We start from the raw sequence: 56,739 nt of genomic DNA, 5'->3' as shown, positions 1-56,739 counted from the left end.
CCTTCATCCGCCGTTCAAGCGGGGCGGGGCCACGCGCCTTGAGCGGATTGCCGGGGCTGACCAGCCACCAAAGCCGGTCAAGCCCGAACCGCTTGAGCGCCTCGCGGCTGATGTGCAGGTGGCCGACATGCGGCGGATCAAAGGATCCGCCCAAAAGGCCGATCACCTGACCGGGATGCGAAGGGGGCAGGGCGTATGTCATCGCCCTTTCATTGCGAGCCACGCGCGCAGTGTAAAGCGAAAACACAGGTCAAGGCGCGGGCGATCAGCGATCGACACGATCAATCGGCGCGCGCAGATCGCGCGGCAACAGCAGGCGCCAGAAATTGGCCTCGGTGTGGATCAGGTTGCGCCTAGGGCTGTCGGGGGGCGCCTCGGAACTTAGCAGCGCGGCCATATCCATCAGCACTTCGGGGTTGTTGCGAAAATAGGCATGGCTTGATTTACCGGCAACGGCACTGACATTGATGAAATCCACATTGCCGATCAGGGCGAAGATGTCGCGCTCTTTCGGATCAAGCTCATTATAGGAAATGCGGCCAAAGCGGGTGCCCGCCATCAGAGTCTGGGCCAGACCAAGGGCGCTGTCCTCGGGGTTGATGTAAACGGTGATCCGGCCAAAGGCGGGGCCGAATTTTTCGGCAACCAGACGTTGACGCACCACGCCGAAATCAAGATCGGGCGCGGCCAGGATAAGGTTCTCGATCCGCAGGCTCTGGCGCGGGTTGCGCCCGGCGGCGCGGGTCTCGATCACCAATTCCCGCAGCGCAGTGGTCACCACGTCGCTGCCGCGGCTATGGGCGATGATATGGATGCGCCCCACCCCCGGTGTGGCGGTGATCAGGCGCAGAGTTTCCTTGAGGTGAAAGATCGAAAACTCGCCGCTTTCGCGATCCTTGAAATAGCCGAAAAGCCCCGGATTGCCCGCAGGCCAGCTATAGGCAAGCGGCACCGGCCCTTCGCCGACGCTGCGCCAGACGCGGGCAAGGGTTTCGATTGACTCCTCAAAGTTGCTGTTAAAGCCATGCACATAAAGCAGAACCTCGTCTTGCCCGCTCTCGCGCAGCGCCTGTGAAAGCTCTGCCTTCAGGGTGGATGAGCTTTCGCCGTAGCGCGCAGTGGCGGCAAGGTCGGGCAGAATGGCACCCTTGTCCTGCGAAAAAGGCAGCGGTGTCGCTGGAAAGCGCAGCGCCTCGTGGAGGTACGTGAGCCGTGGGTGCTTGCCGGTGCCCACGCGGCTCAGATGGGCGGTGCCATGGGCCATCGAGGAACTGCGCGTGGCTGTATAGATCAGCGCGCCCTCGTCGGGGCGGCTTGGGTTTCGGTCGGTGATGTAATAAAGCCGCAGGTCATCGCCCGAAGTGGGTGGCATAACGTCGACTTCGCTCACCGCGCGCGCACCGCCACAGCCCGCAAGCGCCAGCGAAAGAGCGAGCAGTAACGCGCATGACAGATGGCTCAGGGCGCGGGGCATGGCCGGTGTTCCTCCGGGGTGATGGTCGCGACCACTATGGCGTGCCTTTTGCGCATCGGGCAACGGATAAGTTGTGGCGCGCGGTCTGTAAAACTTTATCGAGTTTATTTGCCGAAGGGGGGCTGGGCGCCATGCTCTGTTAACTTTGCCTTGCCTAGAATGGCACGAAGGACTGCAAAAATCGGGGATTTCGTGCAGGTGCTAAAAGGCGTGCAGAACAAGGCAAGGTCAGATCGCCCGGAGGGCCTTGAGGCGATGCAATCGGTCTATGGGCTGATCCTTGAACAGGCTCGCGATGGCATCGTGGTGCAGGATATCGAGGCGCGGATCGAATGGGCGAACCCGGCCTGCGAGGACATGTATGGCTGGAGCCTTGAGGAAATGCGCGGCCGCAAGCCGCAGGACTTTATCCTGCCGGACAATGAACGCCCCGACCGGGATGCGGTTGAGAGGTTTCGCTATGATCCCGAAAGCCCGCTGTTTCGCCGCTATCAGCTTAACCGGAACGTGCGGCGCAATGGTCAGGTGTTCTGGAACCAGCAGAGTTTTGCGATGCTGGATCTCGGCCCCGAACCGCATCAGAAAAAGGTCGTGGTGACCTGTCGCGATGTGACCGATCAGGTGAATACCGAACTGGCGTTGCGCCAGATTCAGGTCGATCTCAAGCGCAGCGCGCATCACGATGATCTTACCGGTCTGGCCAATCGCAAGAAGCTTGGGGATTACCTTCACTCCAAGCTGGTCACGGATCATGTTGCGCGCGGCGAGATCGGCGTTCTGGTGATTGATATCGACAAGTTCAAGGATATCAATGACACGCTTGGCCACGGCGCGGGGGATGCCACGCTGGTGCATGTGGCGCGCGCACTGAAGGAGAAATGCGCGCCTGGCGATCTGGCGTGCCGGACCGGCGGGGATGAGTTTCTGTTGATCTGCCTGCGGCCCGGCGACAAGGTGGCATTGATCGAGCGGGCCAATGGCGTTCTGGAAACACTGGCGCAGCCGTTGATCTGGCAGGACCAGACGATTCGCATCGGTGCCTCAATCGGGGCCTGCATGCCCGACCGCCTTGCCGAAACCGGCGAGGCGTTGATTCAGCGCGCCGATCAGGCGCTTTACAGTGCCAAGGCGCGTGGGCGCGGTCAGGTTGTTTGCTACACGCCGCATCTGGGGCAAGCCCAGAAAGCCCGGCAGGAGCTGGCGCGCGACCTGCGCGAGGCCCTGGCGAGCGAACAGTTTGAAATTTTTCTCCAGCCCCAGCTTCGCCTGTCGGATCACCGGATTTGCGGCTGCGAGGCGCTGGTGCGCTGGCGCCACCCGCGCCGTGGCCTGTTGCCGCCCTCGGCCTTTCTAGCGGCGGCCGATGGTCTGGGGATACTGGCAGATATCGACTATCTGTCGATGAACATGGCGCTTGATGCGCTGGCCGAACTGCATGCCGCCGGTTTTGACCAGATGACCATGTCGATCAATGTCTCGGCCTCGATTCTGGCGGATGTGAATTATCCTGGCCTGTTGGATTGGGGGCTTCAGTCACGCGGTTTGCGACCGGAACATATCTGTATCGAGGTGCTGGAAACCACCATCCTTGACGGCAGCGGCCATGATATCGTGACCGCCGTCGAGCGCCTCAAGCGGCTTGGCGTGCGTGTGGCGCTTGATGATTTCGGCACCGGCTATGCCGGCCTGTCGCATATGGCCACCTTCGAGATTGACGCGATCAAGCTTGATCGCTCGATGATCGCGCGGCTGGACAGTGATCCGCGCAACCGGGTGATCGTGCGCGCCATTATCCGCCTCTGTACCCTGCTGGACATGCAGGTGGTGGCGGAAGGTGTCGAAACCGAAGGTCAGCTGAGTATGCTGCGCCGTGCCAATTGTCCGGTCATTCAGGGCTTTGGCCTTGCCCGCCCGATGAGCCGCGAGGATTTGATCACCTGGATGTCTGGGCATGATCCGCTGCCAAAGTCCAGGCCCTTTGGCGTTGCACCTGTGCCCGCGCCCGCGTCGGTGCGCTCTCTGCGCTAGCCCATTGCCCCTGCGCGCCATGGGCGTTATCACCTGCGGTGGATTACAGATACCCAAGCGGAGCGGCATCACATGGCAGCCTATCAATACGTCTATCACATGCAGGGGGTCTCCAAGACCTATCCGGGCGGCAAGAAATGTTTCGAGGACATTCACCTTAGCTTTCTGCCCGGTGTCAAAATCGGCGTGGTGGGCGTGAACGGGTCGGGTAAATCGACCCTGATGAAGATCATGGCTGGGCTCGATACTGACTTCACCGGCGAGGCCTGGGCCGCCGAGGGCGCCAAGGTCGGCTATCTGCCGCAGGAACCGCATCTTGATCCGGCACTCAACGTGCGGGACAACGTCATGCTCGGCGTTGCGGCCAAGAAAGCCAAGCTTGATCGCTTCAACGAGCTGGCGATGAACTACAGCGACGAGACCGCCGACGAGATGGCGCAGTTGCAGGATGAAATCGACAGCCAGAACCTCTGGGATCTGGATTCGCAGGTCGATATCTCGATGGAAGCGCTGCGCTGTCCGCCCGATGACGCCGATGTCGAGAGCCTGTCTGGCGGTGAACGCCGTCGTGTCGCCCTGTGCAAGCTGTTGCTGGAAGCGCCTGAAATGCTGCTGTTGGACGAACCGACCAACCACCTTGACGCCGAGACCATCGCCTGGCTGCAACAGCATCTGATCGACTATAAGGGCACGATCCTGATCGTGACCCACGACCGGTATTTCCTTGACGACATCACCAGCTGGATTCTCGAACTGGATCGCGGTCGCGGCGTGCCCTATGAGGGCAATTATTCGTCCTGGCTTGAACAAAAGGCCAAGCGGCTGAGCCAGGAGGCGCGCGAGGATAAATCCAAGCAAAAGACGCTTGAGCGCGAACTTGACTGGATGCGGCAGGGCCAAAAGGCGCGCCAAGCCAAGCAAAAGGCCCGGATCAACGCCTATAACGAGCTGGCCGGGCAATCCGAGCGTGAAAAACTGGCCCGCGCGCAGATCGTGATCCCCAACGGCCCGCGCCTTGGCAACAAGGTAATCGAGGTGAACGGCCTGACCAAACACATGGGCGACAAGCTCTTGATCGAAGACCTTAGCTTTTCGCTGCCGCCGGGCGGCATTGTCGGGGTGATCGGCCCCAACGGCGCGGGGAAATCGACGCTGTTCAAGACCCTGACCGGACAGGAAGCCCCGGATTCCGGCACCATCGAGTTTGGCGATACGGTCAAGCTCTCTTATGTGGATCAGTCGCGCGACGATCTGGCCCCGAATGACAACGTCTGGGAGGCGATTGCCGACGGCAAGGACATCATCAAACTGGGCGATGCCGAGGTGAATGCACGCGCCTATTGTTCGTCGTTCAACTTCAAGGGCGGCGATCAGCAAAAGAAAGTTTCGCTTTTGTCCGGCGGTGAGCGCAACCGGGTGCACATGGCGCGGCTGCTCAAGGATGGCGGCAATGTCTTGCTGCTCGATGAGCCGACCAACGATCTTGACGTGGAAACCCTGCGCGCGCTTGAGGATGCGCTGGTTGATTTCGCAGGCTGCGCCGTGGTCATCAGCCACGACCGCTTTTTCCTCGATCGGATTTGCACCCATATTCTTGCCTTTGAGGGCGACGCGCATGTCGAATGGTTCGAAGGCGCCTTCAGCGATTATGAAGAGGACAAAAAGCGCCGCCTTGGCCCCGACGCCCTTGAACCCAAGCGCGTGAAGCACAAGAAATTCGTGCGATAGGCGGCATAATTCCGCTTTAATATCGGGGGCAAGCGTGGAAATACCTTGCAATTTTTGCGACTTGCCCTCATATGCACCTTGCGAACGTTATTCTATTTCGACCTGCTGTCTCCCTAAACCGGCGCTCAGTCTTCGATACAGACATACCTTGCCGGGCTGCCGCACCAACGCGGGCAGCATTTAGATTAGGAGAACACGGATATGGCTACTGGCACCGTGAAATGGTTCAACACAACTAAAGGCTTCGGCTTTATTGCCCCCGATGGCGGCAGCAAAGACGTTTTCGTACACATCTCGGCTGTAGAACGGTCGGGCTTGTCGGGTCTTGCAGATGATCAAAAAGTAACATTTGACATCGAAGCCGGCCGTGACGGCCGCGAAAGCGCGATCAACCTCGCTCTGGCATAAGCCTTAGCATCGGTTAAGATTACAGGCGCGGCCCCCGAAACGGGGCCGCGTTTTGCGTTTGCGCCTGCGGTATTTTGTGCACGGGCGAAAGTGCTAGCGCTAAACCGGTTCACCCCGACGCGCTAAGGGGATAGAAGGCGGGCAAGACCAAGCCAGGAGCCGTTATGCGTACCCCAAAACCCGTCGTTTTATGTATTCTGGATGGCTGGGGCCTGAGTGAGCATACCGAGGCGAACGCGCCGTATCTGGCCAAGACCCCGACCTTTGACCGGCTGATGGCGCGCTGTCCCAATGACACCCTGATCACCCATGGCCCCGACGTTGGCCTGCCGCGTGGGCAAATGGGCAATTCCGAGGTTGGGCACACCAATATCGGCGCCGGTCGGGTGGTGGCGATGGATCTGGGCCAGATTGATCTGGCGATTGAAGACGGCAGCTTTTTTGACAATGCCGCCCTGCAAGGCTTTATCGCCAAGTTGCAGAAAAGCGGTGGGCGCGCGCATCTGATTGGCCTGGTGTCGGATGGCGGGGTGCATGGCCACCTGACCCATATCGTTGCCGCCGCCAAGGCGATGACCGATGCCGGTGTGCCGGTGGTTTTGCATGCGCTGACCGACGGGCGCGATGTGGCGCCGAAATCGGCACGCGTCTACTTTGAACGCCTTGCCGAGATGCTTCCCGAAGGGGTCAGGATCGCCACCGTGATCGGGCGGTATTTTGCCATGGATCGCGACAATCGCTGGGCGCGCGTGCAAGAGGCCTATGACGCCATTGTTGGCGGCAAGGGCATCCGGTGTGCCAGCCCGCGCACTGCGGTGACCAATGCCTATGTGCGCTCTGAATCCGATGAATTTGTCGCCGCCAGTGCGATTGGGGACTACTCTGGCGCGCGCGACGGTGACGGGGTGTTTTGCCTCAATTTCCGGGCCGACCGGTCGCGCGAGATTCTTCAGGCGATTGCCGATCCGGCATTTATCAGCTTTGACCGGGAAAAACGGCCCGAATGGGCGGCGCTTTTGGGGATGGTGGAATATTCCCAGGCGCATAATGCCTGGTATGACACGGTATTTCCGTCGCGCGATATCAACAACACGCTTGGCGAATGGGTGGCCAAGCAGGGCCTGCGACAGTTCCATCTGGCAGAAACCGAGAAATACCCGCATGTCACCTTTTTCCTGAACGGGGGCAAGGAAGTGCCCGAACCCGGCGAAGATCGCTATATGGCCGCCTCGCCGCATGTGGCGACCTATGATTTGCAGCCCGAGATGTCGGCGGATGAGGTCACATCGCACTTTGTCAGCGCGATCCATGAAGACTATGATCTGATCGTGGTGAACTATGCCAATCCCGACATGGTGGGACATACCGGCAACCTAAAGGCCGCGATCAAGGCCTGCGAAGCGGTGGATCAGGGCCTTGGCCGGGTGGTCGAGGCGTTGGACGAGGTGGGGGGCGCGATGGTCGTGACGGCCGATCACGGCAATTGCGAAGTGATGGTTGATCCGGTCACGGGGGGGCCGCATACCGCGCATACGCTCAATCCGGTGCCGGTTATTCTGGTCGGGGGGCCTGCGGGCGCGCATCTGCGATCCGGCGGGCGGTTGGCCGATCTGGCGCCGACGCTGCTTGAATTGATGAACCTGCCAAAGCCCGAGGAAATGACCGGAAAAAGCCTGATAACATGATGATATTGCGCGCTCTTTTCTGTGTCGGATTGGGCTTGTCGCAGCCCGCGATGGCGCAGACCTCGCCCGATCCGGCCACGGCGGCGCTTGCGGCGTCAGAGCGGCTTGGCCGCGCGTCAGAGGCGCTTGGCAAGGCCGAGGGCGCGCAAAATCGCGTCAAGGCGCTGACCGAGACGATCACCGCCTTCGAGGACGGGCTTGAGGCGATGCGCGACGGGCTGCGCCGGGCGGCGGTGCGCGAACAGGCGCTTGCCGCCGAATTGCGCGCGCGCGACGAAGAAATCGCCCAGCTTCTGGGCGTGCTTCAAACCATGGGCAATGCGCCGGTGCCGGTCTTGCTGATGCATCCGGCGGGGCCGGTGGGCACGGCGCGGGCGGGCATGATCCTCTCTGAGGTTGCCCCGGCGCTTGATGCGCGCGCCCTGTCGCTGCGCGACAAGGTTCAGGAGTTGAGTATGCTGCGCGCCCTGCAACAAAGTGCGGCGAACAAGCTTCAAGAGGGGCTTGAAGGCGTGCAAGAAGCCCGCAGCGCGCTTAGTGCTGCAATGGCCGAGCGCACCAACCTGCCGCGCCGCTTTACCGAAGATCCGGTTAAAACCGCGCTTTTGATCGCCTCGACCGAGACTCTTTCGGGCTTTGCCAGCGGGTTGAGCGAAATCGCGGTCGATGAGGCGCCGGGAAGCCTGCCGGATATCAGCGCGCGCAAGGGGGCCTTGCCGCTTCCGGTTGAGGGCACCATTTTGCGCCGTGCAGGCGAGGCCGACGCCGCAGGCATCAAACGCCCCGGTATTGTCGTCGCCACCCGCCCGCGCGCCCTTGTGCGCACCCCGGCGGCGGCGACGGTGCGCTATCGCGGCCCCTTGCTTGACTACGGAAATGTGATCATTCTGGAGCCGCAATCGGGGATTTTGCTGGTGTTTGCCGGGTTGGATGTTGTCTATGGTCAAACAGGCCAGGTGCTTCCCGGTAATAGCCCGGTCGGGTTGATGGGCGGTGCGGGCGCAGAGGGTGATCTGCTTTTGGCCGCCGATTCTCAGGATATGGGTTCCGAACGGACGCAGACGCTCTATATTGAGGTCAGACAAGACAATTCCCCAGTGGACCCGCTTGCGTGGTTCAAGACCGACAAGGATGACTGAAACATGAAAAAATTCCTGATGGCCGCCTCGGCCGGTATTTTGACCGGTGCGATTGTGACAACCCAGGTGGCGGCACCGCTTTTGGCGCAGGAAGCGTCCGATTCTACTGACGTTTACGAACAGCTTGATCTGTTCGGGGATATTTTTGAACGCATTCGCGCGCAATATGTCGAGGATGTCGATACCAAGGATCTGGTTGAGGCGGCGATCAACGGCATGCTGACCTCGCTTGATCCGCACTCCAGCTATCTGTCGCCGGACGATTCCGAAAACATGCAGGTGCAGACCCGTGGCGAATTTGGGGGCCTTGGCATCGAGGTTACGCAGGAAGATGGCTTTGTCAAAGTTGTCTCGCCGATGGATGGCACCCCCGCCGATCAGGCCGGGATGGAATCAGGCGATTTCATCACCCATGTCGATGGCGAAAGCGTTCTGGGCCTGACTCTGAACGAGGCGGTCGACCTGATGCGCGGCCCGGTCGGCAGCGAGATCATCATCACCGTTGTGCGCGAAGGCAAGGCGGAACCGTTTGATGTGTCGATCATTCGTGACACCATCAAGCTGACGGCGGTGCGTGCGCGCGTCGAGCAGAACGCCGTGGTGCTTCGGGTGACCACCTTCAACGATCAGACCTATCCCAACCTTGAAAGCGGATTGGCCGAGAAGATCGAAGAGCTTGGCGGCGAGGAAAGTGTCAGCGGTATCGTTCTTGACCTGCGCAACAATCCCGGCGGGCTTTTGACGCAGGCGATCAAGGTGTCGGATGCGTTTCTTGACAAGGGCGAGATCGTCAGCACCCGTGGCCGCAACCCGCAGGATGGCGAGCGCTTCAATGCGACGCCCGGTGATCTGGCCAATGGCAAGCCGATTGTCGTGCTGATCAACGGCGGCTCTGCAAGTGCCTCCGAGATCGTTGCCGGCGCGCTTCAGGATCACCACCGCGCGATCGTTGTCGGCACCAAGAGCTTTGGCAAAGGCTCGGTTCAGACGGTCATGCCGCTGCGTGGCAATGGCGCGATGCGTCTGACCACCGCGCGCTATTACACGCCGTCGGGCCGCTCTATTCAGGCGCTCGGCGTGAGCCCGGACATCCTTGTGCAACAGCCCCCCCGTGCGGATGAAACACCGGCCGAGGATGAAGCCGCCGCAAATCGCCCGAGCCGCTCCGAGGCAGACCTGCGGGGCCGTTTGTCAAACGACAGCCTGACCGAGGATGAGATCAAGCAGATCGAAGAAGATCGCGCCCGCGCCGAAGAGGCGGCCAAACTACGCGAAGATGATTATCAACTGGCCTATGCGATTGATATCCTGCGCGGTTTGTCGGTAATCGGCGGCGGCAACTAAATCGGCCCCGGACCAAGCAAAAGGCCCTGTTCCGCCTGGGACAGGGCTTTCTTTGTCTGGGTCACCGTCAACTTTGAGCCCCGAATTGACCTACGCTGCGCTCTGGGCGAATGTCTGCATTGTCGTCAAACAAATTAGATCGTGAGAAGGTCGCGAACCTTTCCAGTAGCCCATACCTAAGCGAATTTTTGGTGCTGGCTCAGACCAGTTTGGGCTAATTAGCACTATAGGAACCGATCTCCGCAGTTAAGGAACATAGGAATTTACATTGGATAGTTCAGAGAAGATCCCTTCTCCTATCATAGGTTTGTTGGGGGAGATTATGAGTGAAACACATACTCATGCAGAGATTGATCGCCTTTTTGCCTACGCCGATGCGCCAGACGAAAAACCCGAAGGGAACAAAGTTCAAAAGACCGTCGATTGGTTAAGGCTAACCAATAAACGTAGTCGCAAACCCTTAAGTGTATTAGGCGCACTTTTGGAAGATTTTTTGGAGCGCGACCCGTCGGCGAGAAGCTATTTCCAAGATGAGGCTTGGTCAAAAACGTTAGTCCAAAATCAAACAAAAATTCGAACCGCTCTGACGAAGGCAGGGCTATCCTATAGAGCCGGTGGACACATTGATTCCGCTTCTGCTTCACCTGTGACATCTTTGCAGGAAACAGTCGCTAAGGGGGGACTTAAGGCGATAGGAATCGAGATGGATCGAGCGCTAAAGATGGTCAATGACGATCCGAACGCGGCGGTACATTATGCAGGGAATATCCTTGAAGCCAGTTTGAAAGCGTACCTTCAAAACAAGTCAATTCCGTTCAAAGATGAAACGGCAACGCTATCTGATTTGTGGCCGCTGGTTAGGAGTGACATTGGCCTAAACCCAAAAGACTTGGAGAACAGAGACCTAAAGAAAATTGCATCAGGCCTGAACAGTATCGTAGACGGCACAATGTACCTTCGGAACAAGAAAAGCGGAGCGCATGGCCGAACCGAAGAGCAGACTAAAGAAATTGCTTTGCGACCTCGTCATGCGCGCTTGGTAGTTCATTCAGCGCACACTCTCTCAATGTACGTCCTTGAGTGTTTGGCAGGGTAGGATATTCTCGTCACCACTTTACTCACTCCACGTCCCGCGGGCCCAAAAGCAGCCATTGGTATCGCCGGGAACAAGGTCGGCTTAGTCCCGCATAGCGACCCTTGAGCCAGACACACCGAAATCGTCATGACAGCGAGCATTCTGCCGCGTTTGCCCGCCGACAGTCCGCGAGCCACGATCGGGATGTGCGAAAGATCAGGTCTTGGGCGGGGTCCAGGCGCGCAGCACCTTGCTGTTGTCGTCGTCGTCGTATTCATAGAGCTCTTCGGTGGTCACCCCGGATATGGCGCCAAACTCATCCGAGGTTTTGCGCGGTAGCCACGACGTGCTGATCTGGCCGGGGAAAAGCTCTGCGAGGATACGAGAGGTCGCAAGCGAACATTGCGCCGAGGGCACCGGGCCTGCGGCCTTGGCCAGCGACATGGCGCGCTCTGCCAGTTCAGGCGAGACATCAAGGCGCTGAATGCGCACGCGATAGGTCTTGCGCGCATGATAGCGGGTATAGACATCCGCGACCGGCGGGGTGATGCCATAAAGCACATCGTTGCGCTCTGGAATGGTCTCGTGTTTGAACGATCCGGCGGGATCAAAGATGACCCGTTGCGAGCCGTTGATCATCAACGAGGTATGCGCGCCCGCATCGCTATGATTGTTGAGCATGGTAAAAAGCGTAAGGCGCGGCGGGCCCTCATGGTGATAGGCGGCACGTGTCACCGCCTCGTCCGGGGCCCAGACCGATTCGGCGGCGCACCCGGCCAGCGCGAACACAGCCACGATCGCAATTATCCAGGCCCGCATGGCAACCCCTTTTGTCTCAAACCTGCGTCAGGTCACGCAGGGTCGGCTTAGCCGTTGACCAGCGCGGTGAAAATCAGCACGCCGATGATCACGACAACGGCCCATGTGACGTATTTGACAAAACCGTCAAAGGTCTTTTCCTGAACCTGAATATCCATCTCACCATGCTTGTGATCGGCCATTTGGGTATCCTCTTTCATAGCTGAATCTGTTTTGTCTCGCGGCTGGATACTGTATTTATCCGGGGCTGTCACCACCCAAGCTGCCGCAGGGGTCACGCTTTTGCAAGGTCCTCGGCAAGGCGAAAGCCGATGCGGTTGGGCACGGCCACTTTCGCCGGTTTGGGCATCGCGCGCAGCATCACGCTAAGCTGGCCCACATGCTGTACAAGCTGGGTGCGCGCGCCGCTGGCATCCTCGCCGTAAAAGGTCACGATGTCGGGGTCAAAATATCCCATGCCTTCAATCCGCAAGACGCCCGCGTCGCCGCCGACAAAGCCCATCGCGACCTCGTGTTCCTCATCAAGGGTTTTCTCGAAATTCTGGATATAGAGGATCATCCGCTCATAGGCCCATTGCGCCGGGCTTTTGTTCTCGTTCGGCTTTTCGGCAAGCGCCTTGGCGGCGGCGCCTATGCAGGGCTGATCCGGGTCGGAGTGAACTTCGTGACAGCGCGGCATGGCATGGGCCTCTGCGGCTTCGGCCGTGGTTTCGATCTTGTCGTCCATGTCGCCACTCCTGTTTAACTGTCACATAGCTGCCAGAGCCAGGCCCCGTCGTCGCGGCGCCAGCGTCTGACCTCGCCAGCCTGATGCATATGGTTGAGATGCGCAACCGCCTCGACAAGGGCCAACCCATAGGTGCCGTGATCAATCTTGCGTTTGAAAAGCTGCGGAAAACACTCGGCGGCGGTGCGCGGGGTGCTGAGGTGCGCGCGCAGGCGTGCCAATGCGCCGTGGTGGTTTTCACTTAGCTGGCGCATCCGCATCGGCAGGCCGGTAAAGGGCAATTTATGCCCGCCAAGCACGAGATGATCGTCGCGCGCAAACTCCGCCAGCCGCGCACAGGCCGCGAGCCAATCGGCCAGCGGGTCGGCCTCGGGTTCGGTCGGGTAGACGCCGATATTGGGGCTGATCGAGGGCAGGATCTGATCGCCGGCAATGACCAGATTGTCGTCGCGGCTCCACAGGGTAAGGTGATCGGGCGCATGCCCGCCGCCAAGCCGCACGTCCCAGTCGCGCCCGCCCGCATAGAGCACCTCGCCCTCTTGCACGCGGGTATAGCCCACCGGAAGCGGGACACAGATATCGGCAAAATTATAGGGCCGCTCGGCGCGGCGCGCCTCAAACACATCGGGGGTCATACCGGCGCTACGCCAGAACGCGAGCGCCTGTGGTGTCGGTTCGTCCTCGACATCGAGGATCAGCATCCGCGATAGAAGCCACGAGGTGCGCGTCGCCCAAAGCTCGGCGCCGAAGCGATCCATGAACCAGCCCGCCATGCCGATATGATCGGGATGGTGGTGGGTCAGGATCACACGGCTGACGGGTTTGCCCGCAAGCGGCCCGGCCAAAAGGGTTTCCCACAGGCCGACACTGCGTTTTGAATGAATGCCGGTATCGACAATGGTCCAGCTCTCGCCCTCGTCAAGCGCATAGACATTGACGTGATCAAGCACCATCGGCAGCGGCAGGCGCAGCCAGAGCACGCCGGGCGCAACCGTAATCGCCTCGCCCGGTTCGGGCGGTGTGTCCCAGGGGTAGCGGATCATTCCGGCATCGCCGTCCATCATGCGCCAAGATCCTCGGTGGTAAGTACGTAAAGATCATCGGCGCCGCATGTGGCATGGGCCAATAGCCCGGCGTGTTCGGGCAAAAGCCGGGTGATATAGAACCGCGCCATGCGCGCCCGTGCGCCATTGCCGCCTTCGGCCAAGGCTGCCTTGAGGTGGAAATGCCCGCCCAGAACCCGCGCAAAGGCGCGCAGGAAGGGGGCCGCCCCGGCAAACCGCTGATTTAGGTCGCTTTGCTCCAGCATCCATTCGGTCGCCTCGCGCAGCGTTTCAGAGGCCTGCCAGACCGGTTCGGCCAGATCGGGCATCTGGCCACGGGCAGTTTCGGCAAAGGCCTCGATTTCATCGAGCAGGGCAAAGGCCGCCTCGCCGCCATCCATCAGTTTGCGCGCGGCAAGGTCCATCGCCTGAATGCCGTTGGTGCCCTCATAGATCGCGGTGACGCGCACGTCGCGGTAATACTGTGCTGCGCCGGTTTCCTCGATAAAGCCCATGCCGCCATGCACCTGAACGCCCATTTCCGAGACCGCCATGCCGGTTTCGGTGCCAAAGGCCTTGGCAATCGGTGTCAGAAACGCGGCGCGCGCGGCCCATGCCGCATCGCCGGTCGCGCTCTGCATGTCGATCGCCGTCGCGCAGGCAAGGGCAATGCTGCGCGCGGCAAAGATATCGGCCTTCATCGTGGCGAGCATGCGGCGCACATCAGCGTGATCGACAATCGTGCCGCTGCCGCCTTCAACCGGGGTGCGGCCCTGTTTGCGCTCCATCGCATAGGCAAGTGCGTGCTGATAGGCGCCCTCGGCCACGCCAATGCCCTGTCCGCCGACGCCGAGACGGGCGTTGTTCATCATCGTGAACATCGCGCGCATGCCGTCATGCGGTTTGCCCACAAGCCAACCGGTGGCGCCGTCAAACTGCATCACCGCCGTGGGGCTGCCGTGCAGACCCATCTTGTGCTCAAGGCTCACCACCTTGAGGGAATTGGCACGCCCCGGTGCGCCGTTTTCGTCGGGGATGAATTTCGGCACCAGAAACAGGCTTATGCCCTTGGTGCCGGGTCCGCCGTCGGGCAGGCGCGCCAGCACAAGGTGACAGACGTTTTCGGTGAAATCGTTGTCGCCCCAGCTGATATAGATCTTCTGGCCAGTGATCGCATGGCTGCCATCGCCATTGTCCTCGGCGCGTGAGCGCAGCGCGCCGACGTCAGAACCGGCCTGCGGCTCGGTCAGGTTCATGGTGCCGGACCAGTCGCCGCTGACCAGTTTGGGCAGGTAGATCTCCTTGAGGGCATCGCTGGCATGATGTTCAAGCGCCTCGATCTGGCCCTGGGTCATCAGCGGGTTGAGTTGCAGCGAGAGACACGCCGAGGACATCATCTCGTTCACCGCCGTCGTTACCACCATTGGCAGGCCCATGCCGCCATGCTCGGGGCTGGCGCTGATCGAGACCCAGCCCCCTTGCGCAATCGCGCGATAGCCATCGCTGTACCCCGGCGAGGTGCGCACAACGCCGTTCTCAAGACGCGCCGGATGCAGATCGCCCGGGCGTTGCAGCGGGTAAAGCACGTCTTGGCACATGCGCCCGGCTTCGGAGAGAATGGCGGCGGTCATATCCGGGGTGGCCTCAGCAAAGCGGTCGGTGGCGGCGACCTTTTCAAGATCGACAACATGATCGAACAGAAACTGATAGTCCTCGACCGGTGCGCGATACGGCATTGAAATCTCCTGATCTATGGTACGGGCGACTTGGCAGCCTTGCCGCGCCTCTGTATGGAACTTACCTTGAACCAGAGCGTAATCAATCGCGGCCGACCTTCAACCGCTACGCCGCGTCAAAAAAGGGCCGCTTCAATTTGGAAACGACATGTCTTTCGCCTGACGAAGCAGGATTTGCAAGCGCGGCCGCGATTTTGCGCGCCGGGGGGCTTGTCGCGTTTCCGACCGAAACGGTCTATGGGCTGGGCGCCGATGCACGCCAGGATCATGCCGTCGCGCGGATTTTCAAGGCCAAGGAGAGGCCGCGTTTCAATCCCCTGATCGTGCATGTCAGCAGCATCGAGATCGCGCGGGCCTATGTCGAGTGGAACGATTTTGCGGATGTACTTGCGCGGGCTTTCTGGCCGGGGCCGCTGACGCTTGTGCTGCCATTGAGGCCGGATGCGGGGCTGTCGTCGCTTGTGACTGCCGACTTGCCGACGCTGGCGGTGCGCCTGCCGGCGCATCCGGTGGCGCAGGGCCTGCTTGAGGCTTTTGACGGGCCGGTGGCGGCGCCTTCGGCGAACCCTTCCGGGAAGATAAGCCCGACGCAGGCCGCGCATGTATTGGCCGGCCTGTCAGGCCGGATCGAGGCAGTTCTGGATGGTGGCGCCTGCCCGGTCGGGGTGGAATCGACCATTGTCGGCCTGGCCGACGCGCCCGTGCTTTTGCGCCCCGGCGGATTGCCCGCCGAAGCGATAGAGGCGGCCTTGGGTCAGCCGATACGCCTGCACGGCGCCGGTGATCCGCTTAGCGCACCGGGACAGATGCAATCACATTACGCCCCCGGCGGCCTTGTGCGTCTGAACGCAACAGAGCGTCGGGACGGCGAGGTTCTGTTGGGATTTGGCGCGGTCGAGGCCGATCTCAACCTGTCGGCGGCGGGCGATCTGACCGAGGCGGCGGCCAATCTGTTTCGCCACCTGCATGCGCTTGATGCGCAGGGGGCGCGTGTGATCGCGGTCACGCCCATTCCCGATCACGGATTGGGGCGGGCGATCAATGACCGCTTGCGCCGCGCGGCGGCCCCGAGGGAGTAGGGGGCGCTGCCCCCGTCGCGCAAGGCGCGACTCCCCCGGAGTATTTGAGCCAAGAAGAAGGGGCTTGCGGCGTATCAGCCGAGCAGGGCGAGGCCGCCATAAAGGGTGAGCGCGCCCAAGACGATGGCCAGGATCACGTTGCGGGTGAAATACCCCACCGCAAGCGTCATGAGCGCCGCCGCCATGCGGGGGGCATCCAATGTGCCATCTGTGGCCGCAGGCCAGACCACGAGCGGCGCCACCAGCCCCGGCAAAACGGCCACGGCGGTATAGCGCAGATGGCGCAGCATCCAGGCAGGCAGGGGGCGATCCCCGATAAGCCCGGTGAAGACAAAGCGCAGGCCGAAACTGCCGAGGCCGAGAAGAATGATCACGATCCAGAGGCTGGTCTTGTCGATCATGACGCATCCCCTGTGGGTGGTGCGATTCGGCGCTCACGGGTTACTTCGACCTGTGCGCCAACCATCATCCCGGCCACGCCGGCAATCAACAGGCCGAGGTTATAGGGCAGGAACGCAAAGATGAGCGACATGGTGACAGACACGAAAGCCGCCGCCAGATGGGCCGGGGTGCGCAGCATCGGCGCGATCATCGCGAGAAAGGTGATCGGCAGCGCGAAATCAAGCGCCAGCCCCTGCGGGATGGAGGTGCCGACGAGCGCGCCGACGAGGGTGAAGACGTACCAGAGCGGGCAAATCGCCGTGACAACGCCAAAGAAATAGGACAGCCGTTGCGGGATGGACCAGCCGGGGTTGGCCTCGAATTTGACGATCGCGCAGGCATAGCTTTGATCGACGGTGAAATAGGCAGCGAGCGCGCGTTGGCCCAGGGATGCCCCGCCGATATAGGGGGTGAGCGAGGCCGAATACATCGCCATGCGCAGGTTGACCGCCAGTGCCGAAATCAGTGCAATCGCGGTGGGGGCGCCGTCTGACAGAAGCTGCAAGGCGGTGAATTGTGCCGCCCCTGCGATCACAAGCACTGAAAAGCCCATGGTTTCGAGAACGTTCAGACCGGCCTCGGTGGCGACAACGCCAAAGAGGACGGAAAACGGCACGATCACCAGAATAAACGGCGCGCCATCACGCACACCTTGCCAATAGATTGATTTGGTGGTTTGCCTTGGCACCGCTTGCCCCTAAGTTGCCCATGCGCTCTGGCAAGGGCGTACCCAATGCAAGGAGGAGATGCAATTGGCCTTGAGCGATGATCTGTCCGGTTACCTGATCGCCCCTGATCCTGAGGCACCGCGTTTGACGCGGGCGGTCGAGGGGGTCGATCACGCGGGCCAGCCGATGCGCATTTCCGTGGTGGAAGAGCGGCCTTTGACGATTTTCCTCAACGGTCAGGAAATCGTGACGGCGATGACGATTGGCGATTATCCGCAATATCTAGCGCTTGGGTTTCTGCGCAATCAGGGGATGCTGGCCGAGGGCGAGGTGGTCCGGGGCGTGGAGTATGACGAGGACTTGGAGACCGTCGTCGTGCGCACCGACGGGCAGACCACCTATGAGGAAAAGCTGAAGAAAAAGACCCGGACCAGCGGCTGCGCCGTGGGCACGGTCTTTGGTGATATGATGGAGGGGCTTGAGGGCGTTCGCCTGCCGCAGGTCCAGGTCAGGACTTCTGATCTTTATGCGCTGGCCGCAAAGATCAACCGCACGCCCTCGCTGTATCTTGAGGCAGGGGCGATCCATGGCACGGTGCTGTGTCAGGGCGACCGGCCCCTGGTTTATATGGAGGATGTCGGGCGTCACAACGCGGTTGATAAAATCGCGGGCTGGATGCTGAGCGAGGGCGTTACGGCGGAGGACAAGCTTTTGTACACCACCGGGCGGCTGACATCCGAGATGGTGATCAAGACCGCGATGATGGGCATTCCGGTTCTGGCGTCGCGATCCGGGTTTACCGCCTGGGGGGTGGAGATTGCCAGGCAGGTCGGACTGACCCTGATCGGGCGGATGCGGGGCAAGCGATTTGTCTGCCTCTCGGGAGAAGAGCGGCTTTTGCGCGATGCTGACCCCGAAGCCGTGGGCGATGAGGATCACAAATATCGTCGCAAGGGGGCACCGGCATGATTGGCCCGTGGAGAGGTCCGCGCTTATGAAACAGCCGCTTGGTGTCATTCTCGCGGGCGGGCGCGCCACCCGCATGGGGGGCGGCGACAAGGGGCTGTTGCGGCTTGGCTCATCGACCATTCTTGACCATGTGATCGCGCGGTTGGGGCCGCAGGTGACGGGGCTTGCGCTGAATGCCAATGGCGATCCTGCGCGGTTTGCCGGGTTTGACCTGCCGGTTCTGGGCGACAGTATCGAAGGCTTTGCCGGGCCGTTGGTCGGGGTGCTGGCGGGGCTCGACTGGGCGGCCGCGCAGGGGGCCGAAAGCATCGTTACCGTAGCGGCAGATACACCGTTTTTCCCGCGCGATCTGGTGGCGCGGCTGATCTTGGCGGCCGAGGGGATGACGTTTCCGCTGGTTCTGGCCGCGACACCGCGAGGGGCGCAAGAGACCAAGTCGATGAGCGGCTCAGGCCTGATCCGGCATCCGACCTTTGGCCTCTGGCCGGTGGCGTTGCGCGATGACCTGCGCGCGGCGCTGGGCGCGGGCCTGCGCAAGGTGGTCATCTGGACTGACAAGCACGGTGGACGCGAGGCACTTTTCGAGGAGGCGGGCGATCCGTTTTTCAACGTCAACACCCCCGAAGACCTTGAACAGGCGCGGGACAGATCAGGGGCAGGGGCATGAGGCTTTACGGCGTGACTGGCTGGAAAAATGCCGGCAAGACCGGTCTGATGGAACGGCTGGTGACCGAGATCACCGGGCGCGGCATCACTGTGTCGACGGTGAAACATGCCCATCACAGCTTTGACGTCGATCATGCGGGCAAGGACAGCCACCGCCACCGGGTTGCCGGTGCGACCGAGGTCTTGCTGGCCTCGCGCAACCGCTTTGCGCTTATGCACGAGTTGCGCACTGAAGAAGAGCCGTCGCTGGCGATGCTGCTCGACAAGCTGGCGCCGGTCGATCTGGTGCTGGTCGAGGGCTACAAGCGCGACAGCCATTCCAAGATCGAGGCCTTTCGCGCAGAGACCGGCAATCCGTTGATCGCACCGGGCGATCCGACCATTCGCGCAGTTGCGAGCGACAGCCCGCTTGATCTGGACCGTCCGGTTTTCAATCTTGATGACACGGTTGCGATCGCTGATTTCATCCTTGCCGAGGTCGGCCTTTGATCCCATTCGACAGTTTCGCGATGCACATCAGGTGCGGTTTATGGTGCGGTCGCTTGCGCGCTTGCAGGATGCAGATCTGGCGGCCATGTTGGCAGTAGAGGCACCCGAGGAGGGTTGGATCATGGGGCTTGGACACGAGGACAAACTGAGGCGCGCGGCAGAGGGGTTGACGCCGCCACCGTTGCGCGACGATTGTTTTGCGCTGCCGGGCGGTGTTGACTGGACCCCCGCGGATCAGGCGCTGGCGCTGTTGCGCGCGCGCTTGCATCGGGTGGTGGGGCAGGAGCAGGTCGATCTGTCCGGGGCGCTTGGCCGGGTGCTGGCCGCGACTGTCACCGCGCGTCGCGCCAATCCGCCCGATCCCAATTCGGCGGTCGATGGCTATGGCTTTGCCTTTGCCAGCCTGGGCGATGGCGACCAGATCTTGCCGCTTGTTCAGGGGCGCGCGGCAGCGGGGGTGCCTTACGACGGCAAGGTGCCGGCGGGGCGTGCGCTTCGGGTGCTGACCGGGGCCGCCTTGCCGGATGGCGTCGATACGGTGATTCTACAAGAGGATGTGAGCGTTGGGACCGGCGAGATTGCCTTTCGCGCAGGCATCAAGCCGGGCGCCAACACCCGTCGCGCGGGCGAGGATGTTGGCGAGGGCGAGACCATCCTTGCGCCGGGGCGGGTTCTCACCCCTGCCGATCTTGCGTTTTGCGCCGCCGTAGGAGTGGCGCGGCTTGAGGTTTGCCTGCCGCTTCGGGTGGCGATCATCTCGACCGGGGATGAACTGGCCGAGGCCGGACATGCAACACGACCGGGCCAGATTTATGATGCCAACCGCCCGATGCTAAGCGCGCTGGTGTGCGAGTTTGGCTATGAGGTGGTCGATCTTGGCAAGGTGCCTGATGATCGTGCCGCCCTGCGCCGCGCGCTTGATCGCGGCGCAGCAGAGGCGGATGTGATTCTGACATCGGGGGGGGCCTCGGCGGGCGATGAAGATCATGTTTCGGCGCTTTTGAACGAGGCGGGCGCGATGGCGGAGTGGCGCATCGCGATCAAGCCGGGGCGGCCTCTGGCGCTTGGGCTGTGGCGCGAAACGCCGGTGTTCGGCCTGCCGGGCAATCCGGTTGCGGCATTGGTTTGTGCGTTGGTTTTTGCGCGCCCGGCCATGGCCTCATTATCCGGCGCCGGGTGGTTTGAGCCGCAAGGCTTTGATGTGCCAGCGAATTTCGGGAAGCGCAAAAAGCCGGGCCGACGCGAATATCTGCGCGCGCGGATGCGCGACGGGCGAGTCGAGGTGTTCAAATCCGAAGGCTCTGGTCGGATCAGCGGGCTAAGCTGGGCCGAGGGGCTTGTCGAACTGCCCGAGGCGGGCGGCGAGATCACGCCGGGCGACAGCGTGCGCTATATCCCCTTTGCCAGTTTCCTGCGCGGCTAGGGTGCGGGTCAATCGGGGGCGGGGCCGGTTACATGCACGGCTGTGCCCCAGCCGCCGCATTGCTCGGCTAGACGCGGTGGCAGGGGCTGATCGGTAAAGACCTGATGCACATCGCGCAACGATCCGATCCGTACCGGCGCGCTGCGCTGGAATTTCGAGCTGTCGGCGACCAGAAACACTTCGCGCGAGCGATTAAGAAGGGTTTGGCCGACGAGCACCTCCTGAATGTCGAAATCAAGCAGGTCACCGTCATCATCCATCGCCGAACAGCCAAGGATCGCGTAATCGAACTTGAAATTCTCGATCGTGCGCGCCGTCAGATTGCCGACAAGCCCGTTATCGGCCCGCCGCAGGGCGCCGCCCGCAACCACGATGTTGCAGGATTTGTTGGCCAGCAAAATCTGCGCCACATTCATGTTGTTGGTGACCACCATCAGGTTGCGATGATCAATCAGTTCGCGCGCGACCGCCTCGGTCGTGGTGCCGATATCAAGGAAAACCGAGGCCTCATCGGGGATGGCCGCGGCACAGGCGCGCGCAATGGCGGTCTTGGCGGCCTCATTGAGGCGGCGGCGTTCGTCATAAAGGATATTGTTGACGCCAGAGGGCAGGATCGCACCACCATGCACCCGCTCAAGTTTGCCGGCATTGGCCAGCTCGGTCAGGTCGCGGCGAATGGTTTGAACGGTGACATCGAAATGATCGGCCAGGCCCTCGACGGTCACCTTGCCCTCGGCGCGGGCAATTTCAAGGATATCGGGCTGGCGAAAGCTTTGTGACATGCGGCTGTCCCTGATCGGAATTTGGTTCGATTATGTTCGTTTTTGTCTGTCGCGCAAGGGCACAGACCAAATTTCGGGCGCAATTGACGAATCGCGCACGGATTCTGAAAAATGACCTCAGGTCAAGGAGCGACCCGCCGCCCTTGCTGGCAAGTCATGCCGAGGCTTTTGTCGTAAATTCCAATGAAAACAATCAGGGCGAGCAAAAAGGAAAGTAAACGAATATTCTTTTCTTGACGTTTCACGAAAATGGTGGTCGCCTTGATCTATCGTGAGGGGGGAAACAGGTGTCGCAAACCAGTACAGACAGGATTGTCGATCTGTTCGTGATCGGCGGCGGGATCAATGGCTGTGGCATTGCGCGTGACGCGGCGGGCCGCGGCCTGACCGTTGAGCTGGCCGAGATGAACGATCTGGCCTCGGCGACCTCTTCGGCCTCGACCAAGCTGTTTCACGGCGGGCTGCGCTATCTCGAATATTTCGAGATCCGGCTGGTGCGTGAGGCTTTGATCGAGCGTGAAACGCTTTTGCGGGCGATGCCGCACATAAGCTGGCCGATGCGATTTGTGCTGCCGTATCACAAGGATATGCGCTTTGAGGGGGAAACCCCGACCTCGCGCATTCTGAACCTGGTGATGCCCTGGATGAAGGGGCGGCGCCCGGCCTGGCTTATCCGGCTTGGGTTGTTCATGTATGACCACCTTGGCGGGCGCAAGATTTTGCCGGGCACAACGACGCTTGATCTTGCCCATGCGCCCGAGGGGCGGCCCCTCAAGGATAAATTCACCCGCGCCTATGAATATTCCGATTGCTGGATCGAAGACAGCCGTCTTGTGGTGCTCAATGCCCGCGACGCGGCGGCGCGCGGCGCGGTGATCCGAACCCGCACCAAGGTGCAATCGGCCGAACGGATCGGCGATCTGTGGCAGATCACGCTTGTGGATCAGGACAGCGGCGATCACAGCACCCTGCGCGCGCGCGGCCTTGTCAATGCCGCCGGGCCATGGGTCAAGGATGTGATCTCGGGTACACTCCGGCTGAATTCAAGCGAAGGCGTGCGCCTGGTGCGCGGCAGCCATATCGTGACCAAGCGGTTGTTTGAGCACGATAAATGCTATTTCTTTCAGGGCACCGACGGGCGGATCATTTTCGCCATTCCCTATGAGAGTGATTTCACCCTGATCGGCACCACCGATGCCGAACATACCGATGCCAGCCAAAAGCCGGAATGCACGCCGCAAGAGGCGGAGTATCTGTGCAGGTTCGCCAGCGAGTATTTCAAGGTTCCGGTCACCCGCGATGATATCGTCTGGACCTATTCGGGCGTGCGCCCGCTTTATGACGACGGGGCCAAATCGGCCACGGCGGCGACGCGCGATTATGTGCTCTCGCTGGAACAGGCCGAGGGCGCGCCGCTGCTCAATGTGTTTGGCGGCAAGATCACCACCTATCGCAAGCTGGCCGAGGCGGCCCTGGCCAAACTCGGGCCGCATTTCCCCGACGCAGAGGGCGATTGGACCGCAGGTGTGCCCCTGCCGGGCGGGGATTTCGCGGTGGATGGGGTCGTGGCCTTGGCAGAAAGCCTTGAGCGTGGTTACCCTTTCCTGAGCAAGGCTTGGGCGCGCCGTCTTGTGCGCGCTTACGGCACCGAGGCGGTTGATATTCTTGGCGAGGCGCGCGAGGCTAGCGCTTTGGGGCCGGATTTTGGCGCCACGCTCACCGGCGCCGAGGTGCGCTGGCAGATGCACCGCGAATTTGCCCGCGAGGCCGCCGATGTGATCTGGCGGCGCACGCGGCTTGGCCTGCGGATGAGCGCAGAGCAGATTGCGGCGCTTGATCGCTGGATGCAGCAAGAGCGGCACGATCGCCGGGACTCGGATGCAGGGGCGGCCAAGGGATGAGCAAGGGTTTGGATCAATGACGCTGAAACTAGAGGGCGTATCGAAGGTTGTTAGCGGGCGGGTGCATATTCACCCCACCGACCTTACGCTTGAGGCGGGCACGATGAATGTGCTGTTGGGGCCGACCTTATCGGGCAAGACCTCTCTTATGCGGCTGATGGCGGGGCTGGATGTGCCCGACGCGGGGCGGATTGTGTGGCAGGGGCAGGACGTGACCGGCATGCGCGTGCAGGATCGCCGCGTTGCCATGGTCTATCAGCAGTTCATCAATTACCCCTCGATGAGCGTTTATGACAACATCGCCTCGCCGATGCGTCTTATGGGCAAGACCCCGACCGAGATTGACGCCGCCGTGCGCAAGACCGCAGATCTGATGCAGCTATCCCCGATGCTTGAGCGCAAGCCGCTTGAGCTTTCGGGCGGGCAGCAACAGCGCTGCGCCCTGGCGCGGGCCCTGGTCAAGGATGCCGGGCTTGTCCTGCTCGACGAGCCTTTAGCCAACCTTGACTATAAGCTGCGCGAAGAATTGCGTGCCGAGATTCCGAAGATTTTCGAAGAGGCCGGAAGCATCTTTGTCTATGCCACGACCGAACCCGAAGAGGCGCTCTTGCTGGGTGGCAACACCGCCACCCTATGGGAGGGGCGCGTGACGCAATTCGGCCCGACGCCGGGCGTCTATCGCCAGCCGAATGACGCCACCACCGCGCGCGTTTTCAGCGATCCGCCGATGAATTTTCTTGAGGTCACCAAGGCGGGGGATCGAATCGCGTTTGGCGATGGCCAATCCGCCCCGGCACTCGCAAGCATGGCCAACTTGGCCGACGGGCCCTATCTGGCCGGGTTCCGCCCCAATCACCTTGAACTTGAACAGCATGCCGGTGACAGCCTTGTGTTTGATGCGCGCCTGAGCGTGACCGAGATCACCGGCTCGGAAACCTTTGTGCACCTCGATCATCACGGGGCGCGTTGGGTGGGGCTTGTCCACGGGGTGCGCGATCTGAAACTGGGGGCGGCGCTCAAGGTCTATCTTGATCCGGCGCATGTTTATGTCTTTGCCAAAGACGGCGCGCTTGTGGCCCCTGCGGCCTATGCGTTGGCGGCCTGAGGGGGGAGAATGGCAAAAATCACGCTTGATAATCTGGCGCATAGCTATCTGCCCAAGCCCGCGGGCGAGGGCGATTATGCCCTCAAGGAGCTTAACCACGTCTGGGCCGATGGTGAGGCTTACGCGCTTTTGGGCGCGTCGGGCTGTGGCAAGTCCACGCTTCTCAACATCATCTCGGGACTATTGCGCCCCAGTCAGGGCCGCATCCTGTTCAATGACCAGGATGTCACCGATCAGGCCACCGCCGCGCGCAATATCGCGCAGGTGTTTCAGTTTCCGGTGGTCTACGACACCATGAGCGTGCGCGACAACCTTGCCTTTCCGCTGCGCAATCGCGGCGCAGAACCCGCCTATATCGCCGAGCGGGTACAGGCGATTGCCGGCATGATCGGCATGGAGGCCGAGTTGAACCGCAAGGCGCGCGGGTTGACGGCGGATGCCAAGCAGAAAATCTCGCTTGGTCGCGGGATGGTGCGCGAGGACGTGAATGCGCTGTTGTTCGACGAGCCGCTGACGGTGATCGACCCGCATATGAAATGGGAATTGCGCACCCAGCTCAAGGCGCTGCATCACGAGTTTGGCCATACGATGATCTATGTCACCCATGACCAGACCGAGGCGCTGACCTTTGCCGACAAGGTGGTGGTGATGCATGACGGGCGGGTGGTGCAGATGGGCACGCCGCAGGAATTGTTCGAGCGCCCCGAACATACCTTTGTCGGCTATTTTATCGGCAGCCCCGGCATGAACCTTCTGGACGCCGAGGTCAGCGGCACAACCGCGATTGTTGCGGGCACCGAGGTGCCGCTTGGCGCCGATTATGGCCGCCCCAAGGGCCGGGTTCAGATCGGCGTGCGCCCCGAATTCGTGACGCTGGCATCGGGCGATGTCGGCCTTGGCGCACGCGTGCGCCGGGTCGAGGATGTCGGCCGCCACAAGATCGTGCGCTGTGATGTCAACGGCGTTGAGATCAACGTGATCGCCGCCGAGGATCAGAGCATTTCGCCCGATATGACCCGTCTGATCTTTGATCGACGCGCGATCAATGTCTATGCCGACGACTGGCGCGTCAGCCCGAAATCCCCCGCTGAGGAGGCCGCGTAGTGGAAAAGACCGTCAACCAAAAAGCGTGGTTTCTGGTGTTGCCTGTCCTGATCCTGGTGGCGTTTTCCGCCGTGATCCCGCTGATGACCGTGGTCAATTATTCGGTGCAGGACACCTTTGGCAATAATCAGTTCTTCTGGGCCGGGCTTGAATGGTTCGACGATATGCTGAGTTCCGAGCGGATGTGGGACGCGCTTGCGCGACAGGCGGCGTTCTCAGCGATCATTCTGGCGATTGAGATCCCGCTCGGGATCTTCGTGGCGCTGAACATGCCAAAGAAAGGCTTTTGGGCCTCGCTCTGCCTTGTGCTTATGTCTTTGCCGCTGTTGATCCCGTGGAACGTGGTTGGCACCATCTGGCAAATTTTCGGCCGGGTCGATATCGGTCTTCTGGGCTATACGCTTGATAAGATAGGGATTTCCTATAACTACACCCAGGATATCACCGCCGCTTGGATCACGGTGATCGTGATGGATGTCTGGCATTGGACATCGCTTGTCGCGCTTTTGGCTTATGCCGGGCTGCAATCCATTCCGGATGCCTATTATCAGGCGGCCAAGATTGATCAGGCCAGCCGTTGGGCGGTGTTTCGCTATATCGAGCTGCCGAAAATGGCAGGCGTGTTGATGATCGCGATCCTGCTGCGCTTCATGGACAGTTTCATGATCTATACAGAGCCGTTTGTGGTGACCGGCGGCGGGCCGGGCAACGCCACTACCTTCCTCAGCATCGACCTTGTGAAAATGGCGCTTGGCCAGTTTGACCTAGGGCCGGCGGCGGCGTTCTCGATCATGTATTTTCTGGTGATCTTGCTGATTTCATGGGTGTTTTACACCGTCATGGTCAACCTTGATAAGCGGGAGGGCTAAGATATGCGGATCAATGGCAAGGCCATCGTCATGGGGCTGTATCTCTTGTTCCTGATGCTGCCGATCTATTGGCTGATCAACATGAGCCTCAAGACCAATGACGAAATCCTCGGGGTGTTTTCGCTCTGGCCGCAAAACCTGACCTTCGCCAATTATGCGACCATCCTGACCGATTCCAGCTGGTACATGGGCTATGTGAATTCGATCATCTATGTGACGATGAACACGGTCCTGTCGATCACCGTGGCGCTGCCGGCGGCCTATGCGTTCAGCCGCTATAGCTTTATGGGCGACAAGCATCTGTTTTTCTGGCTTTTGACCAACCGGATGGCGCCGCCTGCGGTGTTCGCGCTGCCGTTCTTTCAACTTTATTCAAGTGTGGGGTTGTTTGACACCCATATCGCGGTGGCGCTTGCGCATACGCTTTTCAACGTGCCCTTGGCGGTGTGGATTCTTGAGGGGTTCATGCGCGGCGTGCCCCGCGAAATCGACGAGACCGCCTATATCGACGGCTATAGTTTCGGGCGGTTTTTCATCAAGATTTTCATGCCGCTGATCGCTAGCGGTATCGGCGTCGCAGCGTTCTTCTGCTTCATGTTTAGCTGGGTTGAACTGTTGCTTTCGCGTACCCTGACGAGCGTCGATGCCAAGCCGATTGCGGCCACGATGACACGGACGGTAAGCGCGTCTGGCCTCGACTGGGGCGTTCTGGCCGCCGCCGGGGTTCTCACCATCGTGCCGGGGGCCTTGGTGATCTATTTCGTGCGGAATTATATTGCTAAGGGCTTCGCCTTGGGGAGGGTTTGATGAAACGGTTTATTAATCAAAATGGCGTCATCCTCGGGCTTGACCCGAGGACCTCCCACCCCTTGCGCTCTGCCAAGGGCCGAGGAATTGCGCATCATGCCCGAACGAATGCACGTCTATATCATGACGAACCGCCCTCGGGGTACGCTCTACATCGGCGTCACGGGCGATCTGATCAACCGCATCTGGCAACATCGCATCCATGCGCTTGGCGGCTTTACGGACCGCTACAATCTGGAGAGTCTGGTCTATCTCGAACCGCATCAAGCCCCTGCGGTCGCGATACAGCGGGAAAAGTCTCTCAAGCGCTGGCGGCGCAATTGGAAGATTGCGCTCATCGAAAAGGCAAACCCGGAATGGCGGGATTTGTGGGAAGAGATTTGCAGCGGCTGAATGGGGCGGTTTGTGCGTTTGGAGGTCCTCGGGTCAAGCCCGAGGATGACGTTTCATTTCCAACACCGGTTGAAGGGGGGCTTTGACATGGACTGGATGGCATGGACCCTACCCACGGCGATCTTCTTCGGGGTGATCGCCTGTCTGCTGGTCACTTTCACGGTGCTGGCGATTAAGTTCCCCGAGACGCCGCGCGTCGGGGTTCTCAGGATTGAAACCACGCGGGGGGATCGGCTTTTTATCACGCTTTTGGGCTCGGCCTTTATCAATCTGGCTTGGCTCGGGTTTGTGGGCACAGATCAACCCTATGCGATGATCGTCTGCGCGATCTACGCGGCGGCGGTGTTTCGCTGGGTTTGACCCCGCGAAGAATACCCTTCGGGCGCGCAAGTGGCCGGAGACTATAAATAACAGAGTTCGACCTAGGGAGGAACCAAAATGAACTTTAGACTGAAAACCTCAACCGCGCTGGCGGCGCTGGCCTTGGCGGCCAGTCCGGCACTGGCGGATATGGAGGACGCAAAGGCCTTTCTCGATAGCGAGATCGGCGATCTCTCGTCGCTGAGCCGCGCCGATCAAGAGGCCGAGATGCAGTGGTTTATTGATGCGGCCCAGCCCTTTGCGGGGATGGAGATCAAGGTGGTGTCGGAAACCATCGACACGCATTCTTACGAATCCAAGGTGCTGGCCCCGGCGTTCACCGCCATTACCGGCATTCAGATCACCCATGATCTTATTGGCGAGGGCGATGTTGTCGAGAAACTTCAGACCCAGATGCAATCGGGCGAGAATATCTATGACGGCTACATCAACGACAGTGATCTGATCGGCACCCACTGGCGCTATCAGCAGGCGCGCAACCTGACCGACTGGATGGCGGGCGAGGGGGCGGATGTGACCAACCCCAATCTCGACCTTGAGGATTTCATCGGCCTGTCGTTCACCACCGGCCCCGATGGCAAGGTCTATCAGCTTCCTGATCAGCAGTTCGCGAACCTTTACTGGTTCCGCTATGACTGGTTCAACGACGACAAGAACAAGGCCGATTTCAAGGCGGCCTATGGCTATGACCTTGGGGTTCCCGTCAACTGGTCGGCCTATGAGGATATCGCGGAATTTTTCACCGGGCGCGACCTAAGCCATCTTGGTGTCGAGGGCGAAGTCTTTGGCAACATGGATTACGGCAAGAAAGACCCCTCGCTTGGCTGGCGCTATACCGATGCGTGGATGTCGATGGCCGGCATGGGAGACAAGGGCGAGCCCAACGGCCTTCCGGTCGATGAATGGGGTATTCGGGTGAATGAGAATTCACAGCCCGTGGGCTCTTGCGTGGCGCGTGGCGGGGCAACCAACGGCCCGGCGGCGGTTTATGCCGTCACCAAGGCGATCGAGTGGCTTGAGAAATATTCACCGCCCGCCGCCGCCGGCATGACATTCTCCGAGGCGGGGCCAATCCCGGCGCAGGGCAATGTCGCGCAACAGATGTTCTGGTACACCGCGTTTACCGCCGCCACGGTCAAGCCCGACCTGCCGGTGATGAACGAGGACGGCACGCCAAAATGGCGCATGGCGCCAAGCCCGCATGGGGCATACTGGAGTGAAGGCACCAAGATTGGCTATCAGGATGCCGGCTCGTGGACTCTGATGAAATCGACGCCGGTGGATCGCGCCAAGGCGGCCTGGCTCTATGCCCAGTTCATCACCTCGAAAACCGTGGACGTGAAGAAAAGCCATGTCGGCCTGACCTTTATCCGCGAAAGCACGATCCAGCATCAGAGCTTTAGCGATCGCGCCGATAAACTTGGTGGTCTGGTCGAGTTCTACCGCTCGCCTGCACGGGTTCAATGGTCGCCCACCGGCACCAACGTGCCCGATTATCCCAAGCTGGCACAGCTCTGGTGGCAGAATATCGGCGATGCCATGTCGGGCGCCAAGACCCCGCAAGAGGCGCTTGATAGCCTTTGCGCGGATCAGGAAAAGGTGCTCGCCCGTCTTGAGCGCGCCGGCATTCAGGGTGATATCGGTCCCAAGCTCAACGACGAGATGGACCCCGAGCATTGGCTGAGCCAGCCCGGGGCACCCAAGGCCAAGCTGGCCAATGAGGGGGAAGAGCCGGTCACCATCGCCTATGACGAGTTGATCAAGTCCTGGCAGTAAGCGTTGCTCTTGTTACCCCCGGACATGATCCGGGGGTGGCCTCTGCGATGGATGGCGGCGTGGGATAATACGCCGTCATCCCCGGGCTTGACCCGAGGACCTTCTTGCGAGAGATGATTCGATCAAGCCGAATGATGACATCCAAAAGTGGCGGACCACACCCATGACCCATATCCTCGCCATTGATCAGGGCACCACATCAAGCCGGGCGATCCTGTTTGATGAGAGCATGCGGATCGTGGCCACCGCGCAGGAAGAATTCCCCCAGCATTTTCCGCAATCTGGCTGGGTGGCGCATGATGCCAATGATCTTTGGTCAAGCACCGCCGGAACGTGCCGCGCAGTGATCGAAAAGGCCGGGTTGACCGGCGCGGATGTGGCCGCCATCGGCATCACCAATCAGCGCGAAACCACCGTGGTCTGGGATAAAAAGACCGGGCAGCCGGTGCATCACGCGATTGTCTGGCAGGACCGGCGCACCGCCGAGTATTGCCGCACTCTTCGCGACGCAGGTCACGAGGAAATGGTGGCCGAGCGCACGGGCCTGCTGCTTGATCCATATTTCTCGGGCACCAAGCTTCGCTGGATACTGGAGAATGTCGAAGGCGCGCGGGCGCGCGCCGAGGCGGGCGAGTTGCTGTTTGGCACGGTCGACAGTTTTCTGATCTGGAAGCTGACCGGCGGGGCGGTGCATGCCACCGACGCCACCAATGCCGCGCGCACATTAATGTATGACATCCGCAAGGGCCGGTGGAGCAAGACGATCTGCGGGTTGCTTGATATCCCGATGCAGATGTTGCCAGAGGTGCGCAACAGCGCCGATGATTTCGGCCATGCGCGCGCCGACCTGTTTGGCCGCGAAATCCCTATTCGTGGCGTGGCCGGCGATCAACAGGCCGCCACGGTGGGACAGGCCTGTTTCAAACCGGGCATGTTGAAATCCACCTATGGGACGGGGTGTTTCGCGCTTTTGAACACCGGCGACACGCCGGTCGTGTCACAAAACCGGTTGTTGACCACCATCGCCTATCAGCTTGACGGCAAGCCGACCTATGCGCTTGAAGGTTCGATCTTTGTCGCCGGGGCGGTGGTGCAATGGCTGCGCGACGGCCTTGGGATTATCCGCGAAGCGGGCGAGACCCAGCCCTTGGCCGAAAGGGCCGACCCAGAACAGAACGTAGTGCTTGTGCCGGCCTTTACCGGGCTTGGCGCGCCTTATTGGAATGCTGAATGTCGCGGCGCGATGTTCGGGCTGACGCGCAACACGCGGCCCGCAGAACTGGCGCGCGCAGCGCTTGAAAGCGTCGGCTTTCAGACCCGCGATCTTTTGCAGGCGATGCGCGATGATTGGGCCGGAGAGGGCGCGGATGCGGTTTTGCGCGTTGATGGTGGCATGAGTGCCTCCGATTGGGCGATGCAGTTTCTGTCGGATATCATCAACGCGCCGGTCGACCGGCCAGAGGTTCTTGAGACCACGGCGCTTGGCGCGGCTTGGCTGGCGGGCATGCAGATCGGGCTTTACCCCGGTCAGGAAGAGTTTGCCGCGACCTGGGCGCTTGAACGTCAGTTTTTGCCCGCGATGGACGACCAACTGCGCCGGATCAAGACAGAATCCTGGAAGCGCGCGGTCGATGCAGCCTTGGGGTTTTAGGCCCGGCGCGTCAAAACTGTAACCATAGGTCACGATAGGTTTCACTGCTGTGAGGCCGTCATCTCTTGTTAACAGCAGCTGATCATATTACTTTTCCAAGAGGCGAATGCGGGGCTGAAGCCTCAGAGGAGTGTTTATGACCGATCCGGTCTCAGTCATTGTCCCTGCCAGAAACGAGGCGGAAACCATCCGCAAGGTTGTGTCGATCCTGCTCGGGATGGCAGATGTGGGCGAGGTCGTGGTGATTGACAACGGCTCCACCGACGATACCGCAGCACAGGCGGATGCGGCGGGGGCGCGCGTCGTGTCCGAGACGCGTGTCGGCATGGGCCATGCGGTGCGTGCGGGGATTATGGCGGCGAAATATGACTGGGTGATGAAGGTCGACGCCGATCTTGATAAATTCGACACCGATCTTTTCGCGCGCATGCCTGCGGCGCGCGGCCCTGGCATCGGGTTGGTCAAGGGCGCCTGGCATGATCCGGGTGACAATATGCCGATGACGCGGTTGTTGGTGATGCCTGCGATCTGTCTGATGTTCCCCGGCCTTGGTCATTTGCGCGCGCCCAATTCCGGGCTTTACCTGTTCAACAAGTCGCTGATCGCGCCGGACGCTTTGGTTGACGATTACGCGGTCGATCTTGATGTTATGTTGCGGGTGCATGCCGCGGGGGCAAAGGTGGTCGAGGTCGATATCGGCCGGATCGAGCATGACGTGCGCGACGTGCCCCATTATAACGCCATGGCCGAAATGCTCTTGAAATTCTTCCTCAGCCGCCAGAACAGGCGCCTGACCACCGAAATGGTGGTGATGGCGCAGGATGGGGCCGAGGTGATCCGTCATGCGCTTGGCACGATTGCCGCCAAGGCGGTCGCAGGCGGACGGGTAACCATCTTTCTTGCAAGCGATCAAGGGCCGGACGGGCAGGTGCTGCGCAAGGTTCTGTCACCCTATCCGACGGTACGGGTTTTGCCGCTTGCGGCGGCGAACACCTTTGCCCCCGGCGCCAATGCAACCGGACTTCGCGTTCTGGCGCCTTTCCCGCAGGCCGACAAGACCGAGGTGCTTGTGACGGCGATCGGCGTGCATGACGCGGCCAGGGATATTGCCTCGGAGTTATTGCTTATGCCGGTGCAACAGGGCGACCGTGTGATTGCCGGGTTCCGCCCGGATACTGCCACGGAAAACGAGGACGGTTTGGCGATCAAGCGCGAGGCGCTTTATCACCTTGATGGCAAAGTGCAGGAGAGCACGCCACCACCGCGTGAGGTGTTTCAGAGCTATGGCTCGTTGCCGGAGGCGCTCAAGCCGCTGTTTCATTCGACGGCGAAACGCCCCTCGGCCGGCTGAAACCCTGACATCATCACGGTGCAAGGCGCCGGGTGTGACACTGAAAAAACGGCGCAGGTCAGATCTGACTTGCGCCGCTTTTTTTGAACCTTGGGCCAGTGTCGTCAGGTGCCTTTGAAATTCACCTCGCCCTCATGTTTCATTGCATTATGCGCCAGACTGTCGGCCTCGTCACGGGCACGCTTGCGTCGGATGCGGCCATATTGCCCAATGCCAATGGCCAAAAGGATGATCGTGCCGCCGGGGATCAGCCCGGGGCCGGGATCTTCGCCCAGCATGACCATGGCGATCACGATTGCCGCCAGCGGCGAAAACGACGTCGCCAGCGACACATCGCCTGAGCGGGCGTATTTCAGGCCAAGCGCCCAGGCAAACTGACCGCCGATGACCACGATCAGCGCATAGATCCAGACCCATTGCCAGACGAGGGGGTTAAACACGTCCTGAAAATGCTGCTTGCCGAACAGATAGATCGCCAGAAAAAAGTAGAAGGTGGTCCCCACGGCGGTGCGATAGATCGAGAAGATACCCAAGGGAATGCCGCGAAGGCCGGTGCGTGCCACCAGGGTCGAGGCGATATAAGAGAGCGTCGCAAGCAGTGCGCCAATCTCGCCCTTGCCAAGGACAAAGCTGCTATCGCTACCCTTGAGCGCGATCATCACCACCGCACCGCACAGGGCGACAAGACCGGCGACGAACGACCAGGGCTCGAACTCTTCGCGCAGCAAGAGATAGGTCGCCAGCAGGAAAAGCGGCGGCTCGATCCGCCCCATCAGCACCACATTGGTGACGGTGGTATGTTCCAGCGCATAAAAGAAAAGCCCCGGTGTCAGCGCCGAAGACAGGAACGCCGAGAGCGTCAGGATAACCCAGTGCTTGGCTGTCAGCGCGCGCAGGTTCTCAAACGTCCAGTCACGCCAGAACATGAGGATCATCGGCACCATCGACATCAGGGAGCCGACAAATAACAGGTTGCAATAGGTGATGACATTGCGCCCCATCACCTTGTTATTTGCGCCGATATCGGCCAGCAGCGACACAAGCGAGTTCGAGGATGCATAGATGATCACCGCGACCCAGGCCAATCCGGCGCCCAGAAGAATCTTGGACTGATCGGGCAGGGTTTGGGTGGTGGCATTGCTCATAATCGGAATCCTGATCTGAAATTTTTATACGTCTAAAATGCGCCTGTCGCAGGGGGGGATCAATGCACGGTTGTACGTTTCTGCGTCACGTTGCCGACAACGGCACGTAATATTGTTTCAAAACCGCCGCGCAGATAACGCTTGTGTGGGTCAGCGTGAAAAATCGCGTGATTTGGGTTGTAATGCTGCCGCTCTGCGGCAAGGTTGCGCGATAGGGCCGGTCGTGGTGGCCCGGATGCAAAGCAGAGACGAGATGGAACGCAGGATATGACAGAGCTACCTAATAGCGCAAAGGGCGGCTTCGTCACGATTTTTGACGATACCTATAATCAACCCGATTGCCGGGCCTATTTCCGGATGATGGATGCGCTTGGCTATCGCAATCAGCATCACGCGGTGGCGGCTTTTCGGGCGGGGCTGACCGAGCTGATGCGTCTGCGCGGGCTAAAGTCTGCGCGGATCGTGGATTTTGCCAGCAGCTATGGCATTGTCAGTGCGCTGATGGGGCATGATCTGACGCTGGCGCAGGTGTTTGATCGCTATCGCGCCCCGGCCTTTGACGGGATGGCCGCGCCCGAGGTGATCCAACAGGACCGCGCCTGGCTAAACAGCATTCGGCATGCGGCGCCACCGATGCGATTTGTCGGGCTTGATGTGGCCCCCAATGCCATTGCCTATGGCGTGGCGGCGGGGCTTTTCGATGCGGGGTTTGTTGAGGATTTGCAGGAAAACGAGGCCTCACCCGACCTCGCGGCAGAACTGGCACACTGCGACATGATCGTGGAATGCGGCAGCGTGGCACAGCTTATGCCAGAGGCGCTTGACCGGCTCTTGACGGCGGCGGGGCCGCGCAAACCCTGGGTAATGACCTCGCCCATTCGTGGCAATGAGCGGCCCGAAGCGGCCGAGGTCCTGCGGGACCATGGGCTGGTGATGGAGAGATTGCCGGTGCCGCCTTTCGTGCATCGCCGCTTTGAGCGTGCCGAAGAACAGGCGCGCGCCATCGCCAATGCGCAAGCGCAGGGCCATGACACCGAAGGTGTGGAAAGCACCGGGCATTTTCATGCGCAAATTCTTTTGGCGCGCCCCGCGGATGAGCTTGGCCCGCCGCAGGGCTGGGCGCTGCCTGTGAGTGTGGCGCCGATGGGCTAGGGCCCTTGGCCTCGGGGCGGTCATCGCCTGTTGTCGCGCCGGGCGCGCCGGGGTATTATTCCAGCCACTATCGCAAGTGATTTTACATGATCCCCGCCCCATTCGTCAAAAGGGACCACCAAACGTGCTGATGATGCCTTCGTATCCCGACCGCGCCGATCGCGGCATTGCTGGCCGGATCTGATCCGATGCGCGGGCTTGGATTGCTGACCTTCGCCGCCGCCGTCGCTTTTGGCTATGGTGGTGGACAGCTTGCGCTTGTGCTGGCGTCAAAGGACACGCAAGGGGCGCCTCCGGTCCAGATCGGAGCGGCGCTTGCCGCCGTCGAGGCCGCCACCCCTGAGGCTCTGCCGACAGAATGGCCGCCGGTATTTGATGCCTATGTGCCCGATCTTCCCCGCGCCCCAGCCCCCCCCGCGAAGGCCGAGAAATACCGCCTTGTCGGACTTGTCGCCGGGGGTAAGGACGCCTGGGCGATCATGACCGCCTCGGATGGCGATGTGCTTGTGCGCGCCGGGGATCGGCTTATCGGTGGTGAGCAGGTGATCGAGATCGAGGCCAACGGCGTCTGGATCGAGCGCGACGACAAGCGTGTTCTGATCCGGTTCGAGGAAACCGCGAACGAATTGATGGCCCGCATGATGTCCAATGGCTCGGTCGAGAGCGACAATGTCGATCTGCCCATAGCTGCGCTTTCAGGGCGTGACATGCGTCGCGTGCTTGGGCGCGCGGGCAGTATTCGCATGGTGGCCGCCAATGGTGGGCAGGGCGAAAAGTTCCCCGAAATCCTCTGGGTGCGTGAAGGCCAGGTCTATGATCTTATCGGGTTGCAGCGCGGCGATATGGTGCTCCGGGTGAATGGGTATTCAGTTTCAGATCCTGAAAATCTTGCCAATGCCGCACAGATTTTGCGCAGCAGCGATGAATTTGCGGTTGATATTCTGCGCAAGGGTCAGCGTCGCACGATTACAGTCAAGATCACGGGGCGCGGCTAGTGTTGGCGAGTGCGCCGGACAGAGATTCGCGTTTTACGTGAAGGTAAAGCCTCTGGATTGTGATTGGTATGTCAATACCTCCTACGGTTGCATACATTCAGGAAAGGTTTATAACTTTTCTCACCGTGCCTCTGGAAAAGTGATTTCCAGCTTCCATATAACCTGATGTTAGGTTTTTTTCGGATTGTCCATGATCTGTATGTAGTCCAAATAAACCAATACTTAACAATAGGTTGTGTAAAGTGAGCGCTTCAAAGGAAGCGCTCAAAGCGTTTTGATGGGCTTATCACGCAAATGTTACCGTTGTCGGGTGAGCGGTTTTATGCTGTCATGTCCCTGACAATAGTGTCATTTCGACGCGCTTTGTCATTTCAACTGACGGCGAACCCGTGCGGCCTTTGTGCGCGGAATAAAGGAGCATTTGCTCTAAAGCTATTGAACCAAAATTCGCAGGTTACTGATCTGCGCGGGCCACACATTACTCACTCTACCGGCCTGTAATCTCACCTCTCGAGCCTCGGCTCGAACCTTAAAATAAGGCGGCGTAATAGCCGCTCTGCAAGCGGGGTCACTGGCCTTTCTTACTCGCGGCATATTTGGCGCGAGGGCGATCGCGTCATGTCTGGCGTGTGACACAAGTAATATTCGCGAGCTTTTTCTGCTGGAGGACTAAGCATGAAACGAAGAGAAGCATTGAAGCTTGGCCTGGGTGTTGCGGGCGCTACGGCTGTAGCATCGCAGGCCGGGGCCGAGATCAAGCAATGGCCGGATCTAGGCGACCCAAATTTGGCTCAAGACGGTCTGGTATTCCCTGACAATTTTCAACCGAGCATCGTCACCTCGCCAAGCCCCGATGTAGAGCCGTTTACAGCGCCGCTCAACATTATGCCAACGGCGCAGCCGATTGACCCTTCATCATACGATCCGCCGATCGAGCCTGACCGCCATCAGCGGTTCGACGATTTCCCGCCGGTCAATCACTACGAAGAGGTGATGACGGAATTCCGCTGGAAATATCACTGGCAGCCCCCGTATGGCGATGGCACCGAGGGTGTTGTTGGTCGTGACGGTAACCCGGACGTTGGCTCCTGGCACTGGGGCTTTAACGGCATCACGCCGGGTGAAACCTATAAGTCGAACTATGGCGAAGCGGTCTTTCTGCGTCGCAACAACCTTCTGCCCCCTGTTGGCACTGGCAATGTGACCTTCGCGCTGCCCTCGCCGACGATCCACCTTCACAACGGCCATACCGCGTCTGAATCTGACGGTATTCCGCAGGATTTCTTCAACCCCGGCGAATTCTGGGATCACCATTATGCCAACTTCCCTGCGGGTTCGCCCGATGGGTGGCGGTTTGATAACACCGAGATCATGAACACGCTGTGGTATCACGATCACCGCTTGGATTTCACCGCGACCAACGTTTACGCGGGCTTCTCGGGGTTCTACCTGCTGTTTGATGAGCGTGATTCAAACAATGAAAACGATCCGAACCCGCGGGCCTTCAATCTGCCGTCGGGCGATTACGACATTCCGCTGATCCTGCATGACGTGCAGTTCCAGCCGAACGGTCAGGTGATCTGGGATTTCTTCCACCCCGATGACAATGATCCGCCCAATCCGGAACCCAAGGACGAGCTCGAAGATGTGGGTAACTTCCAGGGTGCTCTGGATGATTTCGGACCCAACCGCCTGCAATATACCACGCAGGGTATGGTTGGCGACAAGATCACCGTGAACCGCATCATCCAGCCCTATCTGGATGTGGATCGCCGCAAATACCGCTTCCGTTTCCTGAACGGCGGTCCGTCGCGTCTTTACACGATGCTTCTCAAGGTCATACCCGCCGATGGCGGCGAGCCCTATTATGACGACTGGGTTATCCTGTCGAATGACGGTAACATGCTTGAGGCTCCTCTGGTCGAACCGTCGTTCGAGCTATGGGTTGCAAACCGCTTTGACGTGATCGTCGACTTCTCGAAGTATGGCGATGGCGACAAGGTCGAAGTCTGGAACAACATGGAAATCCGTGCGGATGGCGCAGGCCCGACCGGCTATACGCTTGACGAGGATAACATGATGCCGGTGATGCAATTCCGCTGCAAAGCGGGTGACGTTGCTGATCCGTCGAAAATTCCTGCCAAGATGCGCAAGCTTCCCAAAATCCGCATGTCGGAAGTCCGCCGCAAGCGTCTGTTTGTCTTTGACTATGACAACGGTCTGTGGACGGTGAACGGTCGCCTGATGGATCCCAACCGCGTGGATGCCAAAATCGAGCAGGGGTCTGCCGAAATCTGGACATTCCGCAACGAAGGTAACACTTGGGCCCATCCTGTCCATACCCACTTCGAAGAGTTCCAGATTCTTGAGGTCAACGGTCGTCCGCCGAGCGCGGTAGAGCGTGCCCGCAAGGACGTGGTCTCGCTTGGACCTGGAGACGAAGTTACGTTCTACAGCCGCTGGCGCGACTTCTTCGGGAAGCACGTGATGCACTGTCACAACGTTGTCCACGAAGACCATGCCATGATGATCCGTTGGGACATCGTTGAGCAGGGTGAGGGTGACTAAGCCCGCCGTACAGGAATTCTCTGAAAGACGAGAGGAAAAGACATGACTAACAGACGTCAATTTTTGACCGGACTTCCGGTTGCCGCAGCGGTGGGATTTACTACCACAGCGGGTTCGTCGTCGGAACGTGCGGCAGCCGCGGCTGCAGAGGCCCGTGCCCGGCTGCGAAACGCAGCCACAGGGATAGGCCCCAATGACACGCCGATTCTGTGTAACCCCATCGATAGCGGCGGAGTCATCGACCAGAACGTGAGGGATTCGTTCCCCAACGTGATGATGGTCAACCAGGACGGTCTCGGGATGTCCTTTTACGAGGGATTCATCGAGAACAAGGTCGTGATGATGCACTTCATGAGCCTCCGGGACGAGCAGCAGCTGCCGATCACCCGCAGCATTGCGAAGGTCGTGCACGAGCTGGGCGACAAGGTCGGGCGGGACGTGTTCGTCTATTCGATCACCCGCGATCCCAAACATGACACGCCCAGCCGGATGGCAGCCTACGCGCGCGAATTGAACGCGCCCAAAGGTTGGCATTTTCTGACGGGAACGCCGCAACACTGTGCCGATCTGGCCTTCCGTATGTATCGCATGAGCCATGCGACACTGCCCGGCAAGCGCAAGGTTGATGTGGTTTTTTACGGCAACGGCAAGGCGGGTCTGTGGGGCACCTTCCCCTATGACATCCGCCCTGACGATGCTGCCGAACGGGTGACTTGGGTCATGCCGCAACCTGCGCTTCAGCCGGGCGAAAAGCTCCGCCGAGCGGGGCCGCGTGTCTTTGACCGAACCGACCCGCGCAACCACAATCGCGAAGTCTAAGTCACTGGCCCCGGGTTACCGGGGTTCCAGCTCAGTATTAAAACGGAGACTATGAAAATGTTTCTCAAATCTTTCAGATGGGCGGCGGTGGTGGCTTTGCCAGTCGCAGCCACTCTCGGAGGGGCCCCCGCTTCGGCGCAGGACGACTCTCTCCTAACCGTGCCGCCTGCGGCAGGTAACCTGTCGGGGATCAACCAGTTCTGTATTGATATGTTCAGTTCAGGACAGCAACCGCGCGTTCCCTTCGAGTCCCGTCGGGACAACGCCGTAAGGGACGAGAATGGTGTGGAGCTTGTTGCACCGACAATAACCGAACTCACGACCGCGAGCGGTGTGGCGGTTTTTCCGGAAAATCCGGACTATCCAAACGGGGACAGCTATTCGACCAACCCGTCCAACCTGATCCCGACGGTATACGAAAACATCAAATCGTGCCGCGGCAACGAAATTATCAATACGTTGCCGTCAACGCCGGACAATCCGTACAATCTGCATGATGATCCGGTGGTCACCGAAATCGACAAAACCTCACCGACCGATGATCTCGATTTTATCATGGACCGGATTCATGTGCTTTCGAAACCTCGCAAGGTGTGCCGGAACTTCCGTGGCCGTCAGCACTGCTATAGGTATCCGCGCCGTGTTTCCCAAGGTGACCTGCGCCGTCTGGCGCGTCACGCCGTGAACATCATCGAGGGCAATGAACTTCAGGGCCGTTATGCTGATCGGGCATACGAGGGTTTCCCATTGCTGCACTATCTTGGTGGTCTGAAGGAAAAGGCAGTTGATCCGGTAACCCGCTCGGTGACCGTCAACCAGATCTGGTACGATACCCATATCGAATCTGACACCGCCTATATCGACCCGATTGCGGTTGATGACGACGACGAGTGGTATATCAAGTACAACGTCAAAATCCTGAACCGTGGGCACGAAGATTTCGCGCCGTACATGATGGTTTATGATGATCCGTTGGAACTCGACCTTTCGGATGTTGGCGGGCCTGACCTGACTCAAGCGGGGCTTGCTGTTCCGCGTATCCCGAACGTCGGTCTGGATCAGACATTCTTCCCGATGGAAGAGGGCCTGATGTACACCCTCAACATGAAGATGCCGCCGGCACGCTTCTGGAACCTTACCTACCACTGGGGCTGGCGTATTCACCCGCCACGGGTTCAGGTAGTTGAAAACGTTCGTGCGGTACTTGCGACCCCGAATGGTCCGATGCCTCGTAACTTTGCCGAGATCGCTGTCTTTGGCGAAAACCCACGCGAAAGCGAAGCCAGCAAGCTGGCGGCGATCGAAATGATCGGCGACACGGCACCGGCCAAGCGGATGTGGCGGATGTTCCGCGAACTTGGGAACATGACGACCAACCGCCGTCCGGGCCGCTACTTCCGTGGTCTCAACGGTTCGGCCGTTCAGGCGCAATTGGCGCAGATTCGCGAAGCCTTCTATGACTGGAGCAATCGTACCCAACTTCCCACTGGCTATGAGATGGGTGAAGGGTATGACATGACTGTTCTATTCCTGAACAACACCATTTATGGGCAACTTAGAGACCATGATGGCATCGCTCAGGTTAGTATGTCAGGTCGGGATGTCTGGGACAAACGCGGTGACGAAGTCAAAATTCAGCTCCTGAATGGCGACTACTTCCGTCATGCCTATGTTCTGGTTGACTTCGGCGGTCTACGTGGTTGGGAAAACACCTTCCACAACACCCTGCCTGTTGGTGGTGCCGGTCCGCTGTTTACCTTTGGCCGGAACGCCTTCTGGATCCATGTCGCTGGTCGGGGTGCAATCCCAATCCCGAATGCGGTACGTCCGGAACAGGTTACGCCGACACCTCTGACCAGTGCGATGGATCAGTTGGTTGGTTTCAAGAAGGGCAACCATCACTGGACAGACGCGCTCTATTCGGCGATGGGCGGCACGCCGGACACGATGTCCGACTACGTCAACACGGACGGCGTTGGTGAGCATTCTCTGAATGTTATATTCTCCTATGAGCCATCACGTCGTCTGCGGATGTATCAGTTCGATGCTCTGCACCACGACACGGCCGTGTGGTCGGTTCACTAAGAGACCATAAAAAGGGGCATCGGCGGCTTTGGTCGCCGATGCCCACCTTTTTGAGACATTACTTTCTCGACGGAGACTTGAAATGCAACGTATCAGAGCTGCTCTGAGTGCTGTTCCGGCCTGTGCCCTTGGTTTGGCACTTGTAGGATTTTCCGCGCCTGCCATTGCCGGTAGCGACCATTCAGGCCACACTTCGGGACACGGGCAGGATCATGCCCATACTCATGACAATACCAACGCAATGCATGGGCACGGAACCGATCACGGCGCGGATCATGGCACAGCAGATCATCGTATGCCGCTTCATCTTGGGATGGATGCCGCGAATAGCAGCCAGGCCGCAAATGACAGCCAGAATGGTATGCGCGACGGTTACCAGTACAAACGTACGCTGAACGATTACCCCATGTCCGATGTCATCCTGCGCGACTCGCAGGCCCGCAAGGTCAACTTTGCCGAGTTGATGAAATATGACGGGCCTGTGCTCTTGAATTTCATTTTCACCAGTTGCGCCACGATCTGTCCCGTGATGAGCGCCACCTTTGGCCAGACCCAGCAAGATCTTCTGGCCATTGATCCCGATTACCTGATGGTGTCGATCTCGATTGACCCGGAATATGACACGCCCCGCCGCTTGCGCGACTATGCAAAATTGCATGATGCGCATGACAATTGGGTGTTTTTGACCGGTCAGTTTGACGATATCTTTACCGTCGTGCGCGATTTTGATGCCGTCTATAAAGGCGAAAACAAGATGTATCATCGTCCGCTCACCTTCCTGCGCAAGTCCGGGGATGCGCCCTGGCTTCGGCTTGAGGGGCTGTTGACCTCTGAAGAGTTGGCGGACGAATATGTCGCCATGCTTCGCCCCGAAATGAATTGATGTCAGGAAAATCAATGCGCAAGATGCTGCGTGGTATCGGTCTGGCGCTTGTGCTGGCCGTGACGCCGGTTTTGGCCGGGGCCGGGCAGGCGGGCGATGCCGAGCTTGGTCGCCGTCTTTACTGGGAAGGGATCGGTGCCGATGGCAAGCCGATCACCGGTGTGACCCAGGGCGATGTCAAGATTTCCGGCACACAGTTTTCATGTGTGAACTGTCACCGCCCAAGTGGCTTTGGCACCTCTGAGGGGGGCAACTATGTGCCGCCGATCATGGGGCGCATCCTGTTCGACAAGAAACACATGGATCGCAACCGGATCTTCAAGGATCTCTATCAGGAGGTGCAGCCGCCCAAGTTCTGGGCCCGGGTGCGCCAACCGCGTATGCGCCCTGCTTATGATGAGAAGCTTCTGGCGCGCGCGCTGCACGATGGTGTGGATGCCGGCGGCTATGAATTTGACCCAATCATGCCGCGCTACGAGATATCTTCGGCCGATGTGGCCAATCTCACCGCTTTCCTCAAGGGCCTGTCGGGCGAGATTGATCCCGGCGTCGACGAAAGCAACATTCACTTTGCCACGATTATCGGCCCGGATGCCGACCCCGCCGAGGCGCAGGCGATGCTCGACACGATGAATGTGTTCTTTACCTACATGAATATCGACACCGAAGGTGACACCAAGAAACCGACCTTTTCGCCAAACTATCGCTCGAATTTTGTCAGCGCCTATCGCGTTTGGAACCTGCATGTCTGGCAGCTTGAAGGCGCGCCCGAAACATGGCGCGAGCAGCTTGAGGCCAAATATGCCGAACAACCGGTGTTTGCGGCATTAAGCGGTTTGGTCAAAGGGCCATGGGACGAGATCGGCAAGTTCTGTGACGATACGCGATTGCCCTGTATTCTGCCCAATACCGAATTGCCGAGCCCGGGCGAGGGGCGCTATGGTTACTCGGTGTTTTTCAATCGCGGGATCGCGCTTGAGGCCGAGGCGCTGGCGATTCATTTTGGCGATCAGGCCGTTCCGCCCGCCCGTATTGTTCAGCTGCATGGCGCGGGCCCGCAAGGCATGCGTCCTGCGGAAGCCTTTGAAGAGACCATGAAAATGGTGCTTGAGGGAACCGAGGTTGAAACCGTCGAATATGTTGGTGCCGAGGGGCTCAGGGCGGCTCTGGAGCGTCATGCGGAGGCCGATTCGCTTGTGATCTGGCCCGAGGATGCCGCCGAGGCGGTCAGGGTTCTCGTCGAGGTCGACCCGAAAGCGACGCTAATCACCTTGCCATCCTCCAGCAAGGATTTTGCCAATGACGCTTTCCCAAGTGACATGATCGCACGCACCAAATTGATCTGGCCCTATGATAAACCGGGCTCGTATCATCCGCGGAAATATCGTATACGCGGCTGGATGCACACGCGCAGGTTGGCGGTCACCCACCCGCGTATCCAGTTGCAAACTTACTATGCGCTGACGCTGATCGAATTTGGTCTCATGCATGCAATCAATGACTTCTATCGCGATTATGTGCTTGAAATCATTGAACATGAAGCGGAAAATGAACTGAACCCCGGCACCCATCCCGAATTGGGCCTTGGGCCGGGGCAAAGATTCGCCTCAAAAGGAGCGTTCATCGCGGAACTGGCACCGGAAGAGCGGGTTGGCTACCGCGTCGTCAGTGATTGGATCGTACCCTAGGGTTTTGAGTAATGGGCCCTTTTGGTACGTAGTGGGCGGTGGGGAAACCTGCCGCCCATGCTTTTTGCACCGATAATTTCAACGATTTATCCGATCAAGAACCAAAGGCCTGCCGCCCCGGCGAGATAGGCGCCAAAGGGAATTTCCGCAGTCGATCCGGGGCGCTCGCCCTTGCGCCAGCCGGACAGGATCGCGACGATCATTGCCGTCATCGCGGCAATCAACGCCACCATTGGCAGGGCGGTTGCGCCCAGTGCGGCGCCAATACCACCCATCAGTTTGACATCCCCCAATCCCAACCCTTCGCGGCCGCGAACCCATTGATAAAAAGTACGAATAAATAAGAACGCCCCGCCCCCGAATGCCGCACCGATCAGCCCGTCAATCAGGCCACGAAACGGGTCTTGCGAGGCCAGAGCCAAACCGATGACAAACAAAAGCCCGGTGAGAGCATTGGGCAGCCGAAAAGCGGCCAAATCACACATCACCAGGCCCAGAATGACCCAGAGAAAAACCGCCCCCAGCACCATGTGCAACGGCGATTGTGCCACCCAGATTGCCAAGATCGCCAAGGCTGCCCCCGAAATCTCGGCGTAAAACAGGCGTTTCGGGATCGCGGCGCCGCAGGACCGGCATTTGCCCCCCAATAAAAGCCAGGACAGGACCGGCATCTTGTCACGCCAGGAAATCCTGATCTCGCAGTCGCGGCATCGCGAGGGGTCGGCCACCACGCTTTCGCCGCGTGGAAGACGATCTGCCCAGGCGGCCAGGAACGATCCGACCGCCGCGCCACACAGGATCAGAAAAAACGCGAGGGGGGCGGTGGCGGGCATGGGCAATCCGTTGCTTGAAAAACGTGCGCGAGAGCAAGGCGATGATTGTACAAGGCGCCTCGTTGGTCTATGATTTAGCTTCTAGTCTATATTATTTACGGACCGATTTTACCATGAAAATCAATACGTCAGAGCCGGTTCCCAACCCTGCCAGACCCGATGGCGAGGCCGGTTTCTCTTTGCTGGAACTGATGGTCGTGGTGGTCATCATGTCGATTCTCGCGCTCGTGGTGATGCCGCGCATCATTGACCGGCCCGATCAGGCGCGCGTGGCGCGGGTGCAATCGGATCTGGCGGTGCTGAGCGGGGCAATCAAGCTCTATAAACTCGACAATTTCCGCTATCCCAGCACCGAACAGGGCCTGCTTGCCCTGAGAGAGCCTCCCACAATCGCGCCGGTGCCGCAGAATTACGCGTCCAACGGCTATATCGACCGCCTGCCGCAGGATCCCTGGGGCAATCCCTATCAGTATCTGCAACCGGGCATTCACGGTGAATTTGATATCTTCACCCTTGGCGCGGATGGTGTCGCGGGCGGGGATGGCGTTGATGCGGATATCGGCTCATGGAGCGAATAGGACCAGCATCCGAGCATGGTTTTACCCTTCTGGAGATGGTGATCGTTGTCGCGGTGATTGCCGTTTTATCGGTCACGGCGACGTTTTCCGTGACACAACGCAACAGCGGTGACAGCGATGTCTTGCGCTTTGATGCGGCCTATGACCGGCTGCGGGATGCGGCCATTCTGGGCCATTCCGCGCGCGGTGTCGCGCTGTTGCCTGACGGCTGGCAGGTGCTCTTGCCGGCCCTTCCGGGGGCGGAAGACGATGGATGGCAACCCAATGGCCGGGCTCAGAAATTTCGCGGCGAAGTGCGTTTTGAAGGCGCGAATGGTCCGATTTTCCCGAAAGAGCTTGACCGCAAGCCCGCGCCCGATCTGGTGTTCCTGCCTGATGGTCAGGTGACCCGCTTTGAGGTCAGCTTTATCGGCAATGACACCCTCACGCGCTGCGTATCGAACGGATTTTCCGGGCTGACATGCGAGGGCATATGACGCGCCCGCCCCCCGATACCGCCTCGTTTGACGGCACCCGCGGCGTGACCCTGCTTGAACTGGTGATCGCGGTCTTTGTTCTGTCCATCGGCACGATTGCCGCCCTGCGCAGCGCCGATCAGGCCGGTCGCGTTCTGGGCGGCGAGGCGGCCCGCGTCATGGCCATGCAAGTGGCCTTGAACAGGGCCGAAGAGCTTCGGCTTTTGGGGGCGGTTGGCGCGCGAAGCCTGAGCGATCGCGTCGCCTATGGCCCCTATACTTGGCAGGTTGAGGTGAGCGAAAAAACCACCCGCGCCGGCTTTACCGAGGCGACGATCACCGCGCGCACCGCGGATCAACCGGGCGGCCGCGTCGTGGTGATCGCGCGCAGCGAGGTGGTGCAATGACGGTGCCCCCCCCATCCCGCGCGGCACAGGATCGGGGGCTGACCCTGCTCGAACTCGTGGCGGTGCTGTCGATTTTTGCCATGGTCGCGGTGATGGGCCTTCAGGCGCTTGGCGGGATGATGCGGGCGCGCGACCGGATCACCGACGCCGACGAAAAGGCGGCGGCGCTGTCGCGCGGGCTTACCTTGTTGCGCAGTGATCTGAAATCCGCCGCCGCGCTCGCGTTCTGGCCCCCTGAAAGCATCGAGTCAGAGCCCGCCTTTCTGGATCAGAGTGCGGATGAGGGCATTCTTGCCTTTTCCACCTCCGGTCAGCCGGTTTTGCCCGATGACCAGGCGGCGGGACGGTCGCGGGTGATCTGGCGGTATGATCGTGAGGACGAGCAGCTTATCCGACAGGTCTGGCCGGTTTTGCGCCCCGCCTCGGAGGCCGCACTTGCGCCGGAAATGGAGATCTTTGACAATATCGCAAGCTTTCGCGTCAGCGCCTATGCCAGCCCCGAAGAGGGTTGGGTCGCGGGCTGGGGCGTGCCCGGCCCCTTGTCGCGCCCGGATTTGCCGGATGCGGTGGACATCCAGTTTGACTCGGATGTTTACGGGCCTTTGCGGGTGATGGTGAGCTATCAATGACACAGGATCGCGGCATAGCCCTGTTGAATGCGCTGATCATGGTGGCGGCGATTTCTGCCGTGGCGGCGGGGCTGATGCTGCGGGCGGAAACCAGCCGCAGCCGGGTCGAGCATGTACAGATCAGTGAACAGGCGATGCTGCATCTGGACGCGGCGGAACTGCTGATTGATCCGGTGTTGCGTGCCGATTGGGAGGCGGACCAGAACCTTGATCACCTGCTCGAAGGCTGGGCGCTTGAGAGGTTCGGCGCCGATATTGACCGCGCGCAGCTGGCGGGGCAGATTACCGATCTTCAGGGGCTTTTCAACGTCAACGCCCTGAGCGACCCCGGCGATCTTGCGGCGGTGCAGGCCTTCGAGAGGTTGCTGCGCGGGCTTGGTCTTCCGGTGGCCCTGGCGCGCGAAGTGGCCGGTTTCGTGCAGGCGCGCGGCCCGGTTCTGGTTGAGGAATACAGCGCGCGCGACATCCCGCTGCGTCCGCCGGGCGGGCCGATTGCCGGAATCGAGGAATTGCGCCTTGTGCGCGGCATGACCTCCGAGGATTACGCCCGGCTCTTGCCGTTCGTGTCGGCCCTGCCGGTTGGCTCCTCGCTGAACGTGAATACCACTCCGGCTGCGGTTTTGGGGGCGGTTTTGCCAACCGCCAACCCCGCCGGAGTCGAGCGGCTTGTTGCGGATCGTGGCCGGGTGCCTTTCGCCAATGCCGGGGATTTCAGGCAGCGCGCCGAAACCCTGCTTCATCCACGCGTGATCGAGCAATCACAGGCCCCGAACGGTGGCCTTGGTGTCACGAGCCGCTGGTTTCAGGTACGGTTTGACCTCGCGCTCGATGGGCGTATTCTTAGCCGTATCGTAACCGTGGAACGATCTACGCTGACGGGTGCAACAGATATTAAAAATCGCCGGGCGGATCCGTTATGACCCTTGTTTTGAAACGTAAAAAAGGCGGCACTGCGACGCCGGTGAAAACCCATGATCTTGCCGTTGGTGGCGGATTGCCGGCGCATCCCTTCGTGGCGCTTGTGCCGGGGACGGCGGCGCCTTTGGTGCGGCTTGATCTGCCCGAGGCCGTTAAGGGGCAGGCCCGCGAGCGGGTGGCAAAGCGGCAATTGCGCGATGCTTATGGCGGCTCGGATGCGGGTCTTGATCTGCGCCCGGCGCGCCTTGCGGGAACGCGCGATGGCTGGAGCCGGGTGCTTGTTACCGATGTTGCAGAGCGCCAGGATTGGGCACGTGCGGTGGCCCCGGCGGGGGCGCTGTGTCGCGCGGTTCTGCCCGACTACCTTGCCTTGCCCGCCGCCCCCGATCTCTGGGTTATAGAGGCCCGCGGGGATCATGTGCTTGCCCGCCTCGGGACGGAGGACGGCTTTGCCGGTGAGACCGATCTTGCGCTTCTTCTGCTCAAGACGTCGGCCGAGGCGTCGCCGCCCCGCGCGGTGTTGCGACGTGGCGCTGTTTTGCCGGAGATTGATGCTTATCTTGCTGCTCAAAACCTCACCACCTGTGGCACGACATCAGAACTGGCGGCGCATGGCGTGGCCGAGCCGCAGGTCTTTGGACATGGCGAGCTTGCGCTCGATCTGGCGCGCGATCCGGGGGCCGAGCGCGCCGAGATGCGCCGAACCCTGCGCCGGTTGCGGCTTCCGGTTGGGCTGGCGTTTCTGGGGCTGGTCGGCTGGGTCGCGGCCACGGTGATGGAGACCCGCGATCTGCGCGATCAATCGCTCGCCTATCGCCAGAATGCCGAACGTATCCTGCGCGATGTGATGATCCCGACGGGGCCGATCCTGGACATTCGAACCCAAGTGACACAACGCCTTGAGCGTGCCCGAACCGCGCGCAGCGACGGCGACGGCGAGGCGCGCCCGCTGGATGTGCTGCGTCGTTCGGGCGCTGTTCTGGCCGATCATGAGGGCACCATCACACGGGTCAGCTATCAGCCCGGCGCGGGTCTGGTGATTGATCTGCAACTGGCGGATTTTGCGGCGCTTGACGCGCTTGTGGGGGCCCTGCGCACCACCGGGGTCGAGCCGCGCGTCGCCCAATCGGTGACCCGCGAGGGGGCTGGCATCGAGGCGGTGCTGGCGATGGCGGTCACGCAGAACGGGGGCCGACGATGACGGGTTTGATGGATGCACTCATCGGCGCCTTGCTAGGCCTGAGCGGGCGCGAACGGGTGCTGGTGGCAATCCTGGCGCTTATGGCGCTGCCTTTGGGGTTGGTCTATGGCGTGGCTTTGCCGCTGGCGGATGCGCGCCATGAGGCACAGCGCGCGGTCGCCGAGGCCCGCGCAACAGAGCTTTGGGTGGCGGATCAATCGCTGCTTTATGCCTCGGAGACCGCGGCGCTGCGTCATGCGGGCGAGGCGGATAATGCCGGCCCGCCGATCGGCATCAGCGGGATCGAGGCCAGCCTTGTCGAGGCTGGATTGCGCCAAGAGGCCAGCGAATTGGCCAATGCCGCCGACGGTGGCATTACCATGCGGTTTGACGCTGTGCGCTTTACCAGGTTGGCCGAATGGTTGACCGGGCAAGAGGCAAACTGGGGCTACGATCTTACCGGGTTTACCTTTGAGAGGGGCGAGCGCGAAGATGTGGTCGCGGCCGATTTGCGTCTGGTGATCGCTCAATGACCCGTTTTCTTTTGATTCTGAGCGGGGTTCTGTGCGGCCTGTTGCTTGTGGTGCTGAGCGAGGGGCGCGTCGGGCATTTACGCGCATTTGCGCCGCAGATGGTGCCGGGCTGGGCTGCGCCCATCGACAATGGTGCAACCCTCTGGCAGGGCCGCGCGCGCGGCATACGCCCCTTGGGCTTTCCGGTCGAGACCGATTTAAGCTGGCGGTTCGCGCGCCTCAGGGCATTCGGCGCGATCTGGGATCTGAGCGCGATGGCACCGGGCCTTTCGGGGCGGGCCGAGCTTGACCTGCCTCTGGCGCGGGACCGGGCCGAGCTTCGCGACGGGCGCGCCGAGGTTTTGCTTGGGGATTGGCCCGGCCTTGTGCGGGGCGTGACCCTGGACGGCCTGTTGGAGGTTGCGGGCCTGCACGCCGATCTGGCCCTGCCCGAGCGCAGCCTGAGGGCGTTTGGCGCTGACATACGCTGGACCGGGGCGCGGATAAACGGCCAGGACATTGGCACCGGCGAGATGACGGTGCTGTCGGATCAGGGCGGCGGCTGGCGCGCGCCCTTCAGCCTTGAGGGGGACGTGGTTGTAGCCAGCGGCACGCTTGAGGGGCGCTTTGGCGCGCCGGTTGCGGTGCTTGATTTGCGGATCGAGGATGCAGGCGGGATGCCGATTGAATGGCAGAAGGCGCTGGATCGGGTGGCGCGCAGGGTCGGCACATCCTGGATCGTACGCCGCGACCTTGATCTATCGCTGGAGTGGCCGCTTTTGTAGAATACTTGGCCTGCGTCAGCCGCGCGCGCCAAGCTGTTGGAGTTCCAGTTTGATATCCTTGCGCCGCGAGGCCATGGCGCCGAGCGGATCAAGATCAGCGTCAAGCGCCATCATTTCCTTTAGCGCGGCATCCGCAGCGCGCAGCTTGGCCACGGTGGCCGGGCCGGCCGTGCCCGCGTTGATGTCGGCGAGGGCGCTTTCGTGTTGCGCGGCGCCGCTGACCGCGAGGGCCGCGGCACGGTCGCTGCCCTTGCGGCTGCTGGCGAGGGCGTCGGCAACCTGGGCCGCCTCGTCATAACGCCCGGCGCGCAGCAGGGCATGGGCGTATTCAAGCCGCAAACGCGGCTCAAGCGGGCCCGATTGAGGGATCAGCAAGGCATAGCTGTTGATCGCGGTGTCATAATTGCCCGCCTCAAGCGCCTTGCGCGCCGTGCTGTATTTGCGCTGAAAATTATTGCCCTCACTGATCGCGCTCGGTTCGCAGGCCGCGACGGCCATCATAACCGGCAGCAAAATCAAAGGGCTGGTGTGAAAACGAAAGCGCATGCGCCCTCCTGGAAATCTCAATACTCACTTCCTATCACGTCGTGGCAAAGCCGGGCCAAGGAAAAACCGGGGTTGGCGCTAAAAAACCTATAGGTGAGTCATAAGTGTGCCAGATGCGGTTTAACAATAGAAACGCTATATGAAATCGGGTAGTATGTGTTGATAATAGCAAAAAAAAACCGGCGATAAACGGCGGTTGGATTTCTGAGGCACTATTAACGGGCAGGCGGTATCTATTCATGATGTTCGTAATGCATAGCGATGCGATTTTTTAGGGTTTTCGCCCTCGGGGCGTTTTTGTGGCTGGTACAGGTGTTTCCTGCGACCGCCCAGGTTTCATTGGATTTGCGCGACGCAAGTTTGCGTGATTTCGTACAGATTGTGGCACAGTCCACGGGCCGCAACTTCATCCTCGACGATCGGGTGCAAGGCAGCGTGACGGTGGTCGCGCCAAACCAGGTTTCCTCCTCGGCGATCTACGAGATTTTTCTTAATGTTCTGGAGCTTAACCGCCTGACCATCGTCGAAGGCGAACAGGCGGACCGGATCGTGCCGATTGATGTGGCGCGTGAATTGGCCCCCGGACAGGAGCGCGCAGGGCTTGGCGGGGATTATGAAACCCGCGTGATCGTGGTGCGCAACAGCCCGGTTGCCGATCTTGCCGAGGTGGTGCGCCCGCTTTTGCCGGCCGAGGCGGTGCTGTCGACGGTGCCGGATGCGGGGCTCATGATCCTGTCTGACCGACGCGAGAACTTTCAGCGCATCGTGCAGCTGGTGGATCGTCTGGACACCCCAAGCCGCAATGCGATTGAAACCATACCGCTGCGCAATGGCAATGCGGCGGATATGCTTGGCGTGATCACGACGCTGGCGATCACGCCCGCCGGGTCAAGCCTGTCGGCTGATCGCCGCTCAAATGCGCTTATCGTTTCGGGCACGCCCGAATTTCGCGACCGCATCCGCAATATTGTCACTCAGCTTGATAGACCACAGCGCAGCATCGCAACCGAGGTGGTGCGCCTGAATTATGCCGATGCGAGCGATCTTGCCGATGTGGTCCGTCAGAGTTTCGGCGCGCAGGCGACCTCTGCCGAGGGCGCCGTCAGTGGCAATAGCGCGATCACCATCGTCGCCGAACCACAGCAAAATGCGCTTATCATCACCGCGCCGTCGGACCGGGTGAATGCCATCGTCAGCGCCGTTCGCGGCCTTGATCAGCGGCCCGATCAGGTTCTGATCGAAGCGGTGATTTTCGAGCTGTCGGTCGATAGCTTTTCCGACCTGTCGTTTCAATTCGGCGGCGTGATCGAGGATGCCACGGTTGGCGGGGTGGAATTCGCCCTTGCCGGGCGCCCGACGCTGACCAACCTTGTGGGCACCGTTCTTGCGGGGGGCAATCCGACGGGGGGCGGCACCGGCGGCACGATCGCGGCGTTTGACAAAGGCGGCTTTGGCGGCTTTCTTGCGGCGCTTGCCAGCAAAAGCTCGACCAAGCTCTTGTCGACGCCCTCGATCCTGACCCTGAACAACCGCGAGGCCGAAATCGTCGTGGCGCAGAACGTGCCCTTCGTCACCGGCAGCTTTTCCACCGTCGGCGACAGTGCCGTGCCAACCCAGCCGTTCCAGACCATCGAGCGTCAGGATGTTGGCCTGACCCTCAAAGTGACGCCCCAGATCACCCGCGATAAAACCGTGCGTCTGGCGATCAATCAAGAGGTGTCGAACCTGACCAGCTCTGCCTCGGCGGCAGGCGGCGAGATCACATCGAAACGGGAATTGACGACCAATGTTCTGGTGCGCGACGGGCATGTGATCATGCTTGGCGGCTTGATGGAAGACGGCAACGGATCAGTCAATCAGCGGGTGCCGGGGCTTAGTGAACTGCCGCTGCTTGGGCGTCTGTTCAAGGGGCGCAGCACCTCGCAAAATCAACGGGTTCTGCTAGTGATGATGCGGCCGCGCATTCTGAGCACCGATGCCGAGGCGCGCGAGCTGACGCGCCGTCTTGCCCGCGAGGCCAAGCGCGCCAGCGCAGCGATTGCGCCGCCCGATGATGGCACCTATCCGCAAGTGCCGGATTCAAGTTTTCCGTTTGACGGAGCCAATCTGAACCAACCGTTTGATGCCGGCTATATTGACAAGGGCGCGCAGAGCCGACGCTTTCCGCCGCTGCCGTCGCGGTTGCAATTCGTGGACAGATAATCATGGCGCCGCCGCTTTTGCCCTTCACGCTTGCCCGCGATCAACAGGTTCTGGTCGAGGGCGACAGATTGCTGGCGGGACCGGAAGCAAGCGCGCTTGGGCTGCGCGAGGCGCGGCGTCGCGCCGACATGCCTCTGAAGATCGAAACCCTTGGCATTGACGCCTTCGAGGCCCAGTTGGCAGCGCTTTATCAGGGCGGTAGCGGCGGCGATGACGTCGAGGACGCGTTCAGCTTTGACCTCGAAGAAAACGCCAATGGCCGGGGGCCGCGCGACCTTTTGGAAGACGGCGAAGAGGCCCCGGTGATCCAACTGGTGAACCAGCTTTTGCGCCGCGCGGTGCGGGCCGGGGCGTCGGATCTTCATGTTGAACCCAACGAGGGCGGGCTGCGTGCGCGCATGCGCGTCGATGGCATGCTGCAATCGGTTCTGGATCGACAGGACGTGCCGGTGCGCCGCGTTGTCTCGCGCCTCAAGGTCATGGCGGGCCTCGATATTTCCGAAACCCGCCTGCCACAGGACGGCCATATCGCGCTGCGCCTTGGCGGGCGTGCGATTGATGTGCGGGTCTCGACCCTGCCGGGTAATTACGGTGAGCGGGTGGTGATGCGGGTGCTGGATCGCTCGGCCGGGCTTATGCCATTGGAACAGCTTGGCCTGCGCGCCGATCAGGTAAGCGTCCTTGACCGCATGGCGGGGCGGCCCAACGGTATTATCCTTGCCACCGGGCCAACCGGATCGGGCAAAACCACGACGCTTTATTCCTTGCTACAACTCGCCAATGACGAAATCCGCAACATTCTGACCGCCGAAGACCCGATCGAATATGACCTTCCCGGCATCTCGCAAAGCCAGATCAACGCCGAGATCGGCATGACCTTTGCCGCCGGATTGCGCGCCGCTCTGCGTCAGGATCCCGATATCATCCTTGTCGGCGAAATCCGCGATCAGGAAACCGCAAGCGTTGCCGCGCAGGCGTCCTTGACCGGGCATCTTGTGTTTTCCTCGTTGCACGCCAATGGCTCGGTCGGGGCGGTTGTGCGGTTGCGCGATCTGGGGCTCGACGATTTTCTGATTGCCGCCACGCTGCGCGGGGTGATCGCGCAACGCCTGTTGCGCCAGCTTTGCAAAACATGCCGCCGCGCCGCTGCGCCGACCCCTGACGAGGCCCGGCATTTTCGCGCCGCCAAGCTTGCGGTGCCGGATCAACTTTATCATCCGGTGGGGTGCGCGGCCTGTAACACCACTGGCTATGCCGGGCGGGTCGGGGTGTTCGAGATCCTTGAGGTTAGCGAAGCCCTGCGCGCCGCCATCGACAAGGGCGCCTCCGAGCTTGAGATGAAAGACGTGGCGCTTGCGCCCGATCAGACCCTCTTTGGCCAGTCGCTCCATCAGGTCGCCGCCGGTAAAACCAGCCTTGCCGAGGCGCTGCGCGTGGTGGGCGACGCGCTGTGAGGGCGTTCAGCTACATTGCGTTCAACGCCGAAGGGCGGCGCAAAAAAGGCACGCTTGTCGCCGAAAGCGAGGCCCAGGCCGCCGACATTCTGCGCGGGCAGGGGCTATTTGCCGAGCATATCAATGCCAAGCGTCAGGGCGGCGGGCTGACCCGGACGCGGGGGCGGCGCACCAGATTGAATGCCGATATGCGCGCGGTCTTTACCCGCCAGATGGCGGTGCTTTTATCCTCTGACCTTTCCGCCGAAGTGGCGCTTGAAACAGTGCGCAGCTCGGGCACCTCGCCCGCGATTGAAGGTGCCGCCGCCGAGGCCAAGGCGGCCCTTCTGGATGGCCAGCCATTGTCGGTTGCGCTAGAAATGACCAATGCCGGGTTCCCGCGGTTTTACGTGGCCGCGGTGCGCGCAGGCGAGGTTTCGGGTGATGTGGCGGCGGTGTTCGAGGGGCTCGCTGATTACCTTGAAAGTGTCGGCACCGACCGGGCACAGCTTGCGACGGCACTGATCTACCCGGCTTTTGTGGCCGCTGTATCGCTGCTGGTCTGCGGCATATTGATGGTCAATGTCGCCCCCGAGATTGCCGCGATGTTTGAGGTTTCGGGGCGTGAATTGCCGCAGTTGACACAGGTGATCATGGCAATCAGCGACTGGATTCAGGCCTATTGGATCGGTCTGGCGATTGGCCTTGTTGCCTTGATCTTCGGGATCATTGCCGCCCTGCGGGTGCCGCGTATTCGCGATGCATGGCATGAATTTGCGCTGAAACTGCCGGTGATCGGGCGCCTGCTGCGGCTCTCGGCGGCGGCGCAATATCTGCGCACGCTGGCGCTTGTGATTGCCAGCCGTCAGACCGTGGTCGATGCCGTCACATCGGCCAGCGACGTGCTTGTGATCAGCCGCTTTCGCAATGAGGCGCTTGATCTTGCCGAGGCCGTGCGCTCGGGCGAAAGCCTTAGCCAGGGCCTGACGCGCATGTCGCTCATTCCGCCGGTTTGCCGTCAACTGATCGACGCAGGCGAAAAATCGGCGCGCCTTGCGCGGATGACCGAACGCTCGGCCGTGCTGGTCGAAACCTGGCTCACGAATGAGCGCAAGCGCGTCTCGGCCCTGATGGATCCGCTGTTGATGATGGTGGTGGGCGGCATGGTTCTGGTGATCGTTCTGGCGATCCTCTTGCCGATTTTCGACCTGCAAGCTTCGGTCGGTTAACCCACGCTATAGGGCAGAACGCCGCGCTCGTCCGGGCTAACCTGTAGGCGCCGTTCAAGCGGTGGAACCGAGCGCTGATGACACTCGGCACGCTCGCAAATCCGACAGGAAATGCCAATCGGCTCGAACGCGCGGGCGTTGCTCACGTCAAGATCATCAGCATAGACCAGATCGCCGGCATGCTTCACCTCGCACCCCAGTGCAATGGCAAAGCGGCGCACCGGCGCGCCGAAACTGCCGCCCGGCTTGCTCACGTCCCGCGCAAGGCTGATATAGCGCACGCCGTCCGGGGTTTCGGCAAGCTGTCGCAGAAAGCGCCCCGGCGTTTCAAAGGCGCGATGCACATTCCAGAGCGGACAGGCGCCGCCAAAGCGGGCGAATTGAAGCCGCGTCGCCGAATGCCGCTTGGTGATCGTACCAGCCTGATCGACACGCACGAAAAAGAACGGAATACCCTTGGCGCCGGGCCGCTGAAGCGTTGAAAGGCGGTGACACACCTGTTCGATCGAGGCCCCAAAGCGGTTGGCAAGCACCTCAAGATCATGCCGGGTTTCCTGAGCCGCCGCAAGGAACGGCCCATAGGGCATCATCGCGGCGCCGGCAAAATAATTGGCAAGGCCGATCTTGGCGATGGCG

54 protein-coding genes (2 of these 54 running past the window's edge) are annotated in these 56,739 nt (G+C 60.5%); 40 read left to right on the top strand and 14 right to left on the bottom strand.

Going from position 1 to position 56,739, the window contains the following annotated elements; genetic code table 11:
* On the bottom strand, positions 1-202 hold the 5' end (the start) of the coding sequence (locus tag BMZ91_RS12630) for a nicotinate-nucleotide adenylyltransferase (protein ID WP_092839447.1). The gene continues 413 nt to the left of window position 1, outside the view; the window shows 202 of its 615 coding nt (coding positions 1-202); its start codon is at positions 200-202; the stop codon falls past the left edge of the window.
* Positions 203-265: 63 nt separating this feature from the next.
* Positions 266-1,474, bottom strand: coding sequence for an alpha/beta hydrolase (locus BMZ91_RS12625; protein WP_092839358.1), 1,209 nt, complete (start codon positions 1,472-1,474; stop codon positions 266-268).
* Between the two features lie 192 nt (positions 1,475-1,666).
* Between BMZ91_RS12625 and BMZ91_RS12620 the strand changes: the two genes are divergently transcribed.
* The 7 genes from BMZ91_RS12620 (at position 1,667) to BMZ91_RS12590 (ending at position 10,902) form a co-directional block, all read left to right on the top strand.
* A complete protein-coding gene (locus BMZ91_RS12620) occupies positions 1,667-3,502 on the top strand; it encodes a putative bifunctional diguanylate cyclase/phosphodiesterase (RefSeq protein WP_177193864.1) in 1,836 nt (611 codons plus the stop codon).
* 72 nt (positions 3,503-3,574) lie between these two features.
* A complete protein-coding gene (gene ettA / locus BMZ91_RS12615) occupies positions 3,575-5,230 on the top strand; it encodes an energy-dependent translational throttle protein EttA (RefSeq protein WP_092839353.1) in 1,656 nt (551 codons plus the stop codon).
* A gap of 201 nt (positions 5,231-5,431) precedes the next feature.
* Complete coding sequence (locus BMZ91_RS12610; protein WP_073200690.1) at positions 5,432-5,638, top strand: cold-shock protein; 207 nt, start codon at positions 5,432-5,434, stop codon at positions 5,636-5,638.
* Positions 5,639-5,802: 164 nt separating this feature from the next.
* Entirely contained in the window at positions 5,803-7,323 is a 1,521-nt protein-coding gene (gene gpmI / locus BMZ91_RS12605) for a 2,3-bisphosphoglycerate-independent phosphoglycerate mutase (protein WP_092839351.1), read from the top strand.
* Positions 7,320-8,462 carry a murein hydrolase activator EnvC family protein gene (locus BMZ91_RS12600; RefSeq protein ID WP_092839349.1) on the top strand — a complete coding sequence of 381 codons (1,143 nt, stop codon included), beginning with the start codon at positions 7,320-7,322 and terminating at the stop codon, positions 8,460-8,462. The genes gpmI and BMZ91_RS12600 overlap by 4 nt, the downstream gene beginning before the upstream one ends.
* A gap of 3 nt (positions 8,463-8,465) precedes the next feature.
* Positions 8,466-9,806 carry a S41 family peptidase gene (locus tag BMZ91_RS12595; protein ID WP_092839347.1) on the top strand — a complete coding sequence of 447 codons (1,341 nt, stop codon included), beginning with the start codon at positions 8,466-8,468 and terminating at the stop codon, positions 9,804-9,806.
* Positions 9,807-10,074: 268 nt separating this feature from the next.
* Complete coding sequence (locus BMZ91_RS12590; RefSeq protein ID WP_245736355.1) at positions 10,075-10,902, top strand: abortive infection family protein; 828 nt, start codon at positions 10,075-10,077, stop codon at positions 10,900-10,902.
* 195 nt (positions 10,903-11,097) lie between these two features.
* On the opposite strand, the gene BMZ91_RS12585 is transcribed toward BMZ91_RS12590, so the two are convergent.
* From BMZ91_RS12585 to BMZ91_RS12565, 5 genes are all read right to left on the bottom strand, one after another.
* Positions 11,098-11,700 (bottom strand): hypothetical protein, encoded by a 603-nt coding sequence (locus BMZ91_RS12585; protein WP_177193863.1) that lies wholly within the window; start codon positions 11,698-11,700, stop codon positions 11,098-11,100.
* A 47-nt stretch (positions 11,701-11,747) separates the two neighbouring features.
* Positions 11,748-11,900, bottom strand: a complete 153-nt coding sequence (locus tag BMZ91_RS12580) for an aa3-type cytochrome c oxidase subunit IV (protein ID WP_425441574.1) — start codon at positions 11,898-11,900, stop codon at positions 11,748-11,750.
* A gap of 74 nt (positions 11,901-11,974) precedes the next feature.
* Entirely contained in the window at positions 11,975-12,427 is a 453-nt protein-coding gene (locus BMZ91_RS12575) for a hypothetical protein (RefSeq protein ID WP_092839345.1), read from the bottom strand.
* Between the two features lie 14 nt (positions 12,428-12,441).
* A complete protein-coding gene (locus BMZ91_RS12570; protein ID WP_425441573.1) occupies positions 12,442-13,491 on the bottom strand; it encodes an MBL fold metallo-hydrolase in 1,050 nt (349 codons plus the stop codon).
* Positions 13,488-15,206, bottom strand: coding sequence for an acyl-CoA dehydrogenase (locus BMZ91_RS12565; protein ID WP_092839340.1), 1,719 nt, complete (start codon positions 15,204-15,206; stop codon positions 13,488-13,490). Before BMZ91_RS12565 ends, BMZ91_RS12570 begins: the two co-directional genes overlap by 4 nt.
* A 137-nt stretch (positions 15,207-15,343) precedes the next feature.
* Between BMZ91_RS12565 and BMZ91_RS12560 the strand changes: the two genes are divergently transcribed.
* A complete protein-coding gene (locus tag BMZ91_RS12560; protein WP_092839435.1) occupies positions 15,344-16,285 on the top strand; it encodes an L-threonylcarbamoyladenylate synthase in 942 nt (313 codons plus the stop codon).
* A 74-nt stretch (positions 16,286-16,359) separates the two neighbouring features.
* On the opposite strand, the gene BMZ91_RS12555 is transcribed toward BMZ91_RS12560, so the two are convergent.
* Both BMZ91_RS12555 and BMZ91_RS12550 read right to left on the bottom strand, forming a co-directional pair.
* The gene (locus tag BMZ91_RS12555) at positions 16,360-16,686 is read right to left on the bottom strand and encodes an AzlD domain-containing protein (RefSeq protein WP_092839338.1); all 327 of its coding nucleotides are present in this window, start codon (positions 16,684-16,686) and stop codon (positions 16,360-16,362) included.
* Entirely contained in the window at positions 16,683-17,414 is a 732-nt protein-coding gene (locus BMZ91_RS12550; RefSeq protein ID WP_092839335.1) for an AzlC family ABC transporter permease, read from the bottom strand. The genes BMZ91_RS12555 and BMZ91_RS12550 overlap by 4 nt, the downstream gene beginning before the upstream one ends.
* 58 nt (positions 17,415-17,472) lie before the next feature.
* Between BMZ91_RS12550 and fdhD the strand changes: the two genes are divergently transcribed.
* Genes fdhD through BMZ91_RS12530 form a run of 4 tightly spaced genes read left to right on the top strand, consistent with a single transcriptional unit; the run spans position 17,473 to position 20,941 of the window.
* Entirely contained in the window at positions 17,473-18,363 is an 891-nt protein-coding gene (gene fdhD, locus BMZ91_RS12545; protein ID WP_092839332.1) for a formate dehydrogenase accessory sulfurtransferase FdhD, read from the top strand.
* 25 nt (positions 18,364-18,388) lie between these two features.
* Positions 18,389-19,030 carry a molybdenum cofactor guanylyltransferase MobA gene (mobA, locus tag BMZ91_RS12540; protein WP_092839330.1) on the top strand — a complete coding sequence of 214 codons (642 nt, stop codon included), beginning with the start codon at positions 18,389-18,391 and terminating at the stop codon, positions 19,028-19,030.
* Complete coding sequence (gene mobB, locus BMZ91_RS12535) at positions 19,027-19,518, top strand: molybdopterin-guanine dinucleotide biosynthesis protein B (protein WP_092839327.1); 492 nt, start codon at positions 19,027-19,029, stop codon at positions 19,516-19,518. The genes mobA and mobB overlap by 4 nt, the downstream gene beginning before the upstream one ends.
* Positions 19,519-19,558: 40 nt before the next feature.
* Positions 19,559-20,941 carry a molybdopterin-binding protein gene (locus BMZ91_RS12530; protein WP_342741949.1) on the top strand — a complete coding sequence of 461 codons (1,383 nt, stop codon included), beginning with the start codon at positions 19,559-19,561 and terminating at the stop codon, positions 20,939-20,941.
* 8 nt (positions 20,942-20,949) lie between these two features.
* Here BMZ91_RS12530 and BMZ91_RS12525 read toward each other — a convergent pair whose 3' ends face one another.
* Positions 20,950-21,723, bottom strand: a complete 774-nt coding sequence (locus BMZ91_RS12525) for a DeoR/GlpR family DNA-binding transcription regulator (RefSeq protein WP_092839321.1) — start codon at positions 21,721-21,723, stop codon at positions 20,950-20,952.
* Positions 21,724-22,010: 287 nt separating this feature from the next.
* Here BMZ91_RS12525 and glpD point away from each other — a divergent pair, with 287 nt between their 5' ends.
* From glpD to BMZ91_RS12475, 10 genes are all read left to right on the top strand, one after another.
* Positions 22,011-23,624, top strand: a complete 1,614-nt coding sequence (gene glpD / locus BMZ91_RS12520) for a glycerol-3-phosphate dehydrogenase (RefSeq protein ID WP_092839318.1) — start codon at positions 22,011-22,013, stop codon at positions 23,622-23,624.
* 16 nt (positions 23,625-23,640) lie between these two features.
* Positions 23,641-24,729 (top strand): ABC transporter ATP-binding protein, encoded by a 1,089-nt coding sequence (locus BMZ91_RS12515; protein ID WP_092839315.1) that lies wholly within the window; start codon positions 23,641-23,643, stop codon positions 24,727-24,729.
* 9 nt (positions 24,730-24,738) lie between these two features.
* Positions 24,739-25,833, top strand: coding sequence for an ABC transporter ATP-binding protein (locus tag BMZ91_RS12510; protein ID WP_092839312.1), 1,095 nt, complete (start codon positions 24,739-24,741; stop codon positions 25,831-25,833).
* On the top strand, positions 25,833-26,702 hold the full coding sequence (locus tag BMZ91_RS12505; RefSeq protein WP_092839309.1) for a carbohydrate ABC transporter permease: 870 nt from the start codon (positions 25,833-25,835) through the stop codon (positions 26,700-26,702). The genes BMZ91_RS12510 and BMZ91_RS12505 overlap by 1 nt, the downstream gene beginning before the upstream one ends.
* 3 nt (positions 26,703-26,705) lie before the next feature.
* The gene (locus tag BMZ91_RS12500; RefSeq protein WP_092839306.1) at positions 26,706-27,509 is read left to right on the top strand and encodes a carbohydrate ABC transporter permease; all 804 of its coding nucleotides are present in this window, start codon (positions 26,706-26,708) and stop codon (positions 27,507-27,509) included.
* Positions 27,510-27,605: 96 nt separating this feature from the next.
* Entirely contained in the window at positions 27,606-27,902 is a 297-nt protein-coding gene (locus BMZ91_RS12495; RefSeq protein WP_092839303.1) for a GIY-YIG nuclease family protein, read from the top strand.
* Positions 27,903-27,989: 87 nt separating this feature from the next.
* A complete protein-coding gene (locus BMZ91_RS12490; protein WP_092839432.1) occupies positions 27,990-28,262 on the top strand; it encodes a DUF2160 domain-containing protein in 273 nt (90 codons plus the stop codon).
* Positions 28,263-28,340: 78 nt separating this feature from the next.
* Positions 28,341-30,059: an ABC transporter substrate-binding protein gene (locus tag BMZ91_RS12485; RefSeq protein WP_092839300.1), complete on the top strand. Its 1,719-nt coding sequence runs from the start codon at positions 28,341-28,343 to the stop codon at positions 30,057-30,059.
* A 163-nt stretch (positions 30,060-30,222) separates the two neighbouring features.
* Entirely contained in the window at positions 30,223-31,710 is a 1,488-nt protein-coding gene (gene glpK, locus BMZ91_RS12480) for a glycerol kinase GlpK (RefSeq protein ID WP_092839297.1), read from the top strand.
* A gap of 136 nt (positions 31,711-31,846) precedes the next feature.
* Positions 31,847-33,061 carry a glycosyltransferase family 2 protein gene (locus BMZ91_RS12475; RefSeq protein WP_092839429.1) on the top strand — a complete coding sequence of 405 codons (1,215 nt, stop codon included), beginning with the start codon at positions 31,847-31,849 and terminating at the stop codon, positions 33,059-33,061.
* A gap of 104 nt (positions 33,062-33,165) precedes the next feature.
* Here BMZ91_RS12475 and BMZ91_RS12470 read toward each other — a convergent pair whose 3' ends face one another.
* Complete coding sequence (locus tag BMZ91_RS12470) at positions 33,166-34,206, bottom strand: DMT family transporter (RefSeq protein ID WP_092839294.1); 1,041 nt, start codon at positions 34,204-34,206, stop codon at positions 33,166-33,168.
* Positions 34,207-34,473: 267 nt separating this feature from the next.
* On the opposite strand from BMZ91_RS12470, the gene BMZ91_RS12465 reads away from it, so the two are divergent.
* From BMZ91_RS12465 to BMZ91_RS12435, 7 genes are all read left to right on the top strand, one after another.
* The gene (locus tag BMZ91_RS12465) at positions 34,474-35,358 is read left to right on the top strand and encodes a hypothetical protein (RefSeq protein WP_092839291.1); all 885 of its coding nucleotides are present in this window, start codon (positions 34,474-34,476) and stop codon (positions 35,356-35,358) included.
* A gap of 188 nt (positions 35,359-35,546) precedes the next feature.
* A complete protein-coding gene (locus BMZ91_RS12460) occupies positions 35,547-36,353 on the top strand; it encodes a hypothetical protein (RefSeq protein ID WP_092839288.1) in 807 nt (268 codons plus the stop codon).
* 675 nt (positions 36,354-37,028) lie between these two features.
* Complete coding sequence (locus tag BMZ91_RS12455) at positions 37,029-38,921, top strand: multicopper oxidase family protein (protein ID WP_245736354.1); 1,893 nt, start codon at positions 37,029-37,031, stop codon at positions 38,919-38,921.
* Positions 38,922-38,963: 42 nt separating this feature from the next.
* A complete protein-coding gene (locus BMZ91_RS12450; protein ID WP_143076346.1) occupies positions 38,964-39,740 on the top strand; it encodes an SCO family protein in 777 nt (258 codons plus the stop codon).
* Positions 39,741-39,791: 51 nt separating this feature from the next.
* Complete coding sequence (locus BMZ91_RS12445; protein ID WP_143076345.1) at positions 39,792-41,825, top strand: hypothetical protein; 2,034 nt, start codon at positions 39,792-39,794, stop codon at positions 41,823-41,825.
* Between the two features lie 82 nt (positions 41,826-41,907).
* Positions 41,908-42,708, top strand: a complete 801-nt coding sequence (locus BMZ91_RS21970; protein WP_092839279.1) for an SCO family protein — start codon at positions 41,908-41,910, stop codon at positions 42,706-42,708.
* A gap of 14 nt (positions 42,709-42,722) precedes the next feature.
* Positions 42,723-44,396, top strand: coding sequence for an amino acid ABC transporter substrate-binding protein (locus tag BMZ91_RS12435; protein WP_143076344.1), 1,674 nt, complete (start codon positions 42,723-42,725; stop codon positions 44,394-44,396).
* An 86-nt stretch (positions 44,397-44,482) separates the two neighbouring features.
* Here BMZ91_RS12435 and BMZ91_RS12430 read toward each other — a convergent pair whose 3' ends face one another.
* Positions 44,483-45,229 (bottom strand): prepilin peptidase, encoded by a 747-nt coding sequence (locus BMZ91_RS12430; protein WP_092839273.1) that lies wholly within the window; start codon positions 45,227-45,229, stop codon positions 44,483-44,485.
* Positions 45,230-45,342: 113 nt separating this feature from the next.
* Here BMZ91_RS12430 and gspG point away from each other — a divergent pair, with 113 nt between their 5' ends.
* From gspG to BMZ91_RS12390, 8 genes are read left to right on the top strand one after another with little or no spacing between them, the layout of a single operon-like run.
* Positions 45,343-45,807 carry a type II secretion system major pseudopilin GspG gene (gspG, locus tag BMZ91_RS12425; protein WP_092839270.1) on the top strand — a complete coding sequence of 155 codons (465 nt, stop codon included), beginning with the start codon at positions 45,343-45,345 and terminating at the stop codon, positions 45,805-45,807.
* Positions 45,795-46,283, top strand: a complete 489-nt coding sequence (locus tag BMZ91_RS12420; protein ID WP_092839267.1) for a prepilin-type N-terminal cleavage/methylation domain-containing protein — start codon at positions 45,795-45,797, stop codon at positions 46,281-46,283. The genes gspG and BMZ91_RS12420 overlap by 13 nt, the downstream gene beginning before the upstream one ends.
* Positions 46,280-46,669 carry a type IV pilus modification PilV family protein gene (locus BMZ91_RS12415; protein ID WP_092839264.1) on the top strand — a complete coding sequence of 130 codons (390 nt, stop codon included), beginning with the start codon at positions 46,280-46,282 and terminating at the stop codon, positions 46,667-46,669. Before BMZ91_RS12420 ends, BMZ91_RS12415 begins: the two co-directional genes overlap by 4 nt.
* Positions 46,666-47,298 (top strand): type II secretion system protein GspJ, encoded by a 633-nt coding sequence (locus tag BMZ91_RS12410; protein ID WP_092839261.1) that lies wholly within the window; start codon positions 46,666-46,668, stop codon positions 47,296-47,298. Before BMZ91_RS12415 ends, BMZ91_RS12410 begins: the two co-directional genes overlap by 4 nt.
* Entirely contained in the window at positions 47,295-48,218 is a 924-nt protein-coding gene (gene gspK, locus BMZ91_RS12405) for a type II secretion system minor pseudopilin GspK (RefSeq protein WP_092839258.1), read from the top strand. Before BMZ91_RS12410 ends, gspK begins: the two co-directional genes overlap by 4 nt.
* Complete coding sequence (gene gspL, locus BMZ91_RS12400) at positions 48,215-49,417, top strand: type II secretion system protein GspL (RefSeq protein ID WP_092839255.1); 1,203 nt, start codon at positions 48,215-48,217, stop codon at positions 49,415-49,417. The genes gspK and gspL overlap by 4 nt, the downstream gene beginning before the upstream one ends.
* Positions 49,414-49,929, top strand: coding sequence for a type II secretion system protein GspM (gene gspM, locus BMZ91_RS12395; protein WP_092839252.1), 516 nt, complete (start codon positions 49,414-49,416; stop codon positions 49,927-49,929). Before gspL ends, gspM begins: the two co-directional genes overlap by 4 nt.
* Positions 49,926-50,693 (top strand): hypothetical protein, encoded by a 768-nt coding sequence (locus BMZ91_RS12390; protein WP_092839249.1) that lies wholly within the window; start codon positions 49,926-49,928, stop codon positions 50,691-50,693. Before gspM ends, BMZ91_RS12390 begins: the two co-directional genes overlap by 4 nt.
* A gap of 15 nt (positions 50,694-50,708) precedes the next feature.
* Here the strand turns inward: BMZ91_RS12390 and BMZ91_RS12385 are convergent, their stop codons facing one another.
* A complete protein-coding gene (locus BMZ91_RS12385; RefSeq protein ID WP_092839246.1) occupies positions 50,709-51,239 on the bottom strand; it encodes a tetratricopeptide repeat protein in 531 nt (176 codons plus the stop codon).
* Between the two features lie 261 nt (positions 51,240-51,500).
* Here BMZ91_RS12385 and gspD point away from each other — a divergent pair, with 261 nt between their 5' ends.
* The 3 genes from gspD to BMZ91_RS12370 are packed head-to-tail and all read left to right on the top strand — an operon-like array spanning position 51,501 to position 56,103.
* Positions 51,501-53,441, top strand: coding sequence for a type II secretion system secretin GspD (gene gspD, locus BMZ91_RS12380; protein ID WP_092839243.1), 1,941 nt, complete (start codon positions 51,501-51,503; stop codon positions 53,439-53,441).
* 2 nt (positions 53,442-53,443) lie between these two features.
* A complete protein-coding gene (locus BMZ91_RS12375; RefSeq protein WP_092839240.1) occupies positions 53,444-54,895 on the top strand; it encodes a GspE/PulE family protein in 1,452 nt (483 codons plus the stop codon).
* Positions 54,892-56,103, top strand: a complete 1,212-nt coding sequence (locus BMZ91_RS12370) for a type II secretion system F family protein (protein ID WP_092839237.1) — start codon at positions 54,892-54,894, stop codon at positions 56,101-56,103. Before BMZ91_RS12375 ends, BMZ91_RS12370 begins: the two co-directional genes overlap by 4 nt.
* On the opposite strand, the gene BMZ91_RS12365 is transcribed toward BMZ91_RS12370, so the two are convergent.
* Positions 56,100-56,739 carry the end of a helix-turn-helix domain-containing protein gene (locus tag BMZ91_RS12365; protein WP_092839424.1) on the bottom strand. The gene runs 761 nt beyond the window's last position, so 640 of the gene's 1,401 nt are visible here — the last part of the coding sequence; its start codon lies beyond the right edge, outside the window — the gene reads right to left on this strand; it ends in the stop codon at positions 56,100-56,102. The two genes, BMZ91_RS12370 and BMZ91_RS12365, sit on opposite strands and share 4 nt — an antisense overlap.

This window comes from Roseovarius lutimaris (genome assembly GCF_900115165.1).
In the GTDB taxonomy this organism is placed as follows: Bacteria; Pseudomonadota; Alphaproteobacteria; order Rhodobacterales; family Rhodobacteraceae; genus Roseovarius; species Roseovarius lutimaris.
This window is presented reverse-complemented; position numbering and strand designations above follow the sequence as displayed.

Coding starts and splice junctions, on each gene's coding strand:
- BMZ91_RS12475 (WP_092839429.1), top strand. CDS start 31,847: ATGACCGATCCGGTCTCAGTCATTGTCCCTGCCAGAAACGAGGCGGAA.
- BMZ91_RS12580 (WP_425441574.1), bottom strand. CDS start 11,900: ATGAAAGAGGATACCCAAATGGCCGATCACAAGCATGGTGAGATGGAT.
- BMZ91_RS21970 (WP_092839279.1), top strand. CDS start 41,908: ATGCAACGTATCAGAGCTGCTCTGAGTGCTGTTCCGGCCTGTGCCCTT.
- BMZ91_RS12610 (WP_073200690.1), top strand. CDS start 5,432: ATGGCTACTGGCACCGTGAAATGGTTCAACACAACTAAAGGCTTCGGC.
- BMZ91_RS12430 (WP_092839273.1), bottom strand. CDS start 45,229: ATGCCCGCCACCGCCCCCCTCGCGTTTTTTCTGATCCTGTGTGGCGCG.
- BMZ91_RS12625 (WP_092839358.1), bottom strand. CDS start 1,474: ATGCCCCGCGCCCTGAGCCATCTGTCATGCGCGTTACTGCTCGCTCTT.
- BMZ91_RS12415 (WP_092839264.1), top strand. CDS start 46,280: ATGACGCGCCCGCCCCCCGATACCGCCTCGTTTGACGGCACCCGCGGC.
- BMZ91_RS12595 (WP_092839347.1), top strand. CDS start 8,466: ATGAAAAAATTCCTGATGGCCGCCTCGGCCGGTATTTTGACCGGTGCG.
- BMZ91_RS12495 (WP_092839303.1), top strand. CDS start 27,606: ATGCCCGAACGAATGCACGTCTATATCATGACGAACCGCCCTCGGGGT.
- BMZ91_RS12565 (WP_092839340.1), bottom strand. CDS start 15,206: ATGCCGTATCGCGCACCGGTCGAGGACTATCAGTTTCTGTTCGATCAT.
- BMZ91_RS12525 (WP_092839321.1), bottom strand. CDS start 21,723: ATGTCACAAAGCTTTCGCCAGCCCGATATCCTTGAAATTGCCCGCGCC.
- BMZ91_RS12465 (WP_092839291.1), top strand. CDS start 34,474: ATGACAGAGCTACCTAATAGCGCAAAGGGCGGCTTCGTCACGATTTTT.
- BMZ91_RS12570 (WP_425441573.1), bottom strand. CDS start 13,491: ATGATGGACGGCGATGCCGGAATGATCCGCTACCCCTGGGACACACCG.
- BMZ91_RS12435 (WP_143076344.1), top strand. CDS start 42,723: ATGCGCAAGATGCTGCGTGGTATCGGTCTGGCGCTTGTGCTGGCCGTG.
- BMZ91_RS12455 (WP_245736354.1), top strand. CDS start 37,029: ATGAAACGAAGAGAAGCATTGAAGCTTGGCCTGGGTGTTGCGGGCGCT.
- BMZ91_RS12575 (WP_092839345.1), bottom strand. CDS start 12,427: ATGGACGACAAGATCGAAACCACGGCCGAAGCCGCAGAGGCCCATGCC.
- BMZ91_RS12490 (WP_092839432.1), top strand. CDS start 27,990: ATGGACTGGATGGCATGGACCCTACCCACGGCGATCTTCTTCGGGGTG.
- BMZ91_RS12390 (WP_092839249.1), top strand. CDS start 49,926: ATGACCCGTTTTCTTTTGATTCTGAGCGGGGTTCTGTGCGGCCTGTTG.
- ettA (WP_092839353.1), top strand. CDS start 3,575: ATGGCAGCCTATCAATACGTCTATCACATGCAGGGGGTCTCCAAGACC.
- mobA (WP_092839330.1), top strand. CDS start 18,389: ATGAAACAGCCGCTTGGTGTCATTCTCGCGGGCGGGCGCGCCACCCGC.
- BMZ91_RS12500 (WP_092839306.1), top strand. CDS start 26,706: ATGCGGATCAATGGCAAGGCCATCGTCATGGGGCTGTATCTCTTGTTC.
- BMZ91_RS12460 (WP_092839288.1), top strand. CDS start 35,547: ATGCGCGGGCTTGGATTGCTGACCTTCGCCGCCGCCGTCGCTTTTGGC.
- BMZ91_RS12530 (WP_342741949.1), top strand. CDS start 19,559: ATGGTGCGGTCGCTTGCGCGCTTGCAGGATGCAGATCTGGCGGCCATG.
- BMZ91_RS12445 (WP_143076345.1), top strand. CDS start 39,792: ATGAAAATGTTTCTCAAATCTTTCAGATGGGCGGCGGTGGTGGCTTTG.
- BMZ91_RS12510 (WP_092839312.1), top strand. CDS start 24,739: ATGGCAAAAATCACGCTTGATAATCTGGCGCATAGCTATCTGCCCAAG.
- BMZ91_RS12515 (WP_092839315.1), top strand. CDS start 23,641: ATGACGCTGAAACTAGAGGGCGTATCGAAGGTTGTTAGCGGGCGGGTG.
- BMZ91_RS12470 (WP_092839294.1), bottom strand. CDS start 34,206: ATGAGCAATGCCACCACCCAAACCCTGCCCGATCAGTCCAAGATTCTT.
- BMZ91_RS12585 (WP_177193863.1), bottom strand. CDS start 11,700: ATGCGGGCCTGGATAATTGCGATCGTGGCTGTGTTCGCGCTGGCCGGG.
- gspL (WP_092839255.1), top strand. CDS start 48,215: ATGACCCTTGTTTTGAAACGTAAAAAAGGCGGCACTGCGACGCCGGTG.
- gspD (WP_092839243.1), top strand. CDS start 51,501: ATGCGATTTTTTAGGGTTTTCGCCCTCGGGGCGTTTTTGTGGCTGGTA.
- glpK (WP_092839297.1), top strand. CDS start 30,223: ATGACCCATATCCTCGCCATTGATCAGGGCACCACATCAAGCCGGGCG.
- BMZ91_RS12420 (WP_092839267.1), top strand. CDS start 45,795: ATGGAGCGAATAGGACCAGCATCCGAGCATGGTTTTACCCTTCTGGAG.
- BMZ91_RS12450 (WP_143076346.1), top strand. CDS start 38,964: ATGACTAACAGACGTCAATTTTTGACCGGACTTCCGGTTGCCGCAGCG.
- gspG (WP_092839270.1), top strand. CDS start 45,343: ATGAAAATCAATACGTCAGAGCCGGTTCCCAACCCTGCCAGACCCGAT.
- mobB (WP_092839327.1), top strand. CDS start 19,027: ATGAGGCTTTACGGCGTGACTGGCTGGAAAAATGCCGGCAAGACCGGT.
- BMZ91_RS12385 (WP_092839246.1), bottom strand. CDS start 51,239: ATGCGCTTTCGTTTTCACACCAGCCCTTTGATTTTGCTGCCGGTTATG.
- BMZ91_RS12600 (WP_092839349.1), top strand. CDS start 7,320: ATGATGATATTGCGCGCTCTTTTCTGTGTCGGATTGGGCTTGTCGCAG.
- gpmI (WP_092839351.1), top strand. CDS start 5,803: ATGCGTACCCCAAAACCCGTCGTTTTATGTATTCTGGATGGCTGGGGC.
- BMZ91_RS12555 (WP_092839338.1), bottom strand. CDS start 16,686: ATGATCGACAAGACCAGCCTCTGGATCGTGATCATTCTTCTCGGCCTC.
- fdhD (WP_092839332.1), top strand. CDS start 17,473: ATGCAATTGGCCTTGAGCGATGATCTGTCCGGTTACCTGATCGCCCCT.
- BMZ91_RS12375 (WP_092839240.1), top strand. CDS start 53,444: ATGGCGCCGCCGCTTTTGCCCTTCACGCTTGCCCGCGATCAACAGGTT.
- BMZ91_RS12410 (WP_092839261.1), top strand. CDS start 46,666: ATGACGGTGCCCCCCCCATCCCGCGCGGCACAGGATCGGGGGCTGACC.
- gspK (WP_092839258.1), top strand. CDS start 47,295: ATGACACAGGATCGCGGCATAGCCCTGTTGAATGCGCTGATCATGGTG.
- BMZ91_RS12485 (WP_092839300.1), top strand. CDS start 28,341: ATGAACTTTAGACTGAAAACCTCAACCGCGCTGGCGGCGCTGGCCTTG.
- gspM (WP_092839252.1), top strand. CDS start 49,414: ATGACGGGTTTGATGGATGCACTCATCGGCGCCTTGCTAGGCCTGAGC.